At 52.6% G+C, this 49898-nt stretch carries 40 protein-coding genes, 3 CRISPR repeat arrays and 1 other annotated feature; of the genes, 12 read left to right on the forward strand and 28 right to left on the reverse strand.

Annotated features, from left to right (window positions below):
• Nucleotides 1–53 precede the first annotated feature (53 nt).
• Entirely contained in the window at nt 54–620 is a 567-nt protein-coding gene (locus CHH75_RS05670; RefSeq protein WP_095265546.1) for an SEC-C metal-binding domain-containing protein, read from the reverse strand.
• Between the two features lie 506 nt (nt 621–1126).
• Here CHH75_RS05670 and CHH75_RS05675 point away from each other — a divergent pair.
• Both CHH75_RS05675 and CHH75_RS05680 read left to right on the forward strand, forming a co-directional pair.
• Nucleotides 1127–1831, forward strand: coding sequence for an FG-GAP-like repeat-containing protein (locus CHH75_RS05675; protein ID WP_095265547.1), 705 nt, complete (start codon nt 1127–1129; stop codon nt 1829–1831).
• Nucleotides 1832–2180: 349 nt separating this feature from the next.
• Nucleotides 2181–2552, forward strand: a complete 372-nt coding sequence (locus CHH75_RS05680; protein WP_095397659.1) for a VOC family protein — start codon at nt 2181–2183, stop codon at nt 2550–2552.
• Between the two features lie 211 nt (nt 2553–2763).
• Here CHH75_RS05680 and CHH75_RS05685 read toward each other — a convergent pair whose 3' ends face one another.
• From CHH75_RS05685 to CHH75_RS05715, 6 genes are all read right to left on the reverse strand, one after another.
• Nucleotides 2764–5139, reverse strand: a complete 2376-nt coding sequence (locus tag CHH75_RS05685; protein WP_095397660.1) for a GH36-type glycosyl hydrolase domain-containing protein — start codon at nt 5137–5139, stop codon at nt 2764–2766.
• Between the two features lie 296 nt (nt 5140–5435).
• Nucleotides 5436–6149, reverse strand: coding sequence for a DUF421 domain-containing protein (locus tag CHH75_RS05690; RefSeq protein ID WP_141235815.1), 714 nt, complete (start codon nt 6147–6149; stop codon nt 5436–5438).
• Nucleotides 6150–6465: 316 nt separating this feature from the next.
• Nucleotides 6466–8130: a 2-isopropylmalate synthase gene (gene leuA, locus CHH75_RS05695; RefSeq protein ID WP_095397661.1), complete on the reverse strand. Its 1665-nt coding sequence runs from the start codon at nt 8128–8130 to the stop codon at nt 6466–6468.
• Between the two features lie 78 nt (nt 8131–8208).
• Nucleotides 8209–8521: a binding site (T-box leader), on the reverse strand.
• 105 nt (nt 8522–8626) lie between these two features.
• The gene (locus tag CHH75_RS05700; RefSeq protein WP_095397662.1) at nt 8627–9418 is read right to left on the reverse strand and encodes a sulfite exporter TauE/SafE family protein; all 792 of its coding nucleotides are present in this window, start codon (nt 9416–9418) and stop codon (nt 8627–8629) included.
• Between the two features lie 18 nt (nt 9419–9436).
• Nucleotides 9437–10177 (reverse strand): spermidine synthase, encoded by a 741-nt coding sequence (locus CHH75_RS05705; protein WP_095397663.1) that lies wholly within the window; start codon nt 10175–10177, stop codon nt 9437–9439.
• A 361-nt stretch (nt 10178–10538) separates the two neighbouring features.
• Complete coding sequence (locus tag CHH75_RS05715; protein ID WP_095397664.1) at nt 10539–11621, reverse strand: glycoside hydrolase family 172 protein; 1083 nt, start codon at nt 11619–11621, stop codon at nt 10539–10541.
• Between the two features lie 232 nt (nt 11622–11853).
• Here CHH75_RS05715 and CHH75_RS05720 point away from each other — a divergent pair, with 232 nt between their 5' ends.
• Complete coding sequence (locus CHH75_RS05720; protein WP_095265560.1) at nt 11854–12762, forward strand: AraC family transcriptional regulator; 909 nt, start codon at nt 11854–11856, stop codon at nt 12760–12762.
• A 130-nt stretch (nt 12763–12892) separates the two neighbouring features.
• Here CHH75_RS05720 and CHH75_RS05725 read toward each other — a convergent pair whose 3' ends face one another.
• Nucleotides 12893–13885: a sugar-binding transcriptional regulator gene (locus CHH75_RS05725; protein ID WP_255222969.1), complete on the reverse strand. Its 993-nt coding sequence runs from the start codon at nt 13883–13885 to the stop codon at nt 12893–12895.
• Nucleotides 13886–14112: 227 nt separating this feature from the next.
• On the opposite strand from CHH75_RS05725, the gene CHH75_RS05730 reads away from it, so the two are divergent.
• The 6 genes from CHH75_RS05730 to CHH75_RS05755 all read left to right on the forward strand — a co-directional run bounded on the left by CHH75_RS05730 (nt 14113) and on the right by CHH75_RS05755 (nt 20502).
• Nucleotides 14113–14847 (forward strand): MBL fold metallo-hydrolase, encoded by a 735-nt coding sequence (locus CHH75_RS05730; protein WP_095265562.1) that lies wholly within the window; start codon nt 14113–14115, stop codon nt 14845–14847.
• 25 nt (nt 14848–14872) lie between these two features.
• On the forward strand, nt 14873–15745 hold the full coding sequence (locus tag CHH75_RS05735; RefSeq protein WP_095397666.1) for a Cof-type HAD-IIB family hydrolase: 873 nt from the start codon (nt 14873–14875) through the stop codon (nt 15743–15745).
• Between the two features lie 106 nt (nt 15746–15851).
• The gene (locus CHH75_RS05740) at nt 15852–16859 is read left to right on the forward strand and encodes an ABC transporter substrate-binding protein (RefSeq protein ID WP_095397698.1); all 1008 of its coding nucleotides are present in this window, start codon (nt 15852–15854) and stop codon (nt 16857–16859) included.
• A gap of 4 nt (nt 16860–16863) precedes the next feature.
• Nucleotides 16864–18633, forward strand: coding sequence for an ABC transporter permease (locus tag CHH75_RS05745; protein WP_095397667.1), 1770 nt, complete (start codon nt 16864–16866; stop codon nt 18631–18633).
• Between the two features lie 31 nt (nt 18634–18664).
• Nucleotides 18665–19714, forward strand: a complete 1050-nt coding sequence (locus CHH75_RS05750) for an ABC transporter ATP-binding protein (protein WP_095397668.1) — start codon at nt 18665–18667, stop codon at nt 19712–19714.
• Between the two features lie 5 nt (nt 19715–19719).
• Nucleotides 19720–20502: a Cof-type HAD-IIB family hydrolase gene (locus tag CHH75_RS05755; protein ID WP_095397669.1), complete on the forward strand. Its 783-nt coding sequence runs from the start codon at nt 19720–19722 to the stop codon at nt 20500–20502.
• Nucleotides 20503–20680: 178 nt separating this feature from the next.
• Here the strand turns inward: CHH75_RS05755 and CHH75_RS05760 are convergent, their stop codons facing one another.
• Nucleotides 20681–21751: a permease gene (locus CHH75_RS05760; protein ID WP_095397670.1), complete on the reverse strand. Its 1071-nt coding sequence runs from the start codon at nt 21749–21751 to the stop codon at nt 20681–20683.
• 153 nt (nt 21752–21904) lie between these two features.
• Between CHH75_RS05760 and selD the strand changes: the two genes are divergently transcribed.
• Both selD and mnmH read left to right on the forward strand, forming a co-directional pair.
• Nucleotides 21905–22963: a selenide, water dikinase SelD gene (selD, locus tag CHH75_RS05765; protein ID WP_095265568.1), complete on the forward strand. Its 1059-nt coding sequence runs from the start codon at nt 21905–21907 to the stop codon at nt 22961–22963.
• Nucleotides 22964–22990: 27 nt separating this feature from the next.
• The gene (gene mnmH / locus CHH75_RS05770) at nt 22991–24031 is read left to right on the forward strand and encodes a tRNA 2-selenouridine(34) synthase MnmH (protein WP_095397671.1); all 1041 of its coding nucleotides are present in this window, start codon (nt 22991–22993) and stop codon (nt 24029–24031) included.
• A gap of 83 nt (nt 24032–24114) precedes the next feature.
• Here the strand turns inward: mnmH and CHH75_RS05775 are convergent, their stop codons facing one another.
• From CHH75_RS05775 to CHH75_RS05810, 8 genes are all read right to left on the reverse strand, one after another.
• Nucleotides 24115–26100 (reverse strand): hypothetical protein, encoded by a 1986-nt coding sequence (locus CHH75_RS05775; protein ID WP_141235812.1) that lies wholly within the window; start codon nt 26098–26100, stop codon nt 24115–24117.
• Nucleotides 26101–26127: 27 nt separating this feature from the next.
• Nucleotides 26128–26847, reverse strand: a complete 720-nt coding sequence (locus CHH75_RS05780) for a GntR family transcriptional regulator (protein WP_095265571.1) — start codon at nt 26845–26847, stop codon at nt 26128–26130.
• Nucleotides 26848–26868: 21 nt separating this feature from the next.
• Nucleotides 26869–27666, reverse strand: a complete 798-nt coding sequence (locus CHH75_RS05785) for an inositol monophosphatase family protein (RefSeq protein ID WP_176475472.1) — start codon at nt 27664–27666, stop codon at nt 26869–26871.
• A 75-nt stretch (nt 27667–27741) separates the two neighbouring features.
• Nucleotides 27742–28623, reverse strand: a complete 882-nt coding sequence (locus CHH75_RS05790) for a carbohydrate ABC transporter permease (RefSeq protein ID WP_095397673.1) — start codon at nt 28621–28623, stop codon at nt 27742–27744.
• Between the two features lie 32 nt (nt 28624–28655).
• Nucleotides 28656–29888 carry an extracellular solute-binding protein gene (locus CHH75_RS05795; RefSeq protein WP_095397674.1) on the reverse strand — a complete coding sequence of 411 codons (1233 nt, stop codon included), beginning with the start codon at nt 29886–29888 and terminating at the stop codon, nt 28656–28658.
• A 15-nt stretch (nt 29889–29903) separates the two neighbouring features.
• Nucleotides 29904–30728 carry a carbohydrate ABC transporter permease gene (locus tag CHH75_RS05800; RefSeq protein ID WP_230875737.1) on the reverse strand — a complete coding sequence of 275 codons (825 nt, stop codon included), beginning with the start codon at nt 30726–30728 and terminating at the stop codon, nt 29904–29906.
• A gap of 334 nt (nt 30729–31062) precedes the next feature.
• A CRISPR array of direct repeats spans nt 31063–32296; the repeat unit is 32 nt; unit sequence ATTTCAATCCACGCACTCACACAGAGTGCGAC.
• Between the two features lie 315 nt (nt 32297–32611).
• Nucleotides 32612–33925 (reverse strand): polysaccharide deacetylase family protein, encoded by a 1314-nt coding sequence (locus tag CHH75_RS05805; protein WP_095397675.1) that lies wholly within the window; start codon nt 33923–33925, stop codon nt 32612–32614.
• 116 nt (nt 33926–34041) lie between these two features.
• Complete coding sequence (locus tag CHH75_RS05810; RefSeq protein WP_095397676.1) at nt 34042–34782, reverse strand: coiled-coil domain-containing protein; 741 nt, start codon at nt 34780–34782, stop codon at nt 34042–34044.
• A 360-nt stretch (nt 34783–35142) separates the two neighbouring features.
• Here CHH75_RS05810 and CHH75_RS05815 point away from each other — a divergent pair, with 360 nt between their 5' ends.
• Nucleotides 35143–36042 carry a phosphotransferase gene (locus tag CHH75_RS05815; RefSeq protein WP_095397677.1) on the forward strand — a complete coding sequence of 300 codons (900 nt, stop codon included), beginning with the start codon at nt 35143–35145 and terminating at the stop codon, nt 36040–36042.
• Between the two features lie 103 nt (nt 36043–36145).
• Here CHH75_RS05815 and CHH75_RS05820 read toward each other — a convergent pair whose 3' ends face one another.
• From CHH75_RS05820 to CHH75_RS05870, 11 genes are all read right to left on the reverse strand, one after another.
• On the reverse strand, nt 36146–38143 hold the full coding sequence (locus tag CHH75_RS05820; RefSeq protein ID WP_255222971.1) for a methyl-accepting chemotaxis protein: 1998 nt from the start codon (nt 38141–38143) through the stop codon (nt 36146–36148).
• Nucleotides 38144–38550: 407 nt separating this feature from the next.
• A CRISPR array of direct repeats spans nt 38551–39053; the repeat unit is 32 nt; unit sequence ATTTCAATCCACGCACTCACATAGAGTGCGAC.
• A 285-nt stretch (nt 39054–39338) separates the two neighbouring features.
• Complete coding sequence (locus CHH75_RS05825; RefSeq protein ID WP_095397679.1) at nt 39339–40565, reverse strand: RtcB family protein; 1227 nt, start codon at nt 40563–40565, stop codon at nt 39339–39341.
• A 205-nt stretch (nt 40566–40770) separates the two neighbouring features.
• Nucleotides 40771–42096 carry an outer membrane protein assembly factor BamB family protein gene (locus CHH75_RS05830; protein ID WP_095397680.1) on the reverse strand — a complete coding sequence of 442 codons (1326 nt, stop codon included), beginning with the start codon at nt 42094–42096 and terminating at the stop codon, nt 40771–40773.
• 248 nt (nt 42097–42344) lie between these two features.
• Nucleotides 42345–43154 (reverse strand): hypothetical protein, encoded by an 810-nt coding sequence (locus tag CHH75_RS05835; RefSeq protein ID WP_095397681.1) that lies wholly within the window; start codon nt 43152–43154, stop codon nt 42345–42347.
• Between the two features lie 23 nt (nt 43155–43177).
• Nucleotides 43178–43651, reverse strand: coding sequence for a DUF5381 family protein (locus tag CHH75_RS05840; protein ID WP_095397699.1), 474 nt, complete (start codon nt 43649–43651; stop codon nt 43178–43180).
• Between the two features lie 20 nt (nt 43652–43671).
• Nucleotides 43672–44703, reverse strand: coding sequence for a WXG100 family type VII secretion target (locus CHH75_RS05845; protein WP_095397700.1), 1032 nt, complete (start codon nt 44701–44703; stop codon nt 43672–43674).
• Nucleotides 44704–45052: 349 nt separating this feature from the next.
• Nucleotides 45053–45565 (reverse strand): membrane protein insertion efficiency factor YidD, encoded by a 513-nt coding sequence (gene yidD, locus CHH75_RS25530; protein ID WP_095397682.1) that lies wholly within the window; start codon nt 45563–45565, stop codon nt 45053–45055.
• Nucleotides 45566–45787 carry a DUF4177 domain-containing protein gene (locus tag CHH75_RS05855; RefSeq protein WP_095397683.1) on the reverse strand — a complete coding sequence of 74 codons (222 nt, stop codon included), beginning with the start codon at nt 45785–45787 and terminating at the stop codon, nt 45566–45568.
• 181 nt (nt 45788–45968) lie between these two features.
• Entirely contained in the window at nt 45969–47036 is a 1068-nt protein-coding gene (locus CHH75_RS05860) for a saccharopine dehydrogenase family protein (protein WP_095397684.1), read from the reverse strand.
• A gap of 43 nt (nt 47037–47079) precedes the next feature.
• Nucleotides 47080–47889 carry an AAA family ATPase gene (locus CHH75_RS05865; protein WP_095265605.1) on the reverse strand — a complete coding sequence of 270 codons (810 nt, stop codon included), beginning with the start codon at nt 47887–47889 and terminating at the stop codon, nt 47080–47082.
• A gap of 292 nt (nt 47890–48181) precedes the next feature.
• A CRISPR array of direct repeats spans nt 48182–49016; the repeat unit is 32 nt; unit sequence ATTTCAATCCACGCACTCACATAGAGTGCGAC.
• Nucleotides 49017–49483: 467 nt separating this feature from the next.
• The coding region (locus tag CHH75_RS05870) for a copper amine oxidase N-terminal domain-containing protein (RefSeq protein WP_141235814.1) at nt 49484–49898 on the reverse strand (415 nt) is incomplete at its 5' end.

Consider the following 49898-nt stretch of genomic DNA (forward strand, 5'->3'; position numbering starts at 1 on the left):
CATCTTGTCCATCATATTCAGAAAGTAAGCTCTTATGAAAGTCCCTGTCTATTCTAGTTGCCGGAGCCTTCGTTTCCCTGGCCAGCCGGCGCACCATCCGATGCCGCTACACCGTCCATGAATTCGGAAATCTGGCTGCTGTAGCGATTCAATGTTGCCGGAGATACTTCATGCTTCTTCGCCAGCTCGGATTTCGTTACCGGCAGCTCAAGCAGCGAGGTTGCCAAATGCTCGAGTGCAGCCGCGTATCCCCCTGGCTTGCGATAGCTTGGATTCACTTCCTTCGAGAAGTTGTTCCAGATCAGAAGCAGGCTGAACACCTTGAACAGCGTGTCCTCATCCTTGAGCTTGTAATCGCGGCAGATCTGCGGGAATACGCTTTCCGCAAGCTCGCGATGCTCATCAGCTTTCCAATCCAGCCATACCAGCTTATCATTCAGCATTTGCCATAGACGCTCAGCCTCTGGCTTCATGGCACTAGCCGGTTTCGAACCCGGGAACTGGATCACTTTACCGCGAACGGTATGGCGTTCCCTATGCTGATCCTTCTCCAGACAACATTTCTTGTACTTCTTCCCGCTTCCGCAGTGACATAAATCGTTTCTTCCTAGCTTTTTCATTTCCAGGCTCCTAATTAAAAGATGCTTTCCCTATTATAATAGAATTAATATGAAAATTGCACCACTCCGGGATATTGTTAAAATGTAATTTCCATCCAATTTAATGCTAGAATCTCGTTTTCGGCGGCGCAGACACCCAAAATAGTAACACAAAAACCCCATCCCCACAAACTGTAAAAGTTTCCCCCTTGTACCGCCACCCTCCCGTTAGCGGCAGTTCCGCTGTCTGTACCTGGAACCGAACGGGTACTTAAGTCCTTGAAAACGCGGCAGCTTTCTGGATTCTAGGCCTTTCGGGATACCGCCCCCCAACCCTCACGTCCTGTCCTCTTCCTGGACTTCTGTCCCTTCTTAGGCCTTAATGAATTCTACGCCTTTCTGGATTCCAGGCCTTTCTGGATACTGCGCCCCCCCTCACGTCCTGTATCTTCCTGGGCTTCTGTCACCTTCGCTGCAGTCGAGAATACACTGGCCATATACCTACAGCCCGAGGAGGGATCGTGAGCATGCCTGTGTTAGACCAGAAGCTTGGCGATGTGAATGGAGACCGGATTCTCGATCTTGTCTATCTGACCGGGGACTCTCAAGCAGACAGCCCTTTTTATGAAAATATTACGTTACACATCCGCGACGGACGGACTGGCCGGATTAGCACCATCCCGCTAAAACAAAATTCAGGATACAATCCGACGATCCAGTTGGCCGATTATACCGGAGATGGTGCCAGCGACATCCTTATCGTTATCGATTCCGGCGGCTCAGGCGGCTTCATCTATGCTTACGTCTTCTCGTATCTTAACAACCAGCCCCGCTTGCTGTTCGACTATGAATTATACAATCAAGCCCATGCTTACAGCATCAACTACGAGGACGGCTACAAGGTCAGAGCCACCAGCGCTACCCCCGCTTCCACGTACATCATCGACTTAACTTATAAAGGCGAGGCTTATTTATCTGAAATCTACACCCCGGACGGAAAGCTCAAGGAGCCGATTCAGGGCGATGTGAATCCGCTTGGCGGCCTGTACCCCGTTGATTTTGACCGGGACGGACGCTATGAGCTGATGGCGCTGCAGCGAATAACGGGGCGGTATAACGCCGACGGACTCGGCTATTTCATGAACGAGCTCAACTGGAATGGTTCTCACTTCTATCCCAGCCAGCAATGGGTATGGATTACTGGCTCAGACACAGGCACAAGCAACGCCTAACATGCCGATGCGCTCCCGGGAACGCGCACGTGATGAACGGACGGCAGTACGCTGATCTGGCGACGCCCATTCCGTGCCCCGGGAGCTTCGGCTGAGTGACCCCCTATAGACATCCCCCGGTGACATCACCCGGTCCGCCGCTCGAAAGCGCCTGACAGGCGCAGAACAAGCCTAATCGCTTCGACCCGACCTACGGCCGCTACGCTATCACCAGACGCACATAGGCGAACACGGGCGAGCATAAACCTACAGGAATGTCCGCCGGTCTTTTCCTAGAAAGGAATCTAATATTTAACTGAGGCCTCAAATCCGGTATACTATCAAAAAATGCCAGGAAAGGGGACAAGTTATGCTGGAACAAATTCTATACAATGAAATTCCGGTTCGCCATATCGAAAAGTCGGCGGCCTGGTTTCAAGAGGTGCTCGGCCTCAAGCTTGCGTGGCACATGCCGGAGGAAGCATTGGCCCAGCTTAATCTACCATCCGGACAGATGCTGTTTTTGGTAGAGACCGCTGACGACACTCAGGCCAACTTCACCAAGAACGGCGAGACACATAATGTGATCGGCTTTCAGACGCGGGATATCGAGAAGCTGTATGCTCATCTGAAGGAACACAACGTTACGGTGGAGAGCATCGTTGACGACGGCGTAGGCAACAAGTTCTTGAACTTCTTCGACCCGGACGGCAACAAATTCAACGTGCAGTGTGATGCCTGATAGGTTCCTTCTCCCTGCTAGCGATCCGTACTTATCCACATGAAAATTCACACCACCTTCAACATCTCGGTCCATACATAACAAGCCCGCTCCCGCTTGAAGTGCTCAAGCAGGAGCGGGCTCTTGTCTTATCTTGCATGGGGTCGACCGACCCCAACCATGCGGCGAAACAGCGTGCGCTGGAGAGCTGCCGCACGGGGCGAATATGTGTCTAAGGAAGCTTCACCAGCACTTCGTACTGCTGACCAGCCTCTACACCGGTGATGACGTTGCCCTCGATCAGGCTTCCGTTCACATAAACCTCCACATCGCTTACGCCAGCCTCACGCTTGAAATTCACCTTCAGCTCCGCACCGCGGAACAGGCGCGTGACGCTTGCCTCATGCCACGCCTCTGGAAGCTGCGGACGAACGCGCAATCCTTCCGGAGTGCCCTGCAGCCCGAACAGGCCGTCGATCAGGCAGCGGTACACCCATGGCACGGTTCCGGTGTTGAACAGATGGCTCGACCGTCCGGCTGTGCGCGGAAACTGTCTGTACGCACCGCGATAATAGTTCGGGATAAACACCGGCATCTGGCCGCGCTGCATAATATCATCCAGGTCCGGACCCGGAATCATTTTGCGCAGCAGACGATACGCATTCTCACGCTCGCCGACCAGATACAGCGCATAAATATAAAATGCCGCCGCATGGTTGTAGACCGCCCCGTTCTCCGCACTGCCCGGATGCTTCTGCGTGACCCGCCCAACGTCCTCGCGCATGGCGGTGAAGGAAGGCGCCAGCTTCTCCACGCCATAAGGACTTTCGAGCTGCTCGTGTACTGCCTGAATCAGCTTCTTGCGCTTGTCTTCGTCAGCGGCTCCGCTCATCAGCGCCCAGCCCTGCGGATTGATGTAAATGCGGCCTTCCTTGTCTGTGCTGATGCCGAACACAACATTGTCATCCGTAATTCCGCGCGCATACCAATTCCCATCCCACAGATAGCGGTTCGCGGTCTCATTCGTTTCATCCGCCGCTTGTCTGAACTCCCGGGCTGCCTGCGGATGTCCGCTCTGCTCGCATATGTCGGCCCATACCTTGAAGGCATACGCGGTCGCAATCGTGAGCCAGCCTGATACCCCTTTGCCCTTATAGCCAACCATATTCATCGGGTCACACCAGTCCCCCTGATTAATATAGTTGAGCCCGCGGTCATCCCGGTCGCGGATCAGCCAGTGCATGGCCAGGGTAATGTGCTCAAATACCGTCGCCAGCTCCTCGCTGTCCTTAAACGGCACTTTCTCTTCCAAAATGCTGTAATCATTCGTTTCGTCCAGATAAGTGCTCAGGCATACCGGCAGCCATACGCAGTGGTCGGTATGCGGAACCTGATTGATATATTTCAGCTCTGCATCCGGATGCAGAATGATGCCGTCCGGCATCGCGCCGCTTGCTTCCTGCTGCGACAGCGCCGTCAGAAAAGCGCCTCGGGCAATCGTTGGCTTGATATAGCTCATGCCCATGTTATCCTGCAGGTAATTTCGCGTCTGCGGGTCAGTCGTCAGCCGGTTCGTCACGCCGTGATAATACATCTGTCTTGGCAGCCAGTGGTTCACAAAATTGTCCAGCCAGCTGTCCGGAGTGCGAATCTGAATGCTGCCTTGGCCCTCGCCCACGTAGGCGGCGTATTCCGGCCCTGCCGCTTCGAAGCCGTCCAGACCATCGGCGTTCTGCTCTAGGAAATACGCCTTGCGTATCCCTTCAATCTCGGCCTCATTCCGGGCCGGGCCGAACAGGAAGCGGTACTGCTGCTGCTCGCCAGCAGCCATCTCCAGCCTGTACTGCATGGCGCATACCGGCGTTTCGTAGCGTGCATCTCCGCAAGGCAGCGTCTCTGCCGCAAGCGCAGACGGGGCGTGCAAACCTCCTTCGCCCTCAAACGCCTCTTGGTTCACCTCCCAGGAGACAGGCGGACGATCCGCGAGCAGATAGGTTTTGTCACTGAAATTTTTGATTTTGTCATAGTCCTGATACTTCTGATAAGGCGTTACGGAGGAGCAGACAATGCCCTGCAGCTCCTTCACGTACTCCCCGGACTGATTCATCCAGGACATATAGCCTACGGTAAAGTAAGGATACAGGCTGAGCTTGCGCGGCTTGGAGGACAAGTTGGTCACCTTGATCTTCCACAGCTCGATCACATCGGACTTCGGCAGGCTGAGCGTCATCTCCACCGCAATATCGTCACTGATCACCTTCCACCGAATATCATGCTTGCCCACCGCAAAGGTGTAGCTGTCCAGCTGCTTGCGGACCGGCTCATAAGGCGCAGAGAAGATGTTACCGCTTACTTCATCCTTGATATAAAGGAACCTCCCTGGATGATGCGCGTAATACGGCTGCTCCGGCTGCATGAAGGTCTTGGCCTCCAGATTGGGCGCATGCGAGTACTTCGCTGGCTCCGGCTGCATAAACTGGGCGACCGCATAGCCGCGGCAGTTCATATGTATCATCATGTTCTCATTCCATAGAAATCCCGATGCCTTCGGCATGCTGACAGGGCTGGTCAATTCATAATATTGCTGGTCTTCCGTTGCTCTGATCATCGCTTAACCTCGCTTTCAAAAGATAAAATCCCAACTTGTATACAACTAAACAAGTATACAAGTTTATCCTACCACATCTGATTTCAGAATTCATCTCTTCCTTTGCGAGAGACAGGCATAAGGCCCGCTCCCATCGGAACGGGCCCACGACAAATAGCGGGCTGCCCGGCATCACCGGCAGCCCGCTCCCTGATCTTTTTTTCACTGTAACGACTATCCTCTTGTTCACGCATGGGGTGACTATGTATAAAAGTGACCCGGCGGATGCCAATCCTGCGCGCGCCTTGCCGCACTCCTCAATGCTCAATAGGAGGAATCGGACCTGAAGAGGTTTGCGAAATATGCAGTTCAAGGTTGTCATCGATGGAAGCGTAGAAGATGTCTTCCTTCTGAATCCCTTTCGCTTGCAGCTGATCTTCCAGCCAAGCCTCGTCTTTATGGAGGTAGGACAATACTTTCTCCGAGACAGCCCCCTCAAGAATCAACGGGTAGGCTATGCCCTTCGGAGGCTCCGGCAGCCCCATATCCGCCAAGGTTACCGTCGCTTTCAGCGGCTTCTTGTATACCGACAATTTGCCGTTGGCTTCCAGTATGGCAAGCTCGACGTCATTCAGGTGGAAGATATCCTTCTCACGCAGCATCTGAAGGATGTTGTCTGTCGAATACCGAACTTTGCGCATGTTTTTCACAAGCAGGGTTCCGTCGGAAACAACCACGGTTGGCTCGAAGGTAATCCATTTGCCAAAGGTTCTGCTTTTGATAGCCCATACCGAGACCACTCGCTGCAGCAGCCCAATAAGGATAATGGCGACAGCCGTATGGATATGCTCAATCTTGGGATCGGCGATATCTGCGCCCACGACCGCACCCAAGGCGATGACAACCAGAAAATCAAACACCGGCAATTCACCAACCGACCGTTTGCCCATGAACAGCGCGATGGCCAGCAGCAAGGGGAAGATGGTTACAATTCGTCCTGAGACCAGAAGAAGCTCCTTCAATAATTCCAACACCACTCAACCTGCCTTCTCGGATAATACACAATCTGATACTACTCACTATTTCCAGTCAGGTTGCCGGATAAACTCCGAATAGCTGCTGCCGGGGGACCGCGGGCGGCGGTGCTTCCAATCACCGGTCATCTGGTGGCCGAAAAGCGCTCTGGCCTGCCTGATGTCCTCTAGACGCGTGGGAGCGCCCTTCCACGCCGTTGGCCGAAACGAGAACAAGGAAGGCACTCTTCACGAGCGCCTTCCTTCATCTTGTCTGCCCATCACGACGCGCTCGCTGTCCTCAAACGGAACCGTTATCGAGCATTAGCGGGCTTTATGCTTTATGCATTAATTGATTCACGGCGCTAAACAGCGCTTTTACCGACGAGGTCATAATGTCTACGTCAATGCCGCAGCCCCAGTACCGGGTGCCGTCCGGAGCGGTGATGCCGATATAGGAGACAGCCTGCGACTTCGAACCTGTTTCCAGGGCATGCTCGCTATAGATCAGATCGCTGTATTCAACGCCAAGGCCGTCTTGCAGCGCATGGCTGATCGCATCCAGTCTTCCGTTGCCGGCACCTTCGATTTCCTTCACCTCATCACCGGTCCGAATCGTGACAATGGTATGAAAATCATCCTGCTCGGCAGAGCGGTATTTGACAAACTCGACAGGGGCGCTGATGTTCACATATTCCCTGACGAAAATGTCGTAAATTTCATCCGGCATCAGCTCCTTTTGCTGCCGGTCCGATACGTTCTTCACGAAATAGCCGAAGCTTTCCCGCATCTTCGCCGGAAGATCCAGCCCGTACTTCAGCTGCAGCACATAGCCGATTCCGCCCTTGCCGGACTGACTGTTAATGCGGATAATATCGCCTTCATACTCCCTGCCGATGTCCTTCGGATCAATCAGCAGATAAGGAACCGACCAATGCTGCGGCTGCTGCTCCTCGCGCCATTTCATGCCCTTGGCGATGGCATCCTGGTGCGAACCGGAGAAGGCGGTGAAGACCAGCTCGCCTCCGTAAGGATGGCGTTCGCTTACCCGCATTTTGGTCAGGCGCTCATACACGGAGATGATCTTCGGGATGTTCTCGAAGTTCAGCTTCGGATCCACCCCGTGAGAGTACATGTTCAGCGCCAGCGTCACAATGTCAACATTCCCGGTTCTTTCCCCGTTCCCGAACAGCGTGCCTTCCACGCGCTGCGCGCCGGCCAGCATTCCGAGCTCCGCGTCCGCCACGCCTGTTCCTCTATCGTTATGCGGATGCAGCGACAGAATGACATGCTCCCGGAATTTCAGATGCTCGCTCATATACTCGATCTGGCTGGCGTAGACGTGAGGCATGGACATGGATACCGTCGCCGGAAGATTGATAATAACCGGATTGTCTGCTGTCGGCTGCCATACTTCCAGCACGCGGTTGCAGATTTCCAGTGCAAACTCAATTTCAGTGCCTGTAAAGCTCTCCGGCGAATACTGGAACTGGAAGTTCCCTTCCGTCTCCTCTGCGCACTGCTGCAGCAGCTTCGCACCATTCACGGCGATGTCGATGATTTCTTGCTTGGATTTGCGGAATACCTGCTCCCGCTGGGCCACAGAAGTCGAATTGTACAGATGGACTACCGCCTTCTTCGCCCCTTTCAGGGATTCAAAGGTTTTGCGAATAATATGCTCTCTGGACTGGGTAAGCACCTGAATCGTCACATCGTCCGGAATCAGTTGCTGCTCGATCAGCGTCCGCAGAAAGGCAAACTCCGTTTCCGATGCTGCGGGAAAGCCAACCTCGATCTCCTTGAAACCAATATCCACAAGCAACTGGAAGTATTCCAGCTTCTCCTCCAAGTTCATCGGAACGATCAAAGCCTGGTTGCCATCGCGCAGGTCGACGCTGCACCAAACCGGAGCCTCGGTAATATACTCCTTCTGGGTCCAGTTCAAGCTGGTTTTCGGCGGCATAAAATATCCTCTTGCGTACTTTTCAACATTGTTCATGGTTATCCTCCTCTTCATCGACTTGATGCGCTGATCCTCTAAAGACCAGACATGTAAAAAAAGCCTTCCATCTCCTGCAACAGAGACGAAAGACTTTGATATCTTACGCGGTACCACTCCGAATTCATGCCAAGCGGCATGCACTCTACGGATACGGGGCTGTCAACATCGACAAACCAGGCATCCTCCTGATGATAACGGTCAGGCTCCGGCTCCGCCTACTTGAACAAGGGGTCCAGAAGTACGGGATATCCGACTTATTGAACGCTTGCTTCTACGGTTCAGCGGGCAACTCCAAGGCGAGTTCCGATTCTCTCCACGGCTGTTTCGCACCATCCAACAGCTCTCTGATCGTTTGAAAAATCGTACTATTCCTTCTCAACGTATTTTCACTATTTGAAGCAATGTTATATTAGTAACACGTCTGTGTCAATCCTATTCTGAATTTTATTATTTCCGTCCCGCAATGAAAGCAAGTCTCCGGCTCCCATAGCCTCTACCCTTTAAACATCAGCCGGATCGCCACAAGGAACAGGCATACCGACAAGATCCGGACAATGATGAGCCCCGGGATCCTGGAGGCGAGCCTCGCCCCGATTTGTCCCCCTGCCAGCGCGCCAACCGCAAGCCAGATGAACGTGCCCCATAACACATGATCCAGCACGACATGGGAGATGGTGCCCACCAGCGAGGAGAGCAGGATTGAGAACATGGATGTTGCGGTCGCGATATGCGGCGGAAACGCCAGAAACAGAATCATGGTAGGCACCATCACCGAGCCGCCGCCAATGCCGAACAGGCTGGAGATAAAGCCGACAAAAAACGCCACCCCCGAGCCGAACCACAGATTGAACGCATAGCGATGCTCCAGGCCCGAGGCATCGATGAAGCTTCTGGTCACCGTCGGCCGGAGAAATCCACCCCGGCTCTCAGTAGGCTTAAAGTTGATCACGATGGCCATCAGCATGAGGAACAGCCCCAGCGCGATAAAAAAGACGCGGCTGTCCACAATACTCGTCGTCCAGGCTCCCAGCACGGAGCCCGGGATCATCGCCACCGAGAACGCCAGGCCACTCCGGTAATCAATTCGCTTTTGTCTGGCATATGCCCATGTGCTGGAGATCGCGCTGACGAACAGAACCGCCATCGACGTGCCCGAAATCTGGGACACCGGCATCGTATACATAAGCGCCAGCACCGGCACGATGATAAATCCGCCGCCAAGGCCGGCAATCGCCCCGCTCACCGCGGCCAGCATGCCGACCAGCACCAGCAATACTTGTTCCATATGTATGTCATCCCTTCCTTACAAACGATCTGTTATGATATAGCCCTCATCAAGACCGGCCTCCCGGAAGCCGGCCATATGCCGCTCCTGATACCTAATCGGGTGCGCAGCCCCGATGAGAATGATGTTTTGCATATCGGTGCGGCGATCCGACAGAAAAAAAGCCTTCGTATAAGCAAACACCGTTTGCAGCGTCGTATGGATTGCACGGATATAAGGATCCTTCGTCCCGCGTCCAATCAGGTTCATGATGACAGCCCCCTGATCATGCAGCTTCTCCGACGCCATCTTGAAAAACTCTGCCGAAACCAGATGCCGCGGTGTCCCTTCCTTCGTAAAAGCATCCACGATCATATAATCGAGCGTATCCGCCGCCTCCCACTCCAGCAGCTCGCGCCCGTCGCCTATCCTCACAGATTCAGCTTCACTTCCAAAATAGGTGCAGGCCAGCTCCGCCACGCGCGGGTCCACCTCGGCTGCCGTCATCCGGCGGCCGGCATAATGGCGGACAATCGTCCCGATGCCGTGCCCGATCAGGAATGCAGCCTCAAAATCCGGATGGTTCGCATCCATCAGATGAATGATCGCCCTTGGATACTCAAGAACGATCCGCGCCGGATCATCCAGATCCATCGCCCCCTGCACCGCCTGATCGGAGAACTCCAGCACACGGTACCGCCCCTTGACCCCATACAACTCCGCTGTATCATAGACCTTCAGTTCATGAACATCACTTATATCGTGTAATAAAATGCGCACTTTCGTTAATCCCCTTCAATTATCGCTCACTTACGCAGGAATGATTCTCCCAGCGGGACCGTTTGCTGTGGCCGGTCCACCCCATGCGGCCTTGCCGTTTGTTAATGCAGTAATCATATTGTACACCATTCCCGGGCCCGGGCATCGCCAAACCAACAAATTCATCCCGGCTGAACCGATAACAGCACCAGAAGGACCCCACTCCCGCACATCGCAGGAGCCGAGGTCCTTCCCGTTTGCCACTCAACATCCTCCAGGTATCTCACCTGGCACCGCTGAATCAGCCACTACAGCCGACTTCGATGAAACCTGCCGCCGCAATTGATCTCGGTTGAAGCAGCCGAGGGCGAGCCTTCCCGGCTTAAATCACTTCCAGCCCATCGTTGTCCGGCAGCGGCGGATGAGGCGCATGCGGCTCCGACTGATACCAGAAGCTGACGGACGCAATGTCATCCTGCAGCGGCAAGTACCGTCCGCCCGAGCGCCAGCCAAGCGCCTGGATGCTCACGCGCAGATCGGTCTCGAAGCGAATCGGGTCCATCACATGCCAGCGATACATGCCAAAGCGCTGCTGGCTACGGTACAAGCCGTCCGGCTTGATCAGCTGATGAAAGCCCAGATAGGCGGTGGAGTATGTGGCATACTCGCCCCTTGGCTGCTCGAAATTCCAGGCCCCGCCGAAATAATCCTCTGTGCCCGTACCACAGATTGTCGGAAACTCCCGGTCTCCATCCATGTAAAATTTAATCTCCCCTTCACCCCACCAGCCGCTGTTGTTCACCTGCCAGGCCAGATAAGTGCCGACATAATGTCCCTTGCCCCGGACGCCATCCAGCAGCACATGTACATCCTTGTAGCGAAGCGGGTTGCTTCTTCTCCACTGGGCATGAAAATAAGCTGCATCCTCGGGCACCGAGGTCAGCGTATAATCGATCTGATAATACAGCACGACCTCTCCAGGCATCCGGTTCTCCACCGTGATCAGCGCCTTTCGGCGAAACGGCATCACCCAGTAGCTGTTCATGCCGCCAGCCGGGTTCACCGCCACTGGCAAGGAGTCCACATTGCTGCGCTCACACCAGCCGTTACAGAAGAAATCCCCCAGCGGCGTCTCCACGCTCGGCTCGCTCTCCCCGTCCCAATACATCCGCACAATCAGATGCCGCCAGCACTCCGGCGCGCAGGTCAGCCAGATATGCTGAATGGCCCCGGGGCCGTCGATCTCCGCCATCGTGAACACCTCGCCCGCCGGGATCATGACCGATGGCGACACCTTCCAGCCTTGGCCCAGATCGCGCGCAGGTCCCGCACCTGTTCCTTCCGTGGCCATGCCGCCCTGCCCTTTCGCTCCCGTAAAATTTTCCGCGCTGATGGATCTTGTCTTGGCGGCTGACAGTCGATACAAATTGCCCAAGCCGACATCCAGTCCGTTAAATTTGCCCATGCTCATCGCTCTCCCTTGTGTTCATATCATGGTATTCGTCCTGCTTCATCTTCAGCGTTCCGTTTATTCACCAACGTGTACACCTTGGATTGTAGCGAAGACAGACGCCCCTATTCGATGTTAGGACTTGTGATTTGTTGTCCATTCTTGCTATTGTGGGATCATGAAACAAGCGACGGATTGAGTCTGTGACGGAATAATTGCATCCGATCTTGCGAATCAGGAGGAAACGATGAACCATCTGCCGATGCCGCCGACGATTCAGCGCCTGATGCGAAGCCTGTCCCCGAACGTTCGCAGAGCCTGGAACCACCGGGTAGACAGGATGCGCCTCGCGCCGAGAATCATTTTTGACTATGAGCTGCTGTACGTGGAGCGAGGGGAGCTTACGATCCGCGTGGAGAATGAGACATTCCTTGCCGAGCCGGGCGATATTCTGCTCTTCAAGCCGGGGCTGGAGCATGAATTTGTCATGTCCCGGGGGGAGTGCTGGATGCCCCATATTCATTTTGACGTGCTGGATTATGCGGATTACGAAGCGGTGCCGATTCATTTCAAAAGGCGCAGTGAGTGCAGCGAGGAGGAATTGGCCTGGCTCCGCCCGGACATTCTCGGCTCCGCCCTCGGCTGGCCGAATGTGATCCGCATTCCGAATCATGCCGAGGTGTTTCACACCCTGATGCAGATCATCCACGCCTACGAGCGGCGCGATCCCGATTATCCGCTGCTGCAGAAATCGCTGGTGCTCCGCATCCTCTATCTGATTCTGAAGGGGCTTCGGGCCGCCGACAACGCTCACCTGACGATGCACCAGCGGGCGATGGAGCGGGCGGTTACGTATATCATGGAGCATTATAACGCCACCATTCCGCTGGAAACCTTGTCCAAAATGGCCGTGTTGAGCGTGTTCCATTTCTCCCGCCTGTTCAAGCAGACATTCGGTGTAAGCCCGCATCGGTTTCAGATACGCTATCGTATGGAGAAAGCCAAAGAACTGATGATGTTTCATCACCATCTGTCCTTGTCTACGATCGCCGAGAAGGTTGGCTACAGCAATGTGCATTCGTTCAGCAAAGCCTTCAAGCAGGCCGAGGGCATGTCCCCTCGGCAATTTCTGAAGACGCACACCAGCCCTACGTGATCGCGATCGGACCAGGCTGGACAGATTACGACGGCATCGGATCACGCACGATGAGCGAGATCAAGAAAGAGGACACCCTGCGCAGCTTGCTGTGCCTGGTGTCCTCTTCTCCTCTTCGGGCTGGGGCCGCTCAAGAGCCCTTGTTCTTCCCTCTGCGCCCCGACATTCGCGGCGTCCCCTGCTGTATGTTCACAATTTGCTCCGCTGTGGCTTCATCCGTAATCAGCATGTTGATGTAACCGCCCTTCAGCGCCGCTATAATACAATCGATTTTATGAAGTCCGAATGCCATGCCTACCACCGTCTTCGTCTGCTTCAACTGCTCCAGCGGCAGGCCGATCACCTTCCGGTTGATCGGATGGCTGCTCACCTCGCCGCTGCGGGTGATGAACCGGGAATTGATGTCGGCAACCACCTCCAACGACTTCAGCTCGGCCAGCACCTGCTCGTTGAGGTAGCCGGATCTTTCCATCGTTGACATCGAATACGGGTTGCCGATCCCGACAAGCGCCACGTCGATATGCTCTCCCTCCTGCAATACCGAGGAGATGTTGGGCAGCTGAATGATCTGTTCCTTCAGCTCCTCTGTCTCCACGACGGCAGGCGCATACAGCGTTTCGCAGCTGACGCCGAGCTTCTTGGACAGCTCATACGCGATCTGGTTGGAGTGCATCTCATTGCGGGCATTCCCGGTGCCGCCGACAAGCGGAATGACCTTCACATTCTCCTTCTTCTCCAGCGGAAACTCCCGGACCATATGATAAAGCGTATTCCCCCATGACACCCCGACGCGGTCCCCGTTGCGGATCAGCTTCAGCACGAACTGGGCCGCTGCTTTTCCGACGGCGCTCGAGATCAGCTCCTTGTTCAGGTCCTTCGTCGGCACCACCAGCACTTGCGTCAGGCCGAAGAGCTGCTCCAGCTCCTTCTCCAGCTTGGATACCTCATGGTCATCATCGTGAATGACAATCTCCACAATCCCTTCGTCCCGAGCCCTTTGCAGCATCTTGGAAATGACGGGTCTGGACACGCCCAGCTGCGCAGCAATCTTCTCCTGCGTCCAGGATTCGTAATAGTACAGCCTGCATACCCTTACCATGTTTTTGCGTTCTTCTAGGTTCACAAGTCGTCCGCCCTTTTACATTCTTTGGTACAACTTCAAGTCGTTTTGCAATTACAACCCCCACTATAAAATGGCACTCCGGGCATAGTCAAGCGACGGGACTCCCCGCGTTCAGGCGTTTACACAAAATTGACAATAGCTTGACACAGCAATAACAGAGCCTACTTACAATTGTAACCGTGCAGAACAAATGTAACAACATTGGGTCATGAACAAGAGGTGTGAGCATGAATGTAAAAATTTTAGGCTATTGGGGAGGATACCCGTCGGCTGGCGGCGCCACCGCCGGCTATCTGGTTACGACGGAGGAAGGACAGATCCTGCTGGATTGCGGAAGCGGCGTGATGAGCAGGCTTCCGTATGAAACGAAGGTTGAACATTTGTCCGGTGTCATTTTATCGCATTTGCACTATGATCACATGGCGGATCTCGGCGTGCTTCAATACGCGGCAGCCGGCGCAATTCGCAACGGCCGAATGAACCACCGGCTGAAGCTGTACGCGCCAAGCGAGCCCGTCGATATGCACAGCAGGCTCTACGGCGAGCATACGGAGGTGCATACGATTGATCCGGCGACCACCATCAAGCTGGCCGGAGCCGAGATCGAATTCGTTCCGGTGCAGCACACGATTATGTGCTATGCCATCCGCATCACCTACCGGGGGAAGGTGCTGGTCTACTCCGGCGATACCTCCTACTGCGAATCCTTGATCGAGCTGGCCAGAGATGCGGATATTTTTCTGTGCGAGGCGACGATCTGCGAAGGAAGTGTGCATACATCAGGTCAAGGTCATATGGATGCCCAGCAGGCTGGGATGATCGCCGGCAAGGCGAATGTGAAACAGCTTGTCCTCGTTCACCTTCCGGGTGACGGCAACCTTGAATATATGCGCCAGGAGGCGAGCCGGGTGTTCCACGGTCCGGTAGCCATTCCCGAGCCGCTCAGCATGTACACCATTTAAGTGAATGTTAACGGAGGATTGATCGATGTATAAATTGCTTGCGCTGGATATGGACGGCACGCTGCTCAACCCGGACAAGATGATTACACCGCAGACGATGGCAGCGATCCGGCAGCTGATGCGGGCGGGCGTGAATGTCACCATTGCCTCCGGACGCTTCCCGGCCTCCGTCTGGCTGCACGCCCGGGAGGTCGGCATGAATTTCCCGCTCGTCGCGCTGAACGGAGCGGTGACGATTGATGCTGATACCGGTCACTTGCTGGAAGGCACTCCGCTTCTGCCAGAGGATGCGCTGACGCTGCTGGACCTGACGGAAACCGCCGGAGCCTACATTCATTTCTACGGCTTCAATGTGCTGTATGTGCGGGAGCTTAATGACATGAACCGGCGCTGGCCGCTCCACAATGTTGTCGTCAGGGCCAACCGGGAGCTGAACGAAGTGAATTACCGGGATCAGACGATGCTCATCCGCGTGGAGGACGTGGGCGGAGATTACCGGAAATTTATCTGCAGCACCGGTGATCCGATCTATAAAGCAGCGGTCATCTGCCGCGACCAAACGGCCCGTGAACAGCTGTACCAGGCGCTGGAGCAGCAGGGACGCTATCAGCTGTCCCGGACAGGCAGCCTGCGGTTTGATGTGAACGCGGCCGGGGTCACCAAGCGCGGCGCGCTGGAACGGCTATGTGCCGCCCATGACATTCCCGCGAGGGAGGTTGCCGCTGCCGGCGATTATGACAACGATCTCGACATGCTGCAGTGGGCCGGACTCGGCATTGCCATGGGCAATGCGGAGCCCCATGTGAAAGAACGGGCTGCGGTCGTCACCGGCAGCAACCGGGAAGACGGCGTAGCCGAGGCCATTCATCGCCATCTGCTGCTGAAAGCCACAAGCTGATGCCATGATTCATTTTTACACCTTATATACAAAAACGAACGAACCAAAGGAGAGATCATCTGTGAAACCATTAACGAAAAAAGCCATACTTCCCCTTCTGGCGGGCATGCTCTTATTCAGCGGCTGCGGCAATCCCCAGCCTGCTGCCACAACCGGACAAGACAGCGCCGAAACACCACCGGCCGCAACAACTGAAATTTCGGGCAATCTGTCGTTCTATACTTCACAGCCGGAAGAGGATGCAAGCAAGCTGGCTGCCGCATTCAATAAGCACTACCCGGATGTGAAGATTGATATTTTCCGCTCCGGTACCGAGGAGGTAACGGCGAAGATCCAGGCTGAGCGCCAAGCGGGCAAGGTTCAGGCCGATGTGCTGCTGCTTGCCGATGCGGTTACGTTTGAAGCGCTGAAGAAGGAAGACATGCTGCTCTCGTATAAATCGCCCGAGCTGAGCCACATTCCGGCTGAGCTGGCAGATCCGGACGGCATGTATGCCGGCACCAAGGTGATGGCTACCGTCCTGGCTACCAATACCCAGAAGGTATCGAGCACGCCGGATTCCTGGCAGGTGCTGACTGCGCCGGAAAGCAAAGACGCCAGCATTATGCCAAGCCCGCTGTACTCGGGCGCAGCCGCCTATAACATCGGCGTATTCAGCCGTACCGATGGCTATGGCTGGGATTTCCTGCAGCAGATGAAGGACAACGGCATGGCTGTCATTAAAGGAAACGGCGCTGTCATGCAGGCTGTTGCCAGCGGCGAGAAATCTTACGGGCTTGTTGTGGACTACATGGTTGCCCGCGAGAAAGCGAAGGGATCGCCGGTAGAATTAACGTACCCTAGCGAAGGCGTTCCGGTCATCACCGAGCCGATCGGCATCATGAAGGATGCTGCGAATGTACCGGCCGCCCAGGCGTTTGTCGATTTCGTATTGTCCGAAGAAGGACAGAAGCTGGCCGCAGAGATTGGCTATTCCCCGATTCGGGAAGGCATCGCGCCGCCGGAAGGACTTAAGGGAATCGCGGACATGAAGATTCTCTCTGCCGATCTGGCGCAGCTGACAGACGAGCGTGAAGCGGACAAGCAGCAGTTCATCCAGGTGTTTGGTGAGTAACAACATGGAACCGGCATGGATGGAAAATACAAACGCTAGCACGATCGCACTCCCAAAGACCGGAAAAGGGCGCAAGTCCCTTTCCGGTCACCGGAAGCTTCTGAACCTGAGGCTGCTCGCCAGACTGCTGGGCGCAGCGGCGGTACTGATCTTCTTTGTATATCCGATCCTGAAGCTGATTCTTCTCAGCTTCCAGGGAGAGCATGGCCTGACACTGGACCATTACGCCAACTTGCTGCAGCAGGACCGCTTCTGGTCCACCCTGCGGAACACGGCGGTGATCGTCATCGGCTCCACCGTCTTCTCCCTTGTGCTTGGCACCGCATTCGCCTGGATTGTCGCTTATACCGACATCCGCTACAAGGGGCTGCTGCATATGGCGGTATTGCTCTGCTTTATTCTTCCGTCCTATGTTCTGACCTTGTCCTGGTCCTCCTTCATGGGCGCACAGGGCTGGGTTGCCCAAGGGCTTCGGATGATTCATGCTGACCTAACGCCATGGAGCATGTACAGCATGGGCGGCATCATATTTGTGATGGGCATTCATCATTTTCCGCTGGTATATCTGTTCACACTGGACGTATTCCGCAAAATTCCGCGGGACCTGGAATGGGCCGCCCGCGCCGGGGGGGCCGGCAGGCTGAAAACGATCCGGCAAATTACGCTCCCGCTGGCGCTGCCGGGGCTTACCGCCGGAGGGCTGCTCGTCTTCCTGGCTTCCCTGGACAACTTCGGCATTCCGGCTTTCCTCGGATCGCCGGTGAACATCTCGGTGCTCAGCACCTTGATCTACGAGGAGATTATCGGCTTCGGGCCATCGGCCTTTGCCCGCGGCGCTTCCCTGTCCGTCATGCTCGGCGTGGCGGCGGTGATCGGCAGTCTGATCCAATGGATTCTGCTGCGCAAAAGCCACGCCTCCGACACCATCCAGCCAGACCATGCGCCCCGCTATGCGCTAGGCAAGATGCGCAAGCCGCTGTCGGCGGTGCTGTGGGGCTTCCTGCTGCTGGTCACGGTCGTGCCGCTGGCCTCGATGGTGTCCATGTCCCTCAAGCGGGCCTACGGGCTTGGCCTGACGCCTGCCAACTTCACGCTGGATAACTATCGCTACATTCTGTTCGAGAATGAGCGGGTATGGCAGGCGATCCAGAACAGCCTCGTGCTGTCTGGCGTGACGATGCTGGTCTGCCTCGTGCTCGGCTGCGGATTCGCCTATATGCGGGTGCGCAAGCCGACCCGCTTCAATAAAGCGGCAGAGCTTGCGACGGCCGTCCCTTACACCCTGCCTGGCATCGTGTTTGCCCTGTCCATGATTCTCGTCTGGATGGAGCCGATTCCGGGCTGGAATCCCGGCATTTACGGATCGATGACGATTCTGTTCATCGCCTATATATGCCGCTTCCTGATTCTGCAGATTCGTTCCGGCATCACCTCCTTCATGCAGCTCGACGCTTCGATGGAGGAAGCTGCCCGGGTCTCCGGCGCAGGCGCGTGGCGCAAATGGACCGCCATCCTGCTTCCGCTGCTGCTGCCCGGCATTCTGACCGGCGGGCTGCTGGTCTTCTTAACCGCGCTGACCGAGCTGACGGTATCGGCGCTGCTGTATGCCTCCGGCTCGCAGACGATTGGCGTCACCATATTCAGCTTCGAGCAGGCCGGCAACACGCTTTACTCGACCGCCTTGTCCAGCCTGATCGTCCTGCTGATTGGCATAGGCGGAGCGGGGCTGCTGCTCGTTCAGCGCTGGGCCGCGCGCAAGGGCTTTAAAGCTTAATGAACAATGAAGTGAACGGAGGGTGTCATCGATGAGTATAGAGATCAAGCATGTGAGTAAATCCTTCGGCAGCTTCGAGGCGTTGAAGGATATTCAATTAACGATTCAGGACGGGGAGTTTGTGGCCATACTCGGCCCGTCCGGCTGTGGCAAAACAACGCTGCTGCGCATTCTGGCCGGATTCGAGCAGCCCACCAGCGGCGAGGTTCGGATGGAGGGCCGTGTCGTGGCGGGCGAGCATACGCTGCTGCCGCCGGAGAAGCGGCGGATCGGGATGGTGTTCCAATCGTTCGCGCTCTGGCCGCATATGAATGTGACCGAGCACATCCGCTTCCCGATCCGGACCCATAAGGCCACCCCTGCCCATATTAAAAGTCAGGAAGAGGAGCGCATCCGGCAAATTCTGGAGCTGACCGGACTGTCCCATCTGGCTGCGCGGATGCCGCACGAGCTGTCCGGCGGTCAGAAGCAGCGGGTCGCGATTGCCCGGGCTCTGGCTCCCGAGCCTTCCCTGCTGCTGATGGATGAGCCGCTCAGCAGCCTCGACGCGATGCTGCGCATGGATATGCGCCGCGAAATCCAGCAGGTCCACCGCCGGACCCGTTCGGCCATCGTCTACGTCACCCATGATCAGGGGGAGGCGCTGGCCATGGCTGACCGGATCGTGGTGATGAAGGACGGCCGCATCGAACAGGCCGGAACGCCGCAGGACATTTATTTGCGGCCGGAGACCGAATTCGTCGCCAAGTTTGTATCCAAGTCCAATCTGGTGCAGGGCAGCTGGAGCGGCAACCTGTTCACGCCGGAAGGCAGCAACACCGCCTGGAACGGTGACGGGATTGCCGATTATTTCAAAGCGAGCGGTCTATATCCTGTGCGCCCCGATCAATTTCTGCTCCAGCCAGACGGCACGGAAGGCATTCCCGGTGAAGTCGTCAACGTCCAGTTCCAGGGCAAGGAGTTCCATTACGATATCCGCAGTGATGAACGGAACTGGGAGGTCATCTCCCCGGTGGCGCTGCGTCTGCATGAGAAGGTCCGGCTGAACCTGGCGGATAGCGCCGAGCCGCTGGGAGCGTGAATCTTGTGAAGAAACCGCAAGGAAAACTGGTCCTGTTCGACATCGACGGCACGCTGCTGGACCGACATAATCGGATTCCGGCCTCCGCCAAGCGCGCCATCTTCACCCTGAAGGAAGCCGGGCACACTGTGGCGCTTGCTTCCGGACGCTCCCCGTTCATGCTGGAGCATCTGCGGCGGGAGCTGGGGCTCCATTCCTACGTCAGCTTTAACGGGCAATATGTCGTACACGAACACCGGCTGATCTACAGCAACCCGATCGGGCCGGAGCTCGTTGCGCAGCTGGCCGCCTTCGCGTCAGAGCAGGAGCATCCGCTGGTGTACCTCGATGCGGAAGGGATGCGCTGCAATCAGCAGCATCACCCCTATGTCGAGCAGTGCATGCGCTCGCTGGATGTCCTCTATCCAGAATGCGATCCTCGGTACTATGAAGGCAGGCACATTTACCAGACGATGCTGTTCTGCACGGAGGAACATGAGGCGATGTTCCGACAGGCATTTCCGGACCTGCATTTTGTCCGCTGGCATCCCTGCTCGATGGATGTGCTGCCTGCGGGCGGATCGAAAGCGGCCGGCATTGAAAGGCTGATCGCCGAAACCGGGTTCAGGCCGGAGGATATTTACGCTTTTGGCGACAACTACAACGATATGGAGATGTTCCGGTTCGTCGGGTGCAGCATCGCGATGGGCAATGCGCCGAAGGCTGTCAAGAAGCTGGCCGCCTTCGTCACCTCCGAGGCGGAGCAGGACGGCATCTGGCATGGACTGCGATGGGCGGGACTCCTCTAGGCGTTCATGCCGTTATCCCCCCGTGCCGCGTGCCGCCCGCCGCACTGGACCGGAAACAGCCGGTTGATCACAGGCTGCACCCTAGCTGTCCCCCGAGCGCTGAATGCCACCATAAGCCGCAATATATAAAAGGACTTCATTCCCACCTGTACCGTGGAATTGAAGTCCTTTGTATATTCTACAGGAGCATCCAGCCGACGAGCCCGGCCAATATGCCGATCGCCACAACCGAGGATGCGGTGAATGCCAGCACCTTGCCTGGAAAATGCTTCGCCAGCATCAGCAGCGAAGGCAGACTGATCGCCGGCAGTGTCATCAGCAGGGCCGCTGCAGGACCAACGCCCATCCCCATGTCCATGAAGGATTGGATAATCGGTATTTCGGCAGCGGTCGGGATGACAAACAGCATGCCTGCAATGGCAAAGCCGATAATGGCCAGCAGACTGTTCGAGCCCGCCCCGTCCATCGCCGGGAACAGCCACGCGCGGAATGCGCCGAGCATCAGCACGACCAGCACATACGCCGGAATGACCGATATGAACATGCTCCACATCGCCTTGCCCCAGCGCACATACATCGGCTGCTCCGGCTCGTTGTCCTCCGGAAGCGCAGCCTGCACCTGCTGCGGCACGAGTTCATTCGGCGCAAAGCGGTTCGCCAGATAGCTGACCCCAAACGTAAGCAAGAGGCCAAACACCAGGCGCAGCAGCGTGAATTCCCAGGACAGCACAAATGTCATGAAGATCAGTGTTGCCGGGTTAATCGTCGGGTTGCCAATCCAGAAGGCCAGGCTTGCCCCTATCGACGCCTTCTTCTTGCGCAGCCCGACAGCGAGCGGAGCGGCGCAGCAGGAGCACATCATCCCGGGCAGGGAGGCCAGACCGCCGATAGCGGTGCTCTTGAAATTGGCTTTGCCGAGCATATCCAAAAGCCACTTGGAAGGCAGCAGCACCTGCACGAGCGAGCCGAGCAGTATACCGAGCACAGCCGCTTTCCAAACGGCTTTAAAATAAGCCGCCGCATATTCCCAGGCGGCGCTCCATGAAGGCGCCGGAATCGTATCGCCGGCACCGGTTAGTATCGACGAGCCGATCGAATGCGTGGTCGCAGACGTGATGGCTTTGCCATAATACGGCCACCATTTTACATACAACAAGCCAGCCGCAGTGATCACGATAAAGAGCAATGCAAACAGCAATGTCTTTCGATTGAAGTGACCGGACGGCTTGGTGGTTTCCACACTATGCATTTCCTTTCCCTCCGGTAAGAACAGTAGTAGATTGATAAGAACGGATAGTATTATATCACAAGCAAACGAGGTTTTTACTATTATTTATTGGAGGAGTATAATAGTGACTTGGGTAAGTGTATGCCCAGTTCCTATTGAAAGGAAGTTGTGATGATGTCACTTCAAAATCATATAAACAACGTCAAATTGACGTCTCTATCCTCCAAAGGCGGCTGCGGCTGCAAGATCGGACCTGCCGACCTGGCGCAGGTCATCCGGAGCCTTCCGCCTGCCGAGCCGAATCCGAACCTTCTGGTCGGCCTGGACACCAGCGATGACGCTGGGGTATACAAGCTCAACGATGAGATGGCCATGGTGCAGACGGTCGATTTCTTCACGCCAATCGTCGATGATCCGTATGCGTTCGGCCAGGTTGCTGCCGCCAATGCCATCAGCGATATCTATGCGATGGGAGGCACGCCGCTGACCGCACTCAACATTGTGGCCTTCCCGATCCATACGCTGGACAAAAGCATTCTGTCCGACATATTGCGAGGCGCGGGCGACAAGCTGAAGGAAGCTGGCGTCACGCTCGTTGGCGGACACTCCATTGACGACAAGGAGCCGAAATTTGGCCTGGCTGTGACCGGGCTCGTGCATCCGGACAAAGTGCGGACTAACGCCGGCGCGAAGCCGGGAGATCAGCTGATTCTGACCAAACCGATCGGGGTCGGCATTCTGACCACCTCCATCAAGAAGGATCAGCTCAGCGAGGAAGAGATTCAGCGCGTTACCACCGTCATGTCCACGCTGAACAAAACGGCGGCCGAGACGATGGCGTCCTATGACGTGCATGCCTGCACGGACGTTACGGGCTTCGGCCTGCTTGGACACGCCTCGGAGATGGCCAAGGGCAGCGGCAACGGCGTTGTCATTGAGCAGGCGCTCGTCCCTCTGCTGCCGCGTGTTCGCGAGCTGGCCGAGGCCGGATTTGTGCCGGGAGGAACGAAGAACAATTTCGCCCATCTCGAGGGATCGGTGACGTTCCCGGCTGATATGGATCCGCTGGATCAGTATATTTTGTGTGATGCCGTGACATCCGGGGGCCTGCTGATTGCCGTGGACGGCAGCCAGGCCGAGGCGCTGCTTGCCGATCTGCTAGCAGCGGGCGTCGAAGCGGCGCGCATCGGGGAAATTACAGCAGAGCATCCAGGGCACATCGTCGTCCGTTAAGGACTATTATAGAGGGAGCGATATCACTTGATTCACGACATCTCTGTTGAAGAACTGCTACAACTTCAGAAAGACAATAATCTGCTTCCGATTGACGTCAGATCGCCGTCCGAATATGCTGCTGCAACGATTCCGGGCAGCATCAACATCCCGATCTTCAACGACGAGGAGCGTGCCGAAATCGGCACCTTGTACAAGCAGGTGAACGTACAGGCGGCCAAGGAGCGCGGGCTTGAGATCGTGTCGGCCAAGCTGCCGGCATTTATCCGCGAGTTCGCGGCCATTCCGCAGCAGAAGGCGGTCTTCTGCTGGCGGGGAGGCATGCGCAGCAGAACGTCGGCCACCGTCCTCTCTTTAATGGGCATCAAGGCCTATCGGCTGACGGGCGGAATTCGGGCGTACCGCAAATGGGTCGTTGATCAGCTGGCCAGCTATGAGCTCCAGGCCCCTGCTATCGTCCTGAATGGCCATACCGGATCAGGCAAGACGGAAATCCTGCGCCAGCTTCAGCAGGAGGGCTACCCTGTGCTTGATCTCGAGGGCATGGCGGGCCACCGCGGATCGGTGTTTGGTCACATTGGCTACGCGGCCCATAACCAGAAGACATTCGATGCCCTGCTGCTGCAGGAGCTGCTTCAGCATCAGCAGGCACCCTACATGCTGTTTGAAGCCGAAAGCCAGCGAATCGGGAAAGTGGCCTTGCCTGAATTTCTGTTGACCAAAAAAGAACAAGGCACTCATCTGTGGATCGACCTTCCGATGGAAGCGCGCATCCGTCACATCATCGAGGATTATAAGCCCGAGCAGCATGCTGAAGCGTGCATGGAGGCATTTCTGCGCATCAAGGAGCGGATTCATACCCCGATCGCGGCGGAGATCCAGCGTCATCTCGAGAGCAGCCAATATGAGGATGCCGTGGGCCTGCTGCTGCAGTATTACTATGATCCCCGCTATGAGCATACCGCGAGCCACTATGACGGTGACAAGCGCATCATGATCCAGGCGAACTCGGTCATGGAAGCCGCTGAGCGGGTCAAGGAATATCTTGCCGCACAACAGAACAGGTAAACAAGAAAGGCATGATCGCCAGCCTCCCCGAAGGGATGGCGGCGATCATGCCTTTTCTCACTTTTCTGCCTTTGCTCTATTCGTTACGGAAAATGAATGCTCCCGGTGTTATACCACAACGCATCATTCATCCCCGATTTGTGCAGATCGACAAGCAGGTTGGTCGCTGCGTTATAATCGACGCTCGGGCGGGACGACACGCCGGAATCCCACACATAGTTGTGAATCCAGCGAATGTTCGGCCACTCCAGCTCCCCGATGTTGTACCAGATCAGGCCCGTATTTTCGCTCGTATGCAGCTCGATGATCTTGTCTGTGCCAATAAAGGCAACCGCCGGATCCTTGCCATCCTGACCGCCCATGCTGCCGCTTGCGTTCCAGGTGATATTCCCGTTCTGGCCCCATGTGCCTGTCGTATAGTTCAGTCGTCCGCCGTCCCGATACACGACAACGATTCTGCCGTCCTGGAAGGCGACATCCGGACGCTCGCCATTCTGATTGTTGATCGTTCCACTGTTGCTCCACGTTATGCTGTAGTTCGACGTGTTGATGCGCCCGGTGTGATAGTGAAGCTTGCCGCCATTCAGGTACACAAGCACTGCCCGATCGCCGTCGATGGCGATGTGCGGCCAATCTCCCGACGTATGCGAGCCGCCGATGGCAATCCGCTCGTTGGTGATCCAGGTGATGGTCGAGTTCGGCTCCAGTCTGCCGATGTTGGCCCACAGCCCGGAACCGGTGCCGTCGGTTTTATTGACCTGGACCACGATCTGCTGGCCGCCCACATTCGTGACATCACTGTGAGGCTGAACGCCGTTTTTATTCTGACCGCCAGGATTGATGCGTTCGTTCGTCACCCACTGAATGTACCCGTCATCACGTACGGACCCGACGGAATACCACAGATTGTTGTTGAACAGTCCTTCGGCCTTGTGCACCTCTACGACGCGCCGGTCATCCGTTATGGACACCGATACGTCTACCCCATTCTGCGTGCCGCCCGGTTTCTCAACCCGGTGGTTGTAATCCCGGAGCGGAACGAGAAAGTGATTGAACAACTTCGTCATGGACTGGTAGGAATCGGTCGATACGAAATGGCGCGTACCGAGCTTGTGGTTCATGTAAGCGAACTGGGTCCAGCGCTGTGCCGCGTCCCCGTCGCCGTTCGGGAATTTGTAATGCCATGCGCCTTCATTGCCGTTCAGGCTGTAGAAGCGGAGCGTGTACCCTTTTTGCTCGGCCATGTACATCATGTCCTTCAAGCGCTGCTCTTCCTCTTGCGACCAGTTGCCCGGCATCAGCGTGTCAAAGCCGCTCTCGATATGCTTCCAGTGAACCGCATAGAACCGGTGATAGATGTCCGCAGCGTTCGGGAAATAATCAGCGACATTGCCATATCTGCTATGCGTTATGCTGTATACCTCGTCTTTAAAGGCCAGCAGCTTGCCCGTCCGTCCGGAAATGTAGTTGAAATACGCATTCTTCAGCGCGTCAGCGCCAGACAAGCACACGGTGATCGCACGCTCGGTGAAGCTGTTCGCACTGCCGATGTAGCCATGGCTCATATAAGACTCATAATGGGTGAAAATCGCCTGCAGCGAGTCAGCCACATCCTCGTAGTTCGGGCTGTTGGCCGTCTTCATGTCCAGGTTGACGATGATGCTTCTTCCGTCGCCGTGAATGCTGCCGCCTCGGGCAGCAATCTGCGCGGCCATATCTTCAAAGTATTGATACAGATGCCTCGTATTGGGCCAGGCAGCCGCATCATGCTTCACGTACAGCTTCACCTTGCCCTGCAAATAGTCAGGATACTGCGGCCCTTCGTAACGGGTGCGATTCGTGTCCACCATGATGTCCAGCTCAACGTTGTAGAACTTCATATCGAGCGCATCGCGGAATTTGCGGTCCGGATCGCTTTCATCATACGTATCGTGAAACGCTTTGTACGGATTGGCGTCAATGAATACCGAGCTTGCCGACGCGCTAGTTGTGATAAAAGGCAGCACTGCTGCTGCGCTTAATACCACCTTTAACAGTTTGCTTGTCCATGAATGCCGCGTGCCCATCATAACCACTCCTTAACCGGTATAAGATGATTATTTTCGTTCCCGGCGAATCCAGAAATTGAACACATCATTACGCAAGTAATCAAGCGAATACAGCACTTCCTTGTTCTGCTCGTCATAATGCAGCTGTTTCATCAAGATGACGGGCGTTTCTTCCTCTTTATCAATTTGCAGACGCTGCACGTACTTGTCTTTCTTCAAAGGAACTAGCAGCTCGGTGTCCGCCCTGGCAATCTGAATTTTGCACTTGTCCTCCAGGAAGCCGAACAGCGACCCGGAGAAATCAATCCGCTCAAAGGCGTCGCCCACCAGCTCCTTCGGCATAATATTGATCGAGTAAGCAACGGCATCGCCGTCCGCATAGCGAATGCGCTCCAGCTTGACTACCCCGCAGCCCTCTTCAATGTTCAGCGCCTCGGCCCACTCGGGGCTGCACTCCACTTCCCCGATCATCTCCTTGTTCTCCTCTTCCGTCAAACCTGCCAGCTTGATCATCGTCCCGATGCTCTGGAGAAATTCAAGCCGGCTCGGAATCATCGGAAGCGGCTTGATGACAAAGGTGCCCACGCCGTGCTTCACCAGCAGCTTGCCCTCCTGCTCAAGCAGCTTGATCGCCGTCCGGAGCGTCTCGCGGCTGACGCCGAAATATTTAGCCAGCTCATATTCCGAAGGAAGCTTCTGGCCGACCTTCCACAGCTTGCTGTCGATCATCTTTCCGATTTCCTGTTTGATATGTTGATAGGTGCCCAATGCTACAGCCTCCCGGTTCTGTTAGTATTCTTCCTGCTCAAGCAAGCCGGCTTGCAGCACATCGAAGATGCGAGGATTGCAACAGATTAATAGCCTGTGATTGTCCATATCCTTGTTCAGTACTATGGCCCCTGCTTCCTTCGCAATTAAAGCCCCTGCGCACATATCCCAATCGCTTAAATCGAATTCCCAATAGCCATCCAGGAACGAGGCAGCGACAAAGCACAGGTCCAGTGCGGCACTGCCGGTGCGCCGGATTCCCGACACCTTCCTGATCATCCGGTTGAAATAAGCGAGGTTCACGGTCGACTGGCTGTCTCCGGCAGGAAATCCGGTGGCCAGCAAGCTGTGCCTCAGCTCACATGTCTGTGACACCGCGATGCGTTCCCCATTCAGATAGGCGCCCCGTTCCCGAATCGCACTGAACTTCATCGCCATCCACGGCGCATAGACGATTCCGGCCTGCGTGATCCCTTTATATTGCAAAGCGACCGAGATAGAGGACATCGGAAAACCATGAATAAAATTGGTGGTCCCGTCAATCGGATCGATCACCCACAAATAGTCGCTCTGCTTGTCGATTAACCCACGCTCCTCGGTCAGGATGCTGTGATCGGGATATTTCTCACTGATGCGCTGGACCAGCATATCCTCAGACTTCAGATCCACATTGGTCACAAAGTCCATCTCATGCCCTTTGGTCGACACCTTCAGTTGCTGTTCTCGTTTCGTTTCTCGCTGGAAGGCGGCCACTTGCTCGCCCCATTCCTCCATGTCCTTCATCCATTGCTCCACATTCATGCCATCACATGTCCTCATTTGATTAATTACAATTCCCACTCCCCTGCTGCCAGCCGTCATACGGTCACTTCGCCAAACCCGACCATCCCAGAATCAACGACGCCCATCTTGCTCGCTGCCTCCGATGGACCGTTTAATATAGAACACGGTGAAAGCCAGGACCAGCGCAACCATGATAACGGATGCAGCCGCGCCGTAGCCTACCTGCAGATTAAACACGCCATGCCTGTATATATACTGGGTCACGGTCATCGTTGAATTGGCCGGCCCCCCGCCAGTCAGAATGTTCACTTTATCGAACAGGCGGAACGTATCAATCGTGCGAAGCAGGATCACCAGCAGCAGCGTCGGTATAATATTCGGAAGCGTAATATGCGTAAAAATATTCAGTTTGCCGGCGCCATCCACCCTGGCTGCCTCGTATTGCGACCGTGGTACGGCCTGGAGCGCAGCATACAGCAGCAGGAAAGCAAACGGCGTCCATTGCCAGATGTCAATGAACAGAATCGTTCGGAAAGCAAGATTCACGTCCATCAAAAAATTGAAAGGCCCTGCGCCGAACCAGCCGAGCAGATGATTAATAATGCCATTATGGTTGCTCAGCATCATCTGCCAGATCAGCGCCACCGTAACCGGCGGCAGCAGCGACGGGATCAGCAGCGATACGCGCAGCACTTTCGTGCCCCGTCTCATGCTCTCGACCAGCAGTGCAATCGCAAGTCCCAAGGCGGTTTCAATCGAAACCGCCAGTAGCATGAACTTGACAGTATTCCAGATAGCCTGAAGAAATAACTGATCCTGCAGGAGGCGCTTGTAGTTGGCAATCCCGATAAACTGTTTGGAATCACCCGCCAAGTAGTAGTGGTCGGTAAAGCTGCTTGAGACGGTATAGATGAACGGAAAGACCGTCAATCCGATTAACAACAAGATTACGGGAGCCAGCATGGCCCATTGAAACCGCCGCCTGCTATACAAATTCATTCCGCTCCTTTATCGTCAAACCGCTATTATTGCATGATTTGATTAATCGCATGGTTAGCACTAGCAAGCGCGTCCTCGATCGATTTCGTTCCAGCAATAGCCGCTGACAGTTCAGCACCCAGTGCTTCTTCAACCAAAGACCATTTCGTCGTTCTCGGTCTGGCTACCGAGTTCTGCAGCGCTTCGAGCTGTACAGGGAAATGCTCAAACTTCGCGGACAATTCGCTGTCCAGATACACGCTCTTCCGTGTCGGCACACCGCCGTGCTGAGCCATTACCTTCTGGCTCTCGCTGCTTGTAATGAAGGTCAGGAATTTCGCTGCAAGCTCCTTGTTCTCGGAGTTGGCTGCTACGCCCATCATCCAGTTGCCAATCATACCGGTCGAAGCTTCTGCATCGCTCGCGGACGCCTTGGACGGAATTGGCGCGTAATTCGCGCTAGCCTTTCCTTCGCTAATGAACCATGACGGCCAGCCCAAAGCCATCGCTGCGCGTCCCTCGGATACCGAGCTTACAATATCGGTCTGCTCATAGTTCACGCCGGCTGCCAGCAGATTGATATACGTGTCCAGCGCTTTGCGCCCGGCCTCGGAGTCTAGCTGCGCATTCCAATTGTCGTCAAACACTTGTCCGCCATGTGCCCAGAAGATCGGCAGGAAATCGGAAACGATCGGGTTCCCCTGCTGTCCGCGGATGACATAGCCTGCTCCATCCCCCGAAGCATGAATGGTGTTCGCTGCATTCACCACTTCTTCCCAGGTTTGCGGAACGCTGAGGCTATGTTTGTCGAGCAGCTCTTTATTGTAGAAGAACAGCTGTACATTGCCTGCAAAAGGAAGAGCATACAGATCGCCGGTCTCATAAGGATGCTTGCCCAGCGCCAGCGAGGATTCCTCGAAATCTGCGTCAGCCTCTACACCCAGCTCGGACAGATTCGCAAAAATGCCTGCTTCGCCAAACTCCGGCATCCACGGGTCGTCAGCCATGATCAGATCATAAGCACCGTTCTTGCTTGTTGAATCCAGGGACACCTTCTGCTTCAGGTCCGCTGCTTCCAGACCGAGAATTTCGATTTGCGCATTATGTTCTTGTTCAAACGTTTCTTTCACCGCTTCCATCGCTGTTACGTGCGTCCCGCCCCTAGCGGCGATCACCAGCTTGGTCGGTTCATTGGCCGATGTGGAAGAGGATGACTGGCATCCTGCCATAATGCTAACTGCCGTCACTATGCTTACTAATGCAACCATACGTTTTTTCATTTCTCTCTTATCCTCCTATTCTTTCACTGCACCGGCCGTCAGGCCGTTCATTAAATGCTTCTGCATAAAAATCGCCGCCAGCAGCACCGGCATCATGGATATCAGCCCGCCGCCAGCAACCTTGCCCCACTCCGTCAATTCCTGCTCACTGTTGAGCGTCGCCAGCTTCAACGGGATCGTGAAGTCGCTGGGACGCTGAATGAAGATAACACTGTACAAATACTCATTCCATGAAGCCATAAAGGACAGAATCGAAATGGCGGCGATGCCCGGCACCACGAGCGGCAGCACCACCCGATAGTAGATCGTAAATTCGGATGCACCGTCCATCCTTGCGCTTTCCTCGATTTCCTCCGGAACATGGTAGAAGAACGCAATCATAAACCAGATGACAAAAGGCAAGTTCACCAGAATATGTGCCAGCACAATCGGCATTTTGGTGCTCAGAAGCCCCACATCGTTCATTAAGATGTATAAAGGCAGTGCAAATGTAATCTGTGGCAGCACTCTGACCAGCAAAATCCAGATCAACAGCGTTTTTTTGAGCGGTACCCGAAAGGATCGCCGTGCCAAGACATATGCGCAGGACAAGCCAAATGCGAGTACGATCAGCAAGGAGATGGCTGTAACGGTAAAGCTGTTGATTAACGCCCCTAAGTAATTTTCTTCTGTAAAAACACTGATCACATGCTCCCACGTAACAGAACGGGGGAATAGCGACACATCCGCAAACAAATCGGTCTGTGTGGCCACGATCACCATCCAGTAGATCGGAAACAAGGTCCAGATGAGAACTGTAATCAGTAGTCCGTATTTGGGACTGGCCTGCAACCTGTTCAAGTTATTCTCCTTTCACCGAAATTGTCTAGACGTCTATACCTCTACTGTAATTTTCAATTGTAATCTGGATGTTATCCGCATTTTAGGAGTTGGTTAATTTTATGAATAGATTCTGAGGAAACAGCGGGGATTTGTTAACAAATGAAAAAAGCCCTCCTGGGATCAGGAGAGCTTTAGGGGCAGAGGAAACGGTCGCGTGTGGGAGATAAGTAGCGATGGAGAGGGAGGAGGTGATCTAACAGAAATGGGATAGATCGGTTCGTTAAATCCATGCACTTGTCGCACTCGCATAGAGTGCGACGTGGTCCTGACCCTGGTTGTACTTGTACATCATATTTCGAGCCACGCACTCACGTAGAGTGCGACAAGAGATTACTTTGGAGTTGCAAATTAGGAGGGATATTTCAATCCACGCACTCACATATAGTGCGACCGTAAGCAAGGAGGCTAGAGGGAGATGAAGAACGATTTCAATCCACGCACTCACACAGAGTGCGACATCCCGTCATCCTCTTGGTCTGACATCTCCTGTGGAGAATTTCAATCCACGCACTCACACAGAGTGCGACATAAGACCGCTAAGGAAAAGTACGAATCCGAGCTATTTCAATCCACGCACTCACACAGAGTGCGACGCATAAATGGCGGCGGCCTTACGCGGGAGGGGAATATTTCAATCCACGCACTCACACAGAGTGCGACTTGGTACTTAAGCGCGGACGGCCCCGTCGTGGAATTTCAATCCACGCACTCACACAGAGTGCGACATCTTGATTAATCAATGAATAATTTGGTTAAATGTATTTCAATCCACGCACTCACACAGAGTGCGACTCGAAGAACGCGGTAAGTGCCAGCTGAACATCCGAATTTCAATCCACGCACTCACACAGAGTGCGACACGTAATGGCGAAGGCGATGACGTCATCCAATACATTTCAATCCACGCACTCACACAGAGTGCGACGCCTATGTAAATGGGGAAAAGATAACAGGTACGTATATTTCAATCCACGCACTCACACAGAGTGCGACATTCACACGCTCTATAGTGAGATAATCCTTGTATCCTATTTCAATCCACGCACTCACACAGAGTGCGACTTTGCTGGACAAGCATAAGGACACGGACGTGCTAATTTCAATCCACGCACTCACACAGAGTGCGACTTTCTACCGTTGTTTCCTCATCGTCAAAATAAGATTTCAATCCACGCACTCACACAGAGTGCGACAATACTGCTTCGTCGCTAACTTCCTCAACCGGGAATTTCAATCCACGCACTCACACAGAGTGCGACGAGAATCCGCCTGGGTTTGCGCCTGCGACTGCGGAATTTCAATCCACGCACTCACACAGAGTGCGACTAAGCCGCCTGGATCGCCTGAGGAAGGAGATATACATTTCAATCCACGCACTCACACAGAGTGCGACCGAGTCCGTGGAGACGATTAAGGGAGGAAAAAAGAATTTCAATCCACGCACTCACACAGAGTGCGACCCTCCTATTTAAAGAATTTTTTGTGAATGAACATATTTCAATCCACGCACTCACACAGAGTGCGACAGCCCGCCTGACAAGGCCTTGTGATTCATGGGTTTGGCGGGTCAAAAGTGCGAACCTCATTTCTAGATTACTATAAACACCCTGAATTTACCATGTAAATCGCGTTATCCCTTGTCTGACGCGGGGTGCGAACCTCCCTGGGATTTTATGTTCGCTTGGGGTTCGCACCAGGACCCCCTTGATCTAAAAAAGGTTATCCTCTTTAAACCGTGTTTCCACCGCCAAAAGGATAACCATCTTATTCAACCATCGGATGTTGTTCCTGGCTACGAATCTTGCGTCCGCCAGTCTATCGCCTTGTTATGAAATGTCCGTTTATCGCAAGCCGACAATACTCAAATTCTGATTCTTGAGGTAGGTGATAATTTCCGGAAGCGAATCTACTACTGCTTGAGACTCATGCAGAATAACGATCGAGCCCGAGGCTTTCATCTGCTTGATATAATCCACAATTTTGTCCTGATCACGTGTCAGCCAGTCCTCCGGATCTCGATTCCACATTACAATTTTCTTGCCAAGCTGTCCGCTAACGGATTCCGTCCGTTCATCTAACGCCCCGTAGGGAGGTCGAAACAGAATCGACGATTCGCCAATAATGTCCTCTAAGAACCTATCTGGTCCGGTCATCTCCTCCTTCAGCATCTCAAGACCCAGCCCTGGCAGCTTGGCGTGCGTCATCGAGTGGCTGCCAATGGAGTAGCCGCTTTCATGAATGGTGCGGACATAATCGGGATGTTTCTTCACATTCGTGCCGACGAAGAAGAAGGTCCCTCCCACCCCATACTCTTTCAAAATACTCATAATTTCAACCGAGTATTGAGATGGCCCATCATCAAAGGTCAAGGCTACGTAGCCTTCAGGAAGGCCGTAGGTAACCCCTTCCTCCAGTTCGACATAAGGCATCTGAGATACCGGCTCCTTGCTCTGCTTGCTGACGCTTGTGTTGAGAAGGGATTTTCCGTTCTCAGCCGGATTCCCCGCAGAGCTTACAGCGGCTTCTACTGTCACATCCGGTGTCAACACGGTCGTCTCGGCGAAGGCCGGATCCGTTGGAGCCGCCTGGTTCAGCACGTCTGCGCTTGAATCCGTGAAATTATGCGAATAATTAAAGGAGCTTAGCACCGTGATCAGAAAGACACTGACAACAGACATGCTGACCAGCTTGAGGGATTGTCTCAAACGGCGGGTACGCCGGAGTTGGCGTGGTCTGTTCTTTTCGCTGGAGACGTTCTCCTCCTTGTGCGGTTCCGAATCGATATGGACTCTCGACAAGAAGGATAGCGCGAGCAGCTCCTGAGGATGCTGTACTCTTTTTACCTCGTCCAGATTGCTCTTGAAGTCCGGCGAACAGCTGAAAGGATAACGCGTGCTCTCTTCGCGATACGTTCTTGTAACTTGTGCAATATCAGTCTCGTTCATTACGTCCCGTACGGTATGGCAGGAGAGGCGGTATTTATGCAGCCCATCCATTACCAGGACGGCCTTTAAACTCTGAACGGTCTCACGGTCGGCTTCCCATAGCCACTCCACCGTATCTGTGGAGAATTTGACTCGCAGATAGCCGGACTCCCCGCTATCGTTCTCCTCGACCGCCAGAAGCTCTATGACTTTTCCGTAGGAGTCTGACAAGACGGCGCCCCCCTTTCTCTAGTTGTATCTGGAACCCGGGGTGGTGTGCCCGCCCCGTTCAATGCCGGATGCTTTCCGGCACCGCGCCCGGTCTTTAATCCTAAGCCGGAAATGTCTTATTCATCGCTTGATTTCGGGGAGGTTGCCCCTTTTGGCGTGAAGGAGAAGGACATTTTCTCGGTAAAATCGGTAATGGTCTGCATGAGCTTGGCCTTCTCATCCACGATGTTCCGGTATTGCTCCGCATATTTCTGGTTCTCAATTTCCAGCGCTCTGATTTTGTCTTCGAGAGCATTGATTTTGAGCATGTTCTGATATTGGGTGTTCGTTGTCTCCTCTTGGAGCTTGTTGTACTTGGCAATTTCGGTCTCCAGTTGGCTGGACAGCTTCTCATAAGCCAGGTTAGAGGTAAGCTGATATTCCTTGTAATCCTCGAGAAGCTGATCATAGCTCATCTGCTTGTTGGTCAGGACATTTTCCAATTCGCGAATTTCCTTGCTCTTCTCCTGGATCAGCTGGTCTTTCTTGATCTGCTCGTGCTTGTAGCGGCTAATCGCTTCATTGGCAGCGGCCAGCTGCTCCTCCAGGCCCTTGTTCTTGTAAGTCAGCAGCTGCCGATCCTTGAGAATGTTCTCAATGGATACGATGACATCCAGGCTGATCTTGTCCTGATGGTCTTTGGAAAACACGCCGTTCCCCCCTTCGTCGGGAGTGTGCCCGGATTCAGCTGAAAGAGCAGGCTCTGCCTGGGTCTCCTCCGCCGCGACGCCCTCCTGGATAACCTCATCCTGCTTCTCAGGCTTCGAGAGAGCGTTCTTAAACCACACCATGCCTCGTTTATCCGTATCCCTGGCCAAAAATATCAACTCCTATATATTCCCATTAATTTAAGTATGTAATAGGCAAAAAAGACCCCTAACTATTATCATCGGTCAAAAGCCCTCCAAAACTTTACCCCATTTGGCCCAGGAATTAAAAAAATCAGGAAATATTCGATATTTTTTTACGTTTTTCTTGTCATCATCCTGGAATCGTTGAATATCTCAACTATGAAATTAGTCCTGTATATGTTCTCAAAGACACATTCGACGCTCCGCGTGCTCCACAATCTGTAGCACAATGCGTATACTTCAAGAAGGAATGATGATCTATGACGGAGAACACCACTTTAGGCAAGAGCTTACTGTGAATTTACAACAGAACTAGGAGGGAAGCATTTGGATTGTTTTGATTTTAGAAGACTTCATGACTACTATCCCATTACGCCAGTTATTGAGATTAAGGAAATAAGCACAGGGAATACCTCCAATGCAAGATTGGTGGTTACTATGGATAACAAATATATTGTGAGAAAGCTGAAAGATACGGAGCAAGCCATCACTGAATTCCGGATATCCACAGCGCTACAAGAGCACGCCATAACCCCGACGATCCTGCTAAGTAATGACAACCAGCCTTACATTAAAGATCAGGAAGCTGTATATAACCTGCAATTCTACGTCGAGCATCATAAGGTAAATAACAGCGATATCCATTTCTATAATCTAGGTAAAACAATCGCTCTATTTCATTCTGCAACCCAGAGCATTCCGGGCATCTATGAACAGAATGACCGGTTTGCTTTAGAACACATGTGGACGGAGCTCATCCAACTGGAAGAATTCGATAACATGGAATACAAACCGCAATTGCTAGCCTTATTTCAGCAGTGCACAACATACAATCATGATAACAACTGCTATATCCATGGAGACTTAGGAATATGGAATCTGCTATTTAATCATAACAAAATGTATATTATCGACTTTGGTGAAGTCAGAAAAGGGAACCATCATTTTGACATCAGTGCCGCGATTTCATCCGCTCTGGACTGGAATCAGGAGGATAAGATCATGGCTTCCTTAACTGATTTCAGAAACGGTTATAGCTCTATTTTTGAGCCATTTCATTGGAACGTTCTTAAAGAGAATTTCAACTTATGGTTTACAAGAGGTATGATGGCTCTATTGATCCATCACGGGATGAACGAGCGCACCCTTCAGTATGTAAATTTAACGTTGTCTAGAAAAAATCAACTGGATAGCATCATCGATGCCCATTTCCTTCAACAGCCGTAATTTTTTTAAAAAAAGAAAGCAGCTTTAGCCGGTAAGGTTACCGTACTAAAGCTGCACAGCTTCTCAGATCACTGTCCACTCATCTGTATGAGATGGACACCATTTATAGCTTGAATTGTTCAACAAGCTGCTGCATCTCCTCCGCCATCTCGGTCAGTGAGCTCGCCGATCCTTTAATTTCCTCCAGCGAAGCCAGCTGCTCCTCCGTCGAGGCAGAAACGGTCTGTGCTGCACCTGCTGTGGAATCGGCAACCTCGGCCACGTTCTGGAAAGTTAGCACAAACTGCTCTGTTCCGGCAGATATATCTGCGATTTTTCCGGTAATTTCGTTGATCTGGTCCGTAATGGAATGAACATAGCCCGTAATGTTTTTAAACGATTCCCCGGCATGGTTCACGACCTCAATTCCTTTATCTACTTCTGCTGTTCCGGCATTCATCGAATCAACAGCTTTCGTCGTCACCGACTGGATCGTCGTGATCATGTCGCGAATTTGTTCGGCAGATCGCGTGGATTGCTCCGCCAGCTTGCGCACTTCACTGGCCACCACCGCAAAGCCTTTGCCGCCTTCGCCTGCTCGTGCCGCCTCAATTGACGCATTCAATGCTAGCAGATTGGTCTGACCTGCGATATCCGTGATCACATCGACAATCTGACTGATCTCTTGGGAGAACCTTCCCAGCCCCTGAATACTTTCGGAGAGATCAGACACCGTATTCTTAATATCATGCATCTGCTCCACGGTGGTCGCAATCGCCTCGTTGCCTTCCTGAATCACGGTAACGGCACGGGCAGCTGTGGAAGAAGCTTCGGCTGCGCTAGAGGAAATGTGGCCAATCGACGCTGACATTTCACCAGCCATTCTGGAGCTTTCTTCTATACGGTGTGCCTGTCCTTCGATTTCAGCCGTCATCTCCTGAATGGATGCCGACACATGCTCGCTCGCCAGCGTGTTCTGCTCCGTACTTGCCGTTAATTGCTCGGATGAAGCCGCGAGTGTCAGTGACTTGTCCCGAATCTGCAAGGTCAGATGGCTCAAGTTCTTTCGCATATGATTAAAAGCCAGCGCCAGCGTGCCTAGCTCATCCCCGCGTTTCAGATCAATAGGATGGCTCAGGTCTCCCTGGCTCATTTTCTCAGCTGCCTGTACAAGAGCATGAATCGGTTTGGTCATACTTCGAATCATGAAAACAATCAGCAGGCCGCCTCCGGCAATCGCAACGAGAATAACAATTCCCATCGTGAACATAATCGGGTTGACTTCATTCGTCACCTCGGATTGCGCCATGCTGGCAACGATCTTCCACCCTGTCGTTCCATTCGTATGGAAGGCATATTTCAGCTCTTCCCCGTCAGCCTTATAGTTGAATCCGCCGGAGGTCGAGCGATTGATCTCCTCAAGAAACTCGCCGCTCAGCGGCTCACCTGCTTGCACCGTCGGATGGCTGATGATGTGGTTGTTCTGATCCAACAGGAAAATGTAACCCTTCTCTCCAATCTTAATATTTCCGATCAGTTCGGTTAAACTCTCCAGTTTAAGATTGACAGCTACAACGCCGCGCTCATCAGCTGTTGCCTTGGCGACAGTGACTACCACCTGCCCGGAAGATTGGGAGATGTAAGGGTCTGTGATGATGATCTGCCCCTGATTCTCCATAGCAGATTGATACCAAGGTCGCTGGCGCGGATCGTAATCCGGCGGGTTCTGGAATGTGGTTGGCGAGTTCATGAAATCGCCGGTACTCGTCCCTACATAGGTCTGCTCCACATCCTCTTTCGAGGATTGAATCCGGTCAAGCAGCTGTCTGATGTCGGGATCATGGTCGTCTTTAATGCGGCCAGCTGCGATCGCCTGAGATAAAAAGTCGATGTTCTCCATCTGTGCAGACATAAACTGGTCAATCGATTCCTCCGCCATCTGAACATTGTTCTGAGCCGTGTCGAGCAAGCGTGTGTCTATCATTCCTTTAACGCTTGTGTAGGTAGTGAAGGCGATCACCGAGCTTGGCACTAACAGAATGACTAAAAAAGACAGTATGAGCTTGTTGCCGTATCGGTTCCATTCCTTAAAAGAAAATTTTGTCCATTTCTTGTTGCGCAATCTAACCCCTCCGAAATCCATTTGTTGTTTTTTGCTACTCACTTGAGTTTTATCGGCAAAAACCGATCAATGGATTATAGATGATTGTTGCATAATGAAACAATTTTGGTGGCGGGGGAATTCCATTAACAGATGAGAAGTGGAAGTGTATGAATTCGGGAAGACAAAAAGCCCTCCGCTTGCTCTGGAGCGGAGGGACATTAGAAAAATCAATCGGCCCTGGGCAGGAGCCGATTGTTGTAATGGTGTGCGCCTCAGGAGATGGAAGGAGCGGAGTATGAATCCACGCATTCATAGGGAATCCGCACGCATCATGGTTATCTCCGCGGATACACTAGTGGAATTTCAATTGACGCACTCATAGAGTGCGTCAAGCACTGGCACAGTGGACACAATACGGATATATCTTTTCAATCCACGCACTCACATAGAGTGCGACGTTATCTGGGAGTAGGTATACGAGGGTGAAAGCTGCATTTCAATCCACGCACTCACATAGAGTGCGACCACCGCAAAGGCTCCTACGATTTCGCCATTATTATTTCAATCCACGCACTCACATAGAGTGCGACGCTCTAAATTCCAAATCAGCACAACTTACATGATGCATTTCAATCCACGCACTCACATAGAGTGCGACCATCGAGACAAAACCCATAACCTTGTCGTCCTCAAGTTTATTTCAATCCACGCACTCACATAGAGTGCGACCCGTGACGCGGAACATGAGGAATGGGACGTGGCCGATTTCAATCCACGCACTCACATAGAGTGCGACACAATTCCTTGCCCTTCATTGCCGGCTGTGCCTCTATTTCAATCCACGCACTCACATAGAGTGCGACTTATATACGAACTTATGTTCCTGTTTCAATCAGATTTCAATCCACGCACTCACATAGAGTGCGAGCCCGCCTTATAACCCCTTATGCAGCAACGCTTCATAAGAGCAATAGTGCGAACCTCTTTTTAAAGTACTATAAAATGAGCATATTTTCCACTTAAATCGCCGGGAGCCCTTGTGGGACGCGAGGTGCGAACCTCCCAGGGATTTCATGTTCGCTTGGGGTTCGCACCAGGCCTGCCGTTCATCTGTATTATGGTATAAACTGCTGTAATCTCATTCGATTTCATTTTATTTTACATCAATGACATCCATAATGAATTTCCCGGTTTGCTTTCTCGCCACATGCCCTTAATCCTTATAAGGATCGAATTCATCCGCTCCGGCCATGCACACACCGATTGGCTTCAATACATGCAGGACTTCGATGGTCTCTGCATGTGCATCCAGCACGTCCTGAAGCTTTCGATATACGTAAGGGCTCTCGTCTGTCCCCGCACCACGCAGTTCAACACCGAAATCCCGAACAGCCTTGTGCATTTGTTCTGTCGTAATTTGACCGCCGCTGCGCTTGCGAGTCTTCCAGTTCATTCGGCCTGCCGCCTGGGTGCGGCTCATGATCCGGCCAGCCCCATGAACGGTGCTGTAATAAGCCTCCCGGTTCTCTTCGCTATGCTTGCCTCTAACGATCACGGAGATATCCCCCATACTGCCGCCGATAAAACCAACCTGCCCCGGTGCTGACGGCGTTGCTCCCTTGCGGACGACCACCACTTCCTTGCCGCTGTGCTGCTCGATCCAGGCGAAGTTGTGATGATTATGCACTTCAAGATTCGCGTCCGTTCCCAGAATGTCCAGCACCTGCCGGATGACATAATCCCTGCCCGCATACGCGTAGCGCCCGGCCTGCTTCATCGCCCGGTAATACATGTCGCCCAGCTCGCTGCTCAGATCCAGTAGTACCGGCGGCTGATCCATCTTCTCGCCGGGAGCGTTCGCAAGAAACGGCCTGCCGGCGGCAAGGTTGATGAAGCCGCTCGCTGTCTTATGTCCGAACCCCCGGCTGCCAAAATGATTCGCCACCCAGACGCGGCCTGTCCCGACTTCTTCGAATATATCGACAAAATGGTTTCCGCTCCCCACCGTGCCAAGCTGGCTCTGTGCCAGGGCTTTCAGCTTGTCGTGTTCCTGCGTACCTATCGCCTTGTACACAGCCCAATCCGGATCATCGAAGAGCTCATGATCCACCCGTTCATGATTCACGCGGCCGATTCCGAAAGAGACCCTGCGGGATATCTCATCCATGATTATGTTCAACTTAGGCTTGATCTCATCGGCCAGCAGGCCGGTACGGACTGCCTTATTCCCGCATGCAATATCATAGCCTACCCCGGAAGGCGAGATCTGCCCGTCATACGCTATCACCCCTCCGATCGGCTGGCTGTAGCCTTTATGATGATCCGCCATCAGCAACGTCTGCACGACATTGCCGGTCTTCGCACACCTCTTGGCTTGGGCAAGCGCCCCTTCGTCAGGCGTCCCCCAGACACGGACACCGTCTATCTGTTGATATGCCATGTATCTTTCAGCTCCTACTCCTGCTCATCTTCTCTCATCCCCTGGCTAAAAAGGGCCACATCCTTTTATATATCATATTGCAGCGTCATCCGAACATAACGCAATAACAGACCGCCTCCATCCTGCCTCACGGCTCGAATGGAAAGCGGCCTGTTTCCACGAAATCCTAACGGAATTGCTTCACCAGATAGCCTTCTTCACGAATTTAAGATTTCAAGCTTGCCGGAAGCGGAACATAGTACAGTTTGCCGCCGGTCTGGATCAGCAGCTCGTCACGAATCGTGCGCGTGGTCTCAAGGAAATCTCCTGAACCAAGCTTGTAGGTGGCGACATCCTTGCCGGTTCTGATGTCCTTCAGCACCAGACGTCCATCCGCAAGCCCGATGACAACGACGTTCTCCAGAATATCAAACCGGCTTATTTTCGAAGGATATGACGTTACCTTATCTTTGCCGGTCTTCACATTCTTCAGAACTATTCGGCCATCAGCCAGACTCATCACGATCGTACTGTCTTTGCTGTCTGAGAGTTCCATCTGGGTGATGACAGCATCATATTCGTAAGTCTTCACAGCGGATGAATAGTTCGGTGCCTGATGCGGTACGACCGCCAGCTGCCCCCCGTTGTCCCGCGTATTCTGAGTAAAGAAGTAATGATCAAACGCGGACGCCACCTTTTTTGCAGATTCCATTTCTACAAACGGCACCGGCTGGTACTCCAGCGTGTTTAACATTTTGCCAGTGGAATACTCAAGCACATCAATCGTGAGGGCATATCCATTATCAATGCCGTTATTATATCTCAGGATATGAAGCTCCGGACCCGTCTGCAGCAGGTCCTGGAAGTTGCCGTTGTAAGTCCATTTGATCTGCCCCGTATACGCGCTAATGGCGTGCAATTGGGTTGTCGTGATTGCGCCGCTAACGGTGGAGCTGGCCAACAGCAGGCCGTTCATCATTTCGATGTTATAGCTGGAATTTCCTTTACGCTCGGTTTTCCATTTCAACTTGCCGGTCTTGGTGTCATAAGCGGTCAAGCCATAAGCATCGCTAAGGATCAGCATACCGCTATAGTAGTCGATGCTACTCGGTTCATATCCCTTTCCGCTCTTTGGCGCGGCATATGCTTTTTTAACCCATGCGCTCTTGCCGGTCTTCGCGTTTACCTTATGGATGCGGCCTGACGTGTCCGTGAAATAGACATACCCCAAATTTGTTATAGGTGCAGATGATGGGGTGGATTTATAGCTCCACTTCGTCTTGCCTGTCTTCAAATTCGCCGCAGATAGCGAAGTGCCGGCATTATAATAGACAACACCTTTATCGAATGTATAGCCCATTTGAGGCTGGTCCAGACTTCCCAGATTTTTTTGCCATACCGGCTTCAGCGTCTTGGCACTGCTCTTCTGATGGGCCGCAGGCGCGGAAGTTTTGGCGTGGACTTCACTGTAAGGTATCGAAGTGGCAGACAACACTACGGCAGCCGCCAGAAGCACTGGGACCATTTTATTTCGATTTAATCGTTGTTTCATGAATGGTTAACCTCCTACATTGTGGAAATCTTCTTGCTCTCTCCTGTAAAAACGATCAGACACTGGAAAAGGTTGCAGGGCTACTATGAAAATAATTCCATAGTTCTATCCCTCTTGTCCATACGCAATCCCCTCTTGTGCCAGGTATCCCTAAGGCGGGCAAGCCAAACAACCCCTGCAGGCCGAGGCTGCAAGGGTATCTTCTGCTTCATCGTTGCTAGTCCGATGTTCCTATATCTTCACCCAGTTCAGGTAATTAGTTCTTCGGCAAAAGCGCTCAGCGTCTTCCGGCAGGCTGGGCCGGATTGCAGCTCAATGCTAATCTGTGGTTCCGCGTTCCTGTCTGCTGCCATATTACGCACAACCCACATCCCTTCATCCGCCGGTAGAAGGAACAGAATATTCTCGATCGCCATCTCGTTCCCTCTGCCCAATCTCAGGATGCTTACATTGTCCATTGTCCCGCCATTTGCCTGAAAATTCTGCTGCCACTTATCAATCAACTGCCTCTGATCGGGTGTAAGCGCGTCAGGTAGCAAAGAGGCAGAGACTTTCCCGGATGTGAGCCCGTTCCATATCGCCTCAGTGACCACCGCCTTAGATTCGGGTAATTTAGTGCCCGCAGCTGCCGGGTCTGCTCCATATAAGCGCACCAGCTCCTCTCCCCAATCCGCAGGCTCCGTCCAGGAGAGAAAATGCAGGACGTTGTTATCAGACAAGTGATATAAATACTTCTGACGAAGCTCATGAATCGTTAACGTTTGACTTGTTTTGCGTTCCTTAACACCTCTGAGCATATAACTGCTGTGCAGCAAATGTTGAATCATCTGCTCGATTTCAGGCGTGAATTTCACTTCTCCTTGCTCTTCATCCAGCTGCTCGATAAATCCTTTGGCCATTAAGCTATGCGTAGCAGCCTGGAACAGCAGCTCCCAGCTCTCCTCCGGCAAATCGCCATAATACGCCTTCATCAGTCCTGCTGCCGCTTCCTCCCCTTGATGAACGGCCAAAGCGTACCCGAGCTCTTCCAATGAGAATATATAGGTATGCTCGCTCATGTAAGCAATCCTCCAATTATGATCTATTTCGTATCTTTTCCGTTGCGGCTAATAAGTCCGCGCAGCTGCTTCATGACGGACTGAATTTCCGAATCGGTGATCAAGTAATACGTGTTTACTTTCCAGGTGTCTCTATTGGTCAAATGAAAAATCAGCTCAGGAAACTGCGGAACCAGCCATTTGCGAATGGAGGGCCCTTTATAGCTGACTCTGGATATTTCTGCCCATGACACGGTGCGCGTACCATCTGAAATGGAGTGATCATCGTAGGTCAGCACAGCCGTGCTGGAGCTCAGCGCTCTGGGGAGGCAGGCCACGAAATAACCTCCAAAGAACGGAATCCCGATGATGGCCGACGTGATGCAAAAAAACTTGCGAATCATGGAAGTATCCATAAAAAAAGCCGCGTACAGCAAAAACAGACATGCCAGCACAAACAGCAAGCTGCCAAGCGCCTTGCCCCAAGCTACCGACTTCCGATAAGAGATTGTGTTCATCATCTAGCGCCTTCCTGATTTTATTTAAACAGCCCGCTAACCCAGCGGACACCCTTCTCCGCAAATCCAGCTACAGCATCACCGGCAAAGGCCCCCAATGTGCCGCCTATATAGGAACCGACTGCAGCTCCAACCGGACCTGCAATCGCCGCACCGGCAGCCCCGCCGAGAACAGCTCCGCCATAGGTCACCGCTGTTTTCACCACGACGTTGGATGCGGCCACAGCAACCTCTTCGCCGTTAAGTTTGCCGTCACGGTGCTTGCTGACCAGCCCGGAGGCCTCGCCGATCACATTAAAGGTGGCATTAATCGGGAATATTTTCTTGGCGATCATGCCTGGGATTTTACTCGTTTTGATCCCGTATCTGCCCTTCTCTACCCCCGCGATAACCTGCCTTGTCCATTGCGGAAAGTTCTTGGCCTGGCTAAAGCCTAAACCAAAATTAAGACCGAGCTTGCTGGCTACCGCATCGAAGCCCTTCACGCCCTTCATGATCAGACCCGGGTTCACAATCTGCCGGTTAATGCTCCTGGCCAGATTTTTCAGGAATGTATTGTTTCCCTTTCCTTTGACCCACGGCGCATTATGGATCTTCGCCCGAGTCGGATCCCTCGGATCCACTCTGAATCGAACTGTATTGGACAGAACCAGAGAAGCTCCCACCGAGCTGTAGAGGAGCGTGCCCCACTTTTCCAGATTATCTCTCGTTCGAAGCGAGGTGTCTAACACGTTATGGGCGTGATCAAATGGATCGTCAGCCGCCCTGGCCTGCAAAGAAGCCTGCGTGGAATCCGCCTCTGTAAAACGGTGAACAATATTAGTTAATTCCGTGCTGACTGAACCCACTGCAGCCGTAAAATTATCCATTTGCTGGCGAGCCAGCTGGAAATTCTGATAAAATCGTTGTCTTGTCGTACCTTCCCATCCGCTTTCAAGGATTTGAATCTGTTGGGTAAGGTGACTGCAAATCTGCACCCCGATCTCCCTGGCCTGCGCGAATTGTTGGGATATTTCCATAAGTCTTTCCGGGGGGACCAATATTCTGCCCATGGCATTCACCTCAACAATATACAAATTAATGTAACTATTGTAGTTAAGGTTTTCATTGTTCACAAAAGGAACAAGTAGCAGAATACTCAAAAAATTTTATGGGCCCGTGGCACTACCTAACTTCTCCTAATGACGGAAAAAACAAGGACGTTCTGCTGCCTCGATACGAAAGGGACGCTCCCTGAACGACAAATCCCTCCAAAGCAGTGGCTTTGGAGGGTGTAGTGCTTCTATATTATAGAAGCGAAATAATGGGGCTTAATGATCACTAGAGTACGAATCCGCCTGATGTAGCCTTTTCTCGTAAGATCTCATAAACGTAATAGTATAAGCCTCCTGCTGGCAGGCATCATGGCAAATAATCGTATCCGCCACCGGAAGCATTGCATCTCCGCAGTCGCTTGCTTCCCCTATACAACCCTTTCAGTACGCCATATTTCTCCAGCGCTTGTATCATATAAACAGAACAACTAGGTTCAAAGCGGCAACGATTTCGGACTTCCACGGGCGCATAACGCTGATACACTTGTACGAGCCAAATGAGGATTGCTTTTGCTCGAGCGCCAGCATACAGTAACAAGCATATAAGCGTTGCAATACCCGCTAATCCCCCGGCATTCTGAGGTTGTACGGAATAGGTCCATTCATATAGGAACCAGAAGAGAAAAGCGCAGACTAATAGCGGAATAGCAATTTGAAAAAAAACACGTCTCCAAAGAATTACCGGAATCTGATGAACACGCGTGTAGTGAATGCTCCGCGGATCGCTTGAGTCTCCGCCTTCAGGAGAAACAAGAGCAGCTAACTCTTGCTCCGTTGGGAATGATTTAAAAATGGGTCCCGTGGATTGCGGCTTATTCATTTATACTTCTCTGTAAAAAATGAGCATGTAGTAATATGTAGTGATAGGTTGCTGTAAACAGCCGGGTTTTTCGGTCACTGCAATGGATTCCATAGAATGATAAGTCCAGCCCGCCTCAGCTTGGTCATTAATAATATCAGCGAATAAATTCATTGCCGCTTGTGTTTCTCCTTTGTTGATGTGGACGTTTTTCGGTCCGGGAACCGCCATGTACTCCTTCATGAATTTCATCCTCTCCATTAAATATCAACACTATGTAGAAATAATTATGCAGCAATTTGTCAGCATGCACGGGACATTATAACATCCTAACAAATACCAGTTAAATTATACCATGCCACCGAGCCATAAGTAGGATATATATTCTCTCGAAGTAGTACTATGGTAGTTTTTCAGGCGATTTTTATTTCGTGACTTCGTTAATGCTAATTTCAGGACAGTTCATCACGGACAACAACTCATCTAAGTCTGTCATTTCAAAAGGACAAACAACTCCCTGCACGTCTTTATGCAGCGCAATCTTGGCTAACGAGGCGGTCACTATAGCTGTTGTATGATAGTCAGAAAACGTAGATAAAGCTAAGGTTTTAACCCGCTCCTGGTTGCGGTTGCGATCCTTCCCCTTAACCTCAACCGTAAGATAAGCATCCTCACGTTCTTTAGGGTTATGCTGGACTGCCTTAGATAGCCATTTATGATTGATTTTATGTATTTTCTGAATCACACCCATCCTTTTCAGCATCGAGATCAGTTTATTGAAGCCGCTCCCATTCCAAGAGGTGTAATAATTTATAGGGGAGGCTGTTAATCGATTTCGGATTAGAATTTTCTCTGAGTGCTCGATGAGTCTTACCTCTTGTTCCTTGTTGTAATTTAAGAAATACATGGTTCTTTTTTGGGTAAAACCGGGTACGACCTTGTTAGGATAAACTACGGGTTGAGCAATGATCCTTAACATATCCAGAACGCCGGATATCCCGGCTTTGGCATTTTTATTTTGCAATAGGGCAACGTTAATCTCTTGAACCTCTTGAAAATCCGAAATCGCCTTTTGTATCATTAAGCCTGATAACCCGGGGAAGAAGCCAGACATCACAACCGAACCCACCTTGTGGTCTACCGCACTATGATGTAGCTCAATCACTTGCTGTACAAAGTCATAAAATGGGGTTACGTCAATGCACAGGATTTTATTATGAATGCACACTTTTTGGATATAAGGGGTTTTCTGCTTCAGTACAACCACTGCCACATCCACGTTCCTAAGGACTCGCTCCACGCGATCCTCATCATTCACATCTAAATATTGAAACTGAACATCGCCATGAAAGGAATCTGCCAGCCTTGTTCCTCTATCCGTCTTATAATCCGTAACGATGAGCTTGATTGGGTTGTTAAAAATTCTTAGCAATTCACCACATACCAATTTACCAAGAGCACCGGATGCTCCAACCACCATGATTGTTGTCATGATGACCCCTCCCTCCCAGATCCCTTGCTATCGCGCAATACACTCATTCAAACAACCGCTTATGTTTATCGAAAAATCGATAGAAGAATCGTACATTGTCCAGCTCAAACCATGCTGCCGTTTGCAAGGGCGTGGTATCCAGATTGTAAATTTTGGCGTTTAATGTACCTAGAACAAAGGGAGAATGCGTGGCAATAATGAATTGACTGTCAAAATAGCGTGCCAACTCATTGATCTGCTCGGCAAGCTTGATTTGGTTAGCAGGAGAAAGCGAGGTTTCCGGTTCATCCAATAAGTACAATTGTCCGGGCAGCAGGTATTCCTCAAAAAACTGCATCGAGGTCTCCCCATTTGAGTATTTTTCCTGGGAAAATTGAATGTCGTCCAGCTTCTTGGCAAACGCATAGGATGCTTCATATTCTTCAACCTGATCCTGGGATTTTCCTTTACTCCGCTGTTCATGCAACAACGCCTCCCGCAGCACGGAGGATTGCTGTATTTTCTTAATCTCATACATAATATCTTCTGACTTCAGATAGCGGCTTCCATCAGGAAGCTGCCTGATTTCTTGCTCCCGTTCATCCTGTCCGAACTGGCAGCTGCTCATCTCAAGAAACCGCTGAACATAGATACTGTGCCCATGACTGGACATCTTCTCAGCACCCTTAATATTCAACTTATTGGCTATGACATTGAGCAAAGTCGATTTGCCGCTGCCATTGTTGCCGTACAGCACCGTAATTCGATCAAACCAGAGCACCTCGCCAGCGATGTGCCTAAACACATGATCCGGATATATGTTGGGATTTCGATCTGTATAACTGGAAATCTTAAAACTCCTTAAATAAATCATACTTTCTCTCCTCCCCCGCCCAATAACTTCCATTCTATTGTACCAAAAAAAGACATGGCATTCTTAGAGCCGCACTAAGCATGAAAAAAAGAACAACGCAAAACTCGCGTCATTCTTCATTCACACATGTTTATTTGATTGCCTGTTAGCCTCGGGACCGGAGCACAATTTCAATGCACTCACATGGAGTACGCCGTAAAGCGAGTGGGCAGCTTGCCTGGGCGCCTATTTCAATCCACGCACTCCATAGAGTGCGACTGGCAAATTAAAACTCAGCACCACAGGTATTATAATTTCAATCCACGCACTCACATAGAGTGCGACGAGGAAGAGATGTGAGTGATTTGGGATCTAGATTATTTCAATCCACGCACTCACATAGAGTGCGACGTCTCGGTTAAAAATGAATTCTACCGACTCGTTATTTCAATCCACGCACTCACATAGAGTGCGACTAAAGCGTGAATGAGGTGATCTCATGACGACCGAGCAAATTTCAATCCACGCACTCACATAGAGTGCGACGACGTATAAAATCGTCTCGGGCGACTCGTTATGATTTCAATCCACGCACTCACATAGAGTGCGACGAAAACTTTATATTGTACGTCACAACAAACATCGAATTTCAATCCACGCACTCACATAGAGTGCGACGCTGAATGATTGATTATGACGTTAGGGTTAACGATTTCAATCCACGCACTCACATAGAGTGCGACTAATCGCTCTTGTAGACTGGTTTAGCTGCACTTTATTTCAATCCACGCACTCACATAGAGTGCGACAGGAAAAACATTGCTCTTTATAGAGTGGTGTTTGTATTTCAATCCACGCACTCACATAGAGTGCGACATATGTCTTATGTGACGCTCAATCCCAACGATAAGCATTTCAATCCACGCACTCACATAGAGTGCGACGGTGATCATCTTCGGTAACCCGAACTACCGTTACAGCATTTCAATCCACGCACTCACATAGAGTGCGACGGTACAGTAGTTAGGCCAAGAGTCTTAAACATAACCGATTTCAATCCACGCACTCACATAGAGTGCGACCAAAATCGATGAATAAAACGATCCAAGTAAAGGTATTTCAATCCACGCACTCACATAGAGTGCGACAGCCCGCCTAATACAGCCTTATGCAGCAAGGCTTCAGAAAGCCCAAAGTGCGAACCTCTTTTTAAAGTACTATAAATTGAGCATATTTTCCACTCAAATCGCCGAAAACCCTTGCAGGACGCCAGGTGCGAACCTCCCAGAGATTTTATGTGCGCTTGGGGTTCGCACTCAAGGCCCTTTTATTTGATCTTCCTGTTTCCATGGAAGTCCGTCACAAGCCCACCGCACCCCTTCACTGCGCTCCGGCACTGCTAATCTCGCAATCCCTTACCAGCCCAGGGGTAGCTGGACAAAGATCGCATCTGCAAGAAGACCCTCCCTCTATTTCCTTTATTGACTTCTATTACAAACATATAGAAAAATCACTGACAGCTACATCAGTGATTTTCAAGGCGGATCATTTATATACAAAACAGCGGCCCCCGAACGTCTCGTTCGAAGGCCGCCCAGGGTCCACTTCAGTGCTGCTACTCCCGCAGCAGCACTGTCTTTGTATCCGCATGCCAGTTCACCGTCGCACCCAGTCCCTCGGCGATAAAGCGGACCGGGACATAGATACGTCCATCCTTGATATACGGCGCAACGTCCATCTGAAGCGCTGTCTGATCATCCTGGGTCAGGTGAGCTTCGATGGAGCCGACCGACAAGGTGACAGCATCGCCACGAGGTCCGGACAAGGTTACCGTGTCCTGATCCACGAATTTCAGGCTATACTCCAGCGCCTCGGCAATCGCGCGCACCGGCAGCATGATTCGCCCCTTGTGCATCTCCGGAGCCGTGTCAAACACAATCTCCTTCTGATTATGGAGCACGCGAATATCCCCGCTGCCGGCCTCCCAGCCACTTGGCAGCTCATAGAACGATACCTTGCGGATCTTATTG

This window comes from Paenibacillus sp. 7541 (genome assembly GCF_002276395.1).
In the GTDB taxonomy this organism is placed as follows: Bacteria; Bacillota; Bacilli; order Paenibacillales; family Paenibacillaceae; genus Paenibacillus_AQ; species Paenibacillus_AQ campinasensis.

Bases quoted from the DNA above. Each gene is read 5' to 3' on its own strand.
- CHH75_RS05795 (WP_095397674.1), bottom strand. From the start codon at position 29,888: ATGAAAAAACGTATGGTTGCATTAGTAAGCATAGTGACGGCAGTTAGC.
- CHH75_RS05865 (WP_095265605.1), bottom strand. From the start codon at position 47,889: ATGATTTATTTAAGGAGTTTTAAGATTTCCAGTTATACAGATCGAAAT.
- CHH75_RS05680 (WP_095397659.1), top strand. From the start codon at position 2,181: ATGCTGGAACAAATTCTATACAATGAAATTCCGGTTCGCCATATCGAA.
- CHH75_RS05830 (WP_095397680.1), bottom strand. From the start codon at position 42,096: ATGAAACAACGATTAAATCGAAATAAAATGGTCCCAGTGCTTCTGGCG.
- CHH75_RS05720 (WP_095265560.1), top strand. From the start codon at position 11,854: ATGAACCATCTGCCGATGCCGCCGACGATTCAGCGCCTGATGCGAAGC.
- CHH75_RS05730 (WP_095265562.1), top strand. From the start codon at position 14,113: ATGAATGTAAAAATTTTAGGCTATTGGGGAGGATACCCGTCGGCTGGC.
- CHH75_RS05750 (WP_095397668.1), top strand. From the start codon at position 18,665: ATGAGTATAGAGATCAAGCATGTGAGTAAATCCTTCGGCAGCTTCGAG.
- CHH75_RS05670 (WP_095265546.1), bottom strand. From the start codon at position 620: ATGAAAAAGCTAGGAAGAAACGATTTATGTCACTGCGGAAGCGGGAAG.
- CHH75_RS05735 (WP_095397666.1), top strand. From the start codon at position 14,873: ATGTATAAATTGCTTGCGCTGGATATGGACGGCACGCTGCTCAACCCG.
- CHH75_RS05855 (WP_095397683.1), bottom strand. From the start codon at position 45,787: ATGAAGGAGTACATGGCGGTTCCCGGACCGAAAAACGTCCACATCAAC.
- CHH75_RS05700 (WP_095397662.1), bottom strand. From the start codon at position 9,418: ATGGAACAAGTATTGCTGGTGCTGGTCGGCATGCTGGCCGCGGTGAGC.
- CHH75_RS05860 (WP_095397684.1), bottom strand. From the start codon at position 47,036: ATGACAACAATCATGGTGGTTGGAGCATCCGGTGCTCTTGGTAAATTG.
- CHH75_RS05840 (WP_095397699.1), bottom strand. From the start codon at position 43,651: ATGAACACAATCTCTTATCGGAAGTCGGTAGCTTGGGGCAAGGCGCTT.
- CHH75_RS05845 (WP_095397700.1), bottom strand. From the start codon at position 44,703: ATGGGCAGAATATTGGTCCCCCCGGAAAGACTTATGGAAATATCCCAA.
- CHH75_RS05740 (WP_095397698.1), top strand. From the start codon at position 15,852: ATGCTCTTATTCAGCGGCTGCGGCAATCCCCAGCCTGCTGCCACAACC.
- leuA (WP_095397661.1), bottom strand. From the start codon at position 8,130: ATGAACAATGTTGAAAAGTACGCAAGAGGATATTTTATGCCGCCGAAA.
- selD (WP_095265568.1), top strand. From the start codon at position 21,905: ATGTCACTTCAAAATCATATAAACAACGTCAAATTGACGTCTCTATCC.
- CHH75_RS05685 (WP_095397660.1), bottom strand. From the start codon at position 5,139: ATGATCAGAGCAACGGAAGACCAGCAATATTATGAATTGACCAGCCCT.
- CHH75_RS05835 (WP_095397681.1), bottom strand. From the start codon at position 43,154: ATGAGCGAGCATACCTATATATTCTCATTGGAAGAGCTCGGGTACGCT.
- CHH75_RS05760 (WP_095397670.1), bottom strand. From the start codon at position 21,751: ATGCATAGTGTGGAAACCACCAAGCCGTCCGGTCACTTCAATCGAAAG.
- CHH75_RS05715 (WP_095397664.1), bottom strand. From the start codon at position 11,621: ATGGGCAAATTTAACGGACTGGATGTCGGCTTGGGCAATTTGTATCGA.
- CHH75_RS05825 (WP_095397679.1), bottom strand. From the start codon at position 40,565: ATGGCATATCAACAGATAGACGGTGTCCGTGTCTGGGGGACGCCTGAC.
- CHH75_RS05785 (WP_176475472.1), bottom strand. From the start codon at position 27,666: ATGAGGACATGTGATGGCATGAATGTGGAGCAATGGATGAAGGACATG.
- CHH75_RS05775 (WP_141235812.1), bottom strand. From the start codon at position 26,100: ATGATGGGCACGCGGCATTCATGGACAAGCAAACTGTTAAAGGTGGTA.
- yidD (WP_095397682.1), bottom strand. From the start codon at position 45,565: ATGAATAAGCCGCAATCCACGGGACCCATTTTTAAATCATTCCCAACG.
- CHH75_RS05675 (WP_095265547.1), top strand. From the start codon at position 1,127: ATGCCTGTGTTAGACCAGAAGCTTGGCGATGTGAATGGAGACCGGATT.
- CHH75_RS05745 (WP_095397667.1), top strand. From the start codon at position 16,864: ATGGAACCGGCATGGATGGAAAATACAAACGCTAGCACGATCGCACTC.